Origin of the sequence: Laspinema sp. D2d (assembly GCF_025370755.1) — a bacterium.
GTDB lineage: Bacteria > Cyanobacteriota > Cyanobacteriia > Cyanobacteriales > Laspinemataceae > Laspinema.
The window spans coordinates 2,540-60,210 of record NZ_JAMXFC010000017.1; the positions used below are offsets into that span (position 1 = coordinate 2,540).

At 46.3% G+C, this 57,671-nt stretch carries 46 protein-coding genes (1 of these 46 cut by a window edge); 15 read left to right on the forward strand and 31 right to left on the reverse strand.

Features of this window, described 5'->3' with window-relative positions:
• From NG796_RS13075 to NG796_RS13105, 7 genes are all read right to left on the reverse strand, one after another.
• Positions 1 to 1,622 (reverse strand): putative Ig domain-containing protein (locus NG796_RS13075; protein ID WP_261207265.1); only part of this gene is annotated, 1,622 nt, incomplete at its 3' end.
• Between the two features lie 296 nt (positions 1,623 to 1,918).
• Positions 1,919 to 2,311, reverse strand: a complete 393-nt coding sequence (locus NG796_RS13080; protein ID WP_261207266.1) for a hypothetical protein — start codon at positions 2,309 to 2,311, stop codon at positions 1,919 to 1,921.
• Entirely contained in the window at positions 2,290 to 2,685 is a 396-nt protein-coding gene (locus NG796_RS13085) for a HEPN domain-containing protein (RefSeq protein ID WP_261207267.1), read from the reverse strand. Before NG796_RS13085 ends, NG796_RS13080 begins: the two co-directional genes overlap by 22 nt.
• Before the next feature lie 206 nt (positions 2,686 to 2,891).
• On the reverse strand, positions 2,892 to 3,587 hold the full coding sequence (locus NG796_RS13090; RefSeq protein WP_261207268.1) for a dual OB domain-containing protein: 696 nt from the start codon (positions 3,585 to 3,587) through the stop codon (positions 2,892 to 2,894).
• A complete protein-coding gene (locus NG796_RS13095; protein WP_261207358.1) occupies positions 3,575 to 4,021 on the reverse strand; it encodes a DUF488 domain-containing protein in 447 nt (148 codons plus the stop codon). Before NG796_RS13095 ends, NG796_RS13090 begins: the two co-directional genes overlap by 13 nt.
• Positions 4,011 to 4,661, reverse strand: a complete 651-nt coding sequence (locus NG796_RS13100) for a DUF488 family protein (protein WP_261207269.1) — start codon at positions 4,659 to 4,661, stop codon at positions 4,011 to 4,013. Before NG796_RS13100 ends, NG796_RS13095 begins: the two co-directional genes overlap by 11 nt.
• 260 nt (positions 4,662 to 4,921) lie before the next feature.
• Positions 4,922 to 9,496, reverse strand: a complete 4,575-nt coding sequence (locus tag NG796_RS13105) for a PAS domain S-box protein (protein WP_261207270.1) — start codon at positions 9,494 to 9,496, stop codon at positions 4,922 to 4,924.
• A gap of 234 nt (positions 9,497 to 9,730) precedes the next feature.
• Here NG796_RS13105 and NG796_RS13110 point away from each other — a divergent pair, with 234 nt between their 5' ends.
• Positions 9,731 to 10,381: an HAD-IB family phosphatase gene (locus tag NG796_RS13110; protein ID WP_261207271.1), complete on the forward strand. Its 651-nt coding sequence runs from the start codon at positions 9,731 to 9,733 to the stop codon at positions 10,379 to 10,381.
• Between the two features lie 87 nt (positions 10,382 to 10,468).
• Here NG796_RS13110 and NG796_RS13115 read toward each other — a convergent pair whose 3' ends face one another.
• Positions 10,469 to 10,837, reverse strand: a complete 369-nt coding sequence (locus NG796_RS13115; protein WP_261207272.1) for a DUF4258 domain-containing protein — start codon at positions 10,835 to 10,837, stop codon at positions 10,469 to 10,471.
• A gap of 581 nt (positions 10,838 to 11,418) precedes the next feature.
• Between NG796_RS13115 and NG796_RS13120 the strand changes: the two genes are divergently transcribed.
• A complete protein-coding gene (locus NG796_RS13120) occupies positions 11,419 to 11,595 on the forward strand; it encodes a hypothetical protein (RefSeq protein ID WP_261207273.1) in 177 nt (58 codons plus the stop codon).
• An 88-nt stretch (positions 11,596 to 11,683) separates the two neighbouring features.
• Here NG796_RS13120 and NG796_RS13125 read toward each other — a convergent pair whose 3' ends face one another.
• Entirely contained in the window at positions 11,684 to 13,789 is a 2,106-nt protein-coding gene (locus NG796_RS13125; RefSeq protein WP_261207274.1) for a TIGR00300 family protein, read from the reverse strand.
• Positions 13,790 to 14,239: 450 nt separating this feature from the next.
• Positions 14,240 to 14,407, reverse strand: a complete 168-nt coding sequence (locus NG796_RS13130; protein WP_261207275.1) for a hypothetical protein — start codon at positions 14,405 to 14,407, stop codon at positions 14,240 to 14,242.
• A gap of 845 nt (positions 14,408 to 15,252) precedes the next feature.
• Between NG796_RS13130 and NG796_RS13135 the strand changes: the two genes are divergently transcribed.
• The 3 genes from NG796_RS13135 to NG796_RS13145 all read left to right on the forward strand — a co-directional run bounded on the left by NG796_RS13135 (position 15,253) and on the right by NG796_RS13145 (position 17,187).
• Positions 15,253 to 15,393, forward strand: coding sequence for a hypothetical protein (locus tag NG796_RS13135; RefSeq protein ID WP_261207276.1), 141 nt, complete (start codon positions 15,253 to 15,255; stop codon positions 15,391 to 15,393).
• Positions 15,394 to 16,108: 715 nt separating this feature from the next.
• On the forward strand, positions 16,109 to 16,915 hold the full coding sequence (locus NG796_RS13140) for a pentapeptide repeat-containing protein (protein WP_261207277.1): 807 nt from the start codon (positions 16,109 to 16,111) through the stop codon (positions 16,913 to 16,915).
• Positions 16,915 to 17,187, forward strand: coding sequence for a hypothetical protein (locus NG796_RS13145; protein ID WP_261207278.1), 273 nt, complete (start codon positions 16,915 to 16,917; stop codon positions 17,185 to 17,187). Before NG796_RS13140 ends, NG796_RS13145 begins: the two co-directional genes overlap by 1 nt.
• On the opposite strand, the gene patX is transcribed toward NG796_RS13145, so the two are convergent.
• From patX to NG796_RS13165, 5 genes are all read right to left on the reverse strand, one after another.
• Positions 17,140 to 17,319: a heterocyst-inhibiting protein PatX gene (gene patX, locus NG796_RS26575; protein WP_411268809.1), complete on the reverse strand. Its 180-nt coding sequence runs from the start codon at positions 17,317 to 17,319 to the stop codon at positions 17,140 to 17,142. The two genes, NG796_RS13145 and patX, sit on opposite strands and share 48 nt — an antisense overlap.
• A gap of 378 nt (positions 17,320 to 17,697) precedes the next feature.
• The gene (locus NG796_RS13150; RefSeq protein ID WP_261207280.1) at positions 17,698 to 18,003 is read right to left on the reverse strand and encodes a DUF4090 family protein; all 306 of its coding nucleotides are present in this window, start codon (positions 18,001 to 18,003) and stop codon (positions 17,698 to 17,700) included.
• Between the two features lie 71 nt (positions 18,004 to 18,074).
• A complete protein-coding gene (gene coaBC, locus NG796_RS13155; RefSeq protein WP_261207281.1) occupies positions 18,075 to 19,349 on the reverse strand; it encodes a bifunctional phosphopantothenoylcysteine decarboxylase/phosphopantothenate--cysteine ligase CoaBC in 1,275 nt (424 codons plus the stop codon).
• 21 nt (positions 19,350 to 19,370) lie between these two features.
• Positions 19,371 to 19,583 (reverse strand): DUF2555 domain-containing protein, encoded by a 213-nt coding sequence (locus tag NG796_RS13160; RefSeq protein WP_261207282.1) that lies wholly within the window; start codon positions 19,581 to 19,583, stop codon positions 19,371 to 19,373.
• Between the two features lie 98 nt (positions 19,584 to 19,681).
• Complete coding sequence (locus NG796_RS13165; protein WP_261207359.1) at positions 19,682 to 20,350, reverse strand: alpha/beta hydrolase; 669 nt, start codon at positions 20,348 to 20,350, stop codon at positions 19,682 to 19,684.
• 250 nt (positions 20,351 to 20,600) lie between these two features.
• On the opposite strand from NG796_RS13165, the gene NG796_RS13170 reads away from it, so the two are divergent.
• Positions 20,601 to 24,305 carry a filamentous hemagglutinin N-terminal domain-containing protein gene (locus NG796_RS13170; RefSeq protein WP_261207283.1) on the forward strand — a complete coding sequence of 1,235 codons (3,705 nt, stop codon included), beginning with the start codon at positions 20,601 to 20,603 and terminating at the stop codon, positions 24,303 to 24,305.
• A 10-nt stretch (positions 24,306 to 24,315) separates the two neighbouring features.
• Entirely contained in the window at positions 24,316 to 26,163 is a 1,848-nt protein-coding gene (locus NG796_RS13175; protein WP_261207284.1) for an ABC transporter ATP-binding protein, read from the forward strand.
• A 25-nt stretch (positions 26,164 to 26,188) separates the two neighbouring features.
• Here the strand turns inward: NG796_RS13175 and NG796_RS13180 are convergent, their stop codons facing one another.
• The 5 genes from NG796_RS13180 to NG796_RS13200 form a co-directional block, all read right to left on the reverse strand.
• Positions 26,189 to 27,190, reverse strand: a complete 1,002-nt coding sequence (locus tag NG796_RS13180; RefSeq protein WP_261207285.1) for a serine/threonine protein kinase — start codon at positions 27,188 to 27,190, stop codon at positions 26,189 to 26,191.
• Between the two features lie 58 nt (positions 27,191 to 27,248).
• Positions 27,249 to 28,637: a serine/threonine protein kinase gene (locus tag NG796_RS13185; RefSeq protein WP_261207286.1), complete on the reverse strand. Its 1,389-nt coding sequence runs from the start codon at positions 28,635 to 28,637 to the stop codon at positions 27,249 to 27,251.
• A gap of 149 nt (positions 28,638 to 28,786) precedes the next feature.
• On the reverse strand, positions 28,787 to 29,647 hold the full coding sequence (locus NG796_RS13190) for a M48 family metallopeptidase (protein WP_261207287.1): 861 nt from the start codon (positions 29,645 to 29,647) through the stop codon (positions 28,787 to 28,789).
• A gap of 166 nt (positions 29,648 to 29,813) precedes the next feature.
• Entirely contained in the window at positions 29,814 to 30,587 is a 774-nt protein-coding gene (locus NG796_RS13195) for a hypothetical protein (RefSeq protein WP_261207288.1), read from the reverse strand.
• A 117-nt stretch (positions 30,588 to 30,704) separates the two neighbouring features.
• A complete protein-coding gene (locus tag NG796_RS13200) occupies positions 30,705 to 32,297 on the reverse strand; it encodes a hypothetical protein (RefSeq protein ID WP_261207289.1) in 1,593 nt (530 codons plus the stop codon).
• 219 nt (positions 32,298 to 32,516) lie between these two features.
• Between NG796_RS13200 and NG796_RS13205 the strand changes: the two genes are divergently transcribed.
• From NG796_RS13205 to NG796_RS13215, 3 genes are all read left to right on the forward strand, one after another.
• The gene (locus tag NG796_RS13205; RefSeq protein ID WP_261207290.1) at positions 32,517 to 32,807 is read left to right on the forward strand and encodes a hypothetical protein; all 291 of its coding nucleotides are present in this window, start codon (positions 32,517 to 32,519) and stop codon (positions 32,805 to 32,807) included.
• A 235-nt stretch (positions 32,808 to 33,042) separates the two neighbouring features.
• Positions 33,043 to 33,621, forward strand: coding sequence for a hypothetical protein (locus tag NG796_RS13210; protein WP_261207291.1), 579 nt, complete (start codon positions 33,043 to 33,045; stop codon positions 33,619 to 33,621).
• 101 nt (positions 33,622 to 33,722) lie between these two features.
• Entirely contained in the window at positions 33,723 to 34,433 is a 711-nt protein-coding gene (locus NG796_RS13215; protein WP_261207292.1) for a general stress protein, read from the forward strand.
• 253 nt (positions 34,434 to 34,686) lie between these two features.
• Here NG796_RS13215 and NG796_RS13220 read toward each other — a convergent pair whose 3' ends face one another.
• Positions 34,687 to 36,153 carry a RecQ family ATP-dependent DNA helicase gene (locus tag NG796_RS13220; RefSeq protein ID WP_261207293.1) on the reverse strand — a complete coding sequence of 489 codons (1,467 nt, stop codon included), beginning with the start codon at positions 36,151 to 36,153 and terminating at the stop codon, positions 34,687 to 34,689.
• Positions 36,154 to 36,210: 57 nt separating this feature from the next.
• On the opposite strand from NG796_RS13220, the gene NG796_RS13225 reads away from it, so the two are divergent.
• Entirely contained in the window at positions 36,211 to 36,951 is a 741-nt protein-coding gene (locus NG796_RS13225; RefSeq protein ID WP_261207294.1) for a glycerophosphodiester phosphodiesterase, read from the forward strand.
• Between the two features lie 77 nt (positions 36,952 to 37,028).
• Positions 37,029 to 40,679 (forward strand): hydantoinase B/oxoprolinase family protein, encoded by a 3,651-nt coding sequence (locus tag NG796_RS13230; protein WP_261207295.1) that lies wholly within the window; start codon positions 37,029 to 37,031, stop codon positions 40,677 to 40,679.
• Positions 40,680 to 40,782: 103 nt separating this feature from the next.
• Here NG796_RS13230 and NG796_RS13235 read toward each other — a convergent pair whose 3' ends face one another.
• The gene (locus NG796_RS13235) at positions 40,783 to 43,104 is read right to left on the reverse strand and encodes a fused MFS/spermidine synthase (RefSeq protein ID WP_261207296.1); all 2,322 of its coding nucleotides are present in this window, start codon (positions 43,102 to 43,104) and stop codon (positions 40,783 to 40,785) included.
• Positions 43,105 to 43,297: 193 nt separating this feature from the next.
• On the opposite strand from NG796_RS13235, the gene NG796_RS13240 reads away from it, so the two are divergent.
• The gene (locus tag NG796_RS13240; RefSeq protein WP_261207297.1) at positions 43,298 to 44,143 is read left to right on the forward strand and encodes a prohibitin family protein; all 846 of its coding nucleotides are present in this window, start codon (positions 43,298 to 43,300) and stop codon (positions 44,141 to 44,143) included.
• 58 nt (positions 44,144 to 44,201) lie between these two features.
• Here the strand turns inward: NG796_RS13240 and NG796_RS13245 are convergent, their stop codons facing one another.
• From NG796_RS13245 to NG796_RS13255, 3 genes are all read right to left on the reverse strand, one after another.
• Positions 44,202 to 45,131 (reverse strand): GUN4 domain-containing protein, encoded by a 930-nt coding sequence (locus NG796_RS13245; RefSeq protein ID WP_261207298.1) that lies wholly within the window; start codon positions 45,129 to 45,131, stop codon positions 44,202 to 44,204.
• A gap of 148 nt (positions 45,132 to 45,279) precedes the next feature.
• The gene (locus tag NG796_RS13250) at positions 45,280 to 45,687 is read right to left on the reverse strand and encodes an MAPEG family protein (RefSeq protein ID WP_261207299.1); all 408 of its coding nucleotides are present in this window, start codon (positions 45,685 to 45,687) and stop codon (positions 45,280 to 45,282) included.
• A gap of 134 nt (positions 45,688 to 45,821) precedes the next feature.
• Positions 45,822 to 46,202: a hypothetical protein gene (locus NG796_RS13255; protein WP_261207300.1), complete on the reverse strand. Its 381-nt coding sequence runs from the start codon at positions 46,200 to 46,202 to the stop codon at positions 45,822 to 45,824.
• 147 nt (positions 46,203 to 46,349) lie between these two features.
• Between NG796_RS13255 and NG796_RS13260 the strand changes: the two genes are divergently transcribed.
• Positions 46,350 to 47,438: an acyl-CoA dehydrogenase family protein gene (locus NG796_RS13260; RefSeq protein ID WP_261207301.1), complete on the forward strand. Its 1,089-nt coding sequence runs from the start codon at positions 46,350 to 46,352 to the stop codon at positions 47,436 to 47,438.
• A 59-nt stretch (positions 47,439 to 47,497) separates the two neighbouring features.
• On the forward strand, positions 47,498 to 47,938 hold the full coding sequence (locus NG796_RS13265; protein WP_261207302.1) for an acyl-CoA thioesterase: 441 nt from the start codon (positions 47,498 to 47,500) through the stop codon (positions 47,936 to 47,938).
• Positions 47,939 to 48,247: 309 nt separating this feature from the next.
• On the opposite strand, the gene NG796_RS13270 is transcribed toward NG796_RS13265, so the two are convergent.
• The 6 genes from NG796_RS13270 to NG796_RS13295 form a co-directional block, all read right to left on the reverse strand.
• Entirely contained in the window at positions 48,248 to 51,301 is a 3,054-nt protein-coding gene (locus NG796_RS13270) for an AAA family ATPase (RefSeq protein WP_261207304.1), read from the reverse strand.
• A 169-nt stretch (positions 51,302 to 51,470) separates the two neighbouring features.
• Entirely contained in the window at positions 51,471 to 52,643 is a 1,173-nt protein-coding gene (locus tag NG796_RS13275) for an exonuclease SbcCD subunit D (RefSeq protein WP_261207305.1), read from the reverse strand.
• 66 nt (positions 52,644 to 52,709) lie between these two features.
• Positions 52,710 to 53,033 carry an S-layer protein gene (locus NG796_RS13280; protein WP_261207360.1) on the reverse strand — a complete coding sequence of 108 codons (324 nt, stop codon included), beginning with the start codon at positions 53,031 to 53,033 and terminating at the stop codon, positions 52,710 to 52,712.
• A 67-nt stretch (positions 53,034 to 53,100) separates the two neighbouring features.
• The gene (locus NG796_RS13285; protein ID WP_261207306.1) at positions 53,101 to 53,943 is read right to left on the reverse strand and encodes a CPBP family intramembrane glutamic endopeptidase; all 843 of its coding nucleotides are present in this window, start codon (positions 53,941 to 53,943) and stop codon (positions 53,101 to 53,103) included.
• Between the two features lie 15 nt (positions 53,944 to 53,958).
• Complete coding sequence (gene clpS / locus NG796_RS13290) at positions 53,959 to 54,240, reverse strand: ATP-dependent Clp protease adapter ClpS (protein ID WP_015146967.1); 282 nt, start codon at positions 54,238 to 54,240, stop codon at positions 53,959 to 53,961.
• A gap of 246 nt (positions 54,241 to 54,486) precedes the next feature.
• A protein-coding gene (locus tag NG796_RS13295; RefSeq protein WP_261207307.1) for an SBBP repeat-containing protein crosses the window boundary here: on the reverse strand, positions 54,487 to 57,671 show its 3' portion. It continues 22 nt past the right edge of the window; the window shows 3,185 of its 3,207 coding nt (coding positions 23–3,207); the start codon falls outside the window, past its right edge; the stop codon is at positions 54,487 to 54,489.

Below are 57,671 nucleotides of genomic sequence, written 5' to 3' on the forward strand. Positions count from 1 at the left end.
ACAGGAGGATTAGCTTCCACTTGGGGAATATCTTCGTTCAATACAGGAGGATTAGCTTCCACTTGGGGAATATCTTCGTTTAATACAGGAGAATTAGCTTCTACTTGGGGATTGTTAGCTTCCACTTCTGGAGTATTCCCGTTCACTTCTGGATTGTCAGCTTCCGATTCTGGATTATTAGCTTCCAATTCGGGATTATTAGCTTCCAATTCGGGAGTATTCCCGTTTACTTCTGAATTGTCAGCTTCCAATGCTGGATTATTAGCTTCCAATTCGGGATTATTAACTTCCAATTCTGTGGAGTCTTCTCCTTCCACTTCTGGAGTGGGTATTCCTATACTGACTGCTAGATTAAAAATATCACTAAGGGCGAAATTACCATCAGATGCGGTGACTTTAATATTCACACTGCCGACATGATTTTCGATGGGGGTTCCGCTAAAGGTGCGAGTTGTGGTATCAAAGATTAACCAAGAGGGTAAATCGCTGCCATCTTCTAAGGTAGCGGAATAACTGAGGGGATTACCATCGGGGTCGTTGAAGGTATCTGCCGGAATAGTAAAGTTAAATAGAGTGGATACGGTTGCGGTTAAATCGGCGATCGCATTCACAAGTACGGGAGGATTATTGGGGCGATCGTTATCGGTGATATTTACCGTGATTGGATTAATGCTAATTCCATTATAATTCGGGTCGGTAGATGTTGCGGCATGAGTAATCGTTGCCACATGGTTTCCTTCTACAAGATTATCATCAATAGCAACAATTTCCACGGTTTGAGGTGCATTCCAATTCTCTGGAGTGAATATCACAGAATTAACCCCGGTTGTCGTTTGAATATCGGGATTAATCGTAATTGTTACATCTGCCGTGGGTGGGTTTGTTAAAACTACCGTACAAGTATCCGTTGCACCCCCTTCTGTCACCGTCGTAATGCCATCAGACTCGGTGATAATGGCACTATACCAAGCTAAACTAAAATTATCGATCGCCAATCCGTGGTCATTTCCCACATCATTAAGGGTTACCCACCGAATCCACAGCGTTTGATTATTATCCCACGTTAAATCATGGATTGTCCCCCCCAGATTGGGAAGCAAACCCTCTGTGTTTCCATTGACTTCACCCGCCGTTTCCGTCGCGATTGGGGAAGTAAAATCAAAATTTCCCCCGAGGTTAGTCCAAGTAGTAACCGTCTCAAATGTTGCTCCCAATCCATACTCTAATCTCCTCGTTTGCGGCGTTGAATTTGCCCCACTTCGCCATTGTTCCCCATCAAAATCCAAGGTGATACTATTGATGGGTAAACCTGTGGTATTCGTTGCAGCAAAAGCAATCCATCCGGCAACTTGTTCGGGGTCCGGATTGTCAAAATAAGGACCACCTGAACCCAGTCCTCCCAAAGCGCGATCAAGCTCATTGGGTAATCCATAACTATAAAAACTCCCTTTATTACTTGAGCCATGATTCGCATCATAAAGGGAAATTGCGGTTCCCGGTTGCGGTTGACGAAATAGAGACCATCCTGGCAAGGTAGAATGATTACTCCAGGCATTATTTGTCCCATTTGTTGCTAGAGAATCAAAATTTTGAAAGTAAGCACCCTGAAACGTGATCGCCATGACAATTCCTCCGAGTTACTCCTGAGATTAATAAGTATTTACGGGTTACCGAACTCAAGTAAAAATCAGCCCATAGAGGCCGATTAAGTTTGACGGTGTTTTTCACCGCTATTTCCCGCTCAACCGGATCCAGTTGGGTAAACGATTCCCGAGAAAATCCGCACTCTGCCTATTTTAATCGCCCCGGGGAAATAGCACAAACCTGTCGCGTGATATTGCAGATAGAAAACTCGGCTTTGTCTTGCCCGGACTTTCCGAACGCCCTAGCAGATTTTCCAGGAAATCTTCCCGATTGCTCAAGCAATTTGATAAATATAAGCATCATCAACCCACATCCGATTAGACAACAAATTGTTAGTCATTCTTCTCCCAGATAATTTGAAATTACCCTCTTGTTGCAACTGACGTAAGGCTTTAATTAATTCATCGTTAGGGCTGACTGCTACAAGCCCAGTCCAATCCATTTTTAATTCGGGTTCCACCTGTCTAAATACTACCATTATTTCCTTATAGGTGTGTAGCGTTCCTTTTTGATCACATAGAGGAGAAGTCAGCATGAGCCGCCAGGATTCTCTTTCTGAAGAATAGAGCCATAGCGCTGAATCGACCGATAGACCGGCTGCATTCAGTGCATCTATGAGTCTTTTTCCTTCTTCTATTTCTTGATTTACCAATGTTGCTGTAGCCATTGTAAAACTCCGTGAGTAGGGTCTTTAATTGACTGGTAAATATCGATGGTTTTTTGTTTACTATGTTTTTGGTAACGACTTTCTTCGTTCCACTGTATCACACTTAGCCATCGAGAATTAAAATCTGGATTTTTAAGGTGAAACTTGAGTTCATTCTCCAGTTGAGCAACTTTGACTAGCTTTTCCAAGTCGTGGGTGTAACTGTCAAGAACAGTTTTTTTGTCAGGAAAATCAAATTTTTGCGTTTTTCGGGCAATGCAAGCCTTTAACGCGCATTCAATAACATAACCACTCAGATAATACGCGCCAGAGTATTGACGATTGTTGATCAACACTTCTACTTCTTTCAGCCGCATGAGTGCGATGGTTTTCAAATCTTGCCTATTCAAAAAATTAGGAGACCTCCTAAAAAATCGTTTTATCTATTTTACTACAGATTTTGCCCAGGACTTACGCATATTGGGGAAATTCACCCTAAATGTAGGGGCGATTCGCGAATCGCCCCTACATTTAGAGGTAATGCGTAAGCCCTATTGCCGTTGAAGCAGGGGGAAGGAACTGCGTTTTTTCGGCAGTTCCTTTAGAGTTCAATAACACCGGCGATTAATTTCCAACAGGGTGGTTCTCCTTCCCAGTTTGGAGGTGCCCAAGGCATACCGAGACTGACGGTTACGAGGCAATTAGGGACGGTTATGAGGCAATTAGGGGAGGGTGGATACCTAGAATTTAATTTGTGGACGAATTCTGGATCGGTAATCGGGGCTTTTTCTAGTTTGCATCCATTGGCGGTTTCTATTGTTCCTTTCCATTTAGTTTGTCCTTTGTCATTAGGATCCCTATGGATGGAAAACTTGTTTGTTTTTACCAGTTGGAGGGTGCGACGTTGATCCAAGGGGAGCTTTTTTAAGTCGGAAGGATTAACGTATTTTCGGGAATTATGGAGGATATATTCAAAGTTCAAACACTCCCTGGGGATATCAGTGATGTTGGCTTTTCCTAAACAGTTCCATTGGCCGGGTAGAATAGATAGGTTTTCACATTCAAAGCCGAAATTCGGTCCGGTATCGTCTAGGCGGATTTCTAAAATATCGAGTAATTCCGGTTCTCTGCCTTGGACGAGTCGAACAAATCTAGGAACTCTTCCATCTTTGGGGTTTAGGCTATCATCGCAGACGGGACGAATCCATCGGCCAGTATCATAGTCAATTCCAGCGATACAGCGTTCCTGGTGTTTCCAGGAGTTCGCCAAACAGATAATTCTTCTCACAGATGACATATTTTCACGTCCCCCCATTTTCCGTTGAGGTATTCCGCGATGAGGCGGCGATGGCAGTGATGCGGTTTGGCTTCACTACAGAGTAAACAGGCTCCATCAAGCTGTTGTGGCGTCACTTTTTTCTCGATTTTCCGAGTCTCAATCAGGTGCAAGAATTTCTGCTCATAAATCGACCAATCCCCTTTATTTTTTTTATACTCATCCAAAATATCTTTGGTGGGGGCTAAGTCTAAAATATGAAGATAGTCGATGTCGGCGATGGTTTTCAAAAAGTATTGCAGGTCGTGTTTCTTGGCAAATCCCGCTAGTTGGGAGACATTATTTAATCGAGTATCGATAATGCGTCTGACTCCAGCTTGTTTGAGGGTGGTAAAAAAGGTTTCTGCACTCTTTTGGGTAAAACCAATGGTAAATAAATTTACGTTATCTGTCATCATCTTCGGTATTTTTATCGATGTAGGCAATTTGGTCTCCTTGCAATTGATAGGCTGTCTTTAAACAGTCTTCTCGGGTTGGCAAGTCGTTATTGGGTTCTGCAAACAAGGAAAGTTGAATGGGTTGATTCTTGGGATTATCTTGATATTCGCTTAATCCCTGTTTAACGAGCATTCTTTCTTCTAAATCCTGATGCGGTTCCAATTGGCCGGTTTTCAAGATGTGGTTAATCTCAAGATTGTGCTGTCGCAGATGTTGACAGACTAAGATGGCGCGATGGCAAGTAAGGGGGTCTTGTTCGGCACACATGAGGGAAATTTTATGGGTGTTTAACCCGGTGAGTATCCGGTTAAGTCCGGCTTGAAAATCTGGGGTGGCTGCAATTTTTTCATAAAGGGCTTTTCCCTCGATATAACAGTCAGGGTTGCTGGGTCTTGCACCTAATTCTTGGCCTAGAAAAACATATTTAATGCCTGCTCGTTCTAGGGATTCTTTGAGGAGGGTGCGGTTAAAGTGGGGTAAGTATCGACTGTAGGGATGAGAACGAACATCTGCTAACGCATCGATTTGATGCTGTTGCAGGAGATGGATAAATATGTCTATGTCGTGATTTGAATGGCCGATGGTGAATAAGTTCATCAAGATGACTCCTAGGATTAACGAGGGCAGAAATGGTTGATTCTTCTCATGTTTTATTTGGGGCTTTGAGTTGAGACTCAATGACGGGTTTTAATTAATTTTAGCCATATATTCTAGCGCATAACTATTCATTTTGTCAATCTCCTCTAACTTTTAAAAATTAAAGTGAGAGAAACAAGGGCTGCCGTAGGGTCAGGTTCAGAATGATTGAGACGGGCCGATCGCAATCAAAGGGGGGGATTTCAAGGGTTATGCTGGGGTTATTTTAAGGGTAACTCGATCGCAAATTCTGCCCCGACACCTTCAGTCGAAGAAAAGCGCAGGGTTCCTTGATGATTTTCGGTGACAATTTGATAGCTGGTTGATAATCCCATGCCGGTTCCTTTACCGATCGCCTTGGTTGTAAAGAAGGGATTAAATACCTTTTCTTGAACCAATCGTTTCATACCAATGCCATTATCTTGAATGGCAATCAAAACCCGATTTGGAAGTAAAAGTCCCGTTCTCACCGTAATACAGCCTACATAATCAGATAGAGATTCAGGAGTTAAGCGATTTCGCCGTTCTTCAATGGCCTCTATCGCATTCATTAATAGATTCATAAATACCTGATTCAGCAGACTGCTATAACATTCAACGAGGGGTAAGTTGCCATAATGTTTAATAACCTGAATCTCTGGAACTCTTCCATGTCCTTTTAAGCGATTGTGTAAAATCATTAAGGTACTGTCCAGATTTTCATGGAGGTCTACCGCTTTTAAATCGGCTTCATCTAACCGGGAAAAGGTCCGCAGAGACTTGACAATATCGCGAATCCGCGAGGCTCCATTTTTCATGGAGTTAATAATTTTAGGGAAATCACTGATGAGAAAATCTAATTCCATCTCTTCAATGAATTCCGTAATCTCATTGAGGGGACGGGGATAAGACTGTTGGTAAAGCTGAATCAGTTCTAACAACTTATCGGTGTAGTCCGAGGCATAAGTTAAATTGCCATAAATGAAACTCACGGGGTTATTAATTTCATGGGCAACCCCAGCGACTAACTGACCGAGGCTGGACATTTTTTCGGCTTGAATTAACTGGACTTGAGTATCTTGCAGTTCGCGATAGGCTTGTTGTAGTTCTTGGCTTTTGGCTTGAGAATCTTGGTAGAGTTGGGCTTGATAAATGGCGATCGCCACCTGAGTTCCAATGCTGTGCAACAATTCCAGTTCATCATCTCGCCAGGGGCGATCGCTGGCGATTCTGCCCATTTCTAAGCCCCCCATTTGCACCCCTGCGGTATGAATGGGTAAAATTAAATAGGTTCCTAATCCTGCTTGTTGACACCAGGTTTTTAAGGGTTGATCGCTAGAATCAGCTACCGGATCTAAGCGATATATTTTTCCTTCTAAAATCTGTTCTATGAGTTGAGGATAATTATCCATCGAATAGGAACCCAGCCAACTTTCTAACTGGGGATTTTTTTGTTCTTTAACCACTTCTAAAGTGTGAGGGTCAGTGTCTGGGTGATACCAAACAAAGGTACAAATATCTACTTCTAGTTCGGCAAAAATTGCATTGACAGCGTTCTGCAAAATGGTATCCAGATCAAGAGTATTGCGAATTTCCGTACTGATATGATTCAATAATTGAGTGCGCTTGAGCAACGCTTGAAGTCGCACTTCGGCTTGTTTGCGATCGGTTATATCCCGAATTATGGATAACACATCCTCCCCACACAATGAAAAACGCGCTTCGTAGTTTCGCACTCCCTCCGGCATCACAAGCTCGTATTCAAATAACTGCATCTGTTGAGTCTTTAACGTGGTTTCAATGAGCTGTGCGGTCGGTTGTGCAAGAAACTCGGGCAAAATTTCATATATAGTTTTGCTGAGAAATTGCTCCGGGGGTACTAAGGGGGTCATTTGTGGTGAGCATTTATAATCGAGGAAGACTTTATCCCGGCTGTAGCGCAACATCATATCAGGTATGGCTTCTAGCAGGGCGCGAGTCTGTACTTCACTGTCTTGCAAAGCTTTTTCTGCGGCTTTTCGGGCAGTAATGTCAGCTAGAATTGACCAAATATATTGTCTCCCATCCGACCCCTCAATCTTTAACCCAATCAGTTCTACCGGAACCCGATGCCCTTGTTTATGGATATATTCTTTTTGATAAGGACCATATCTTTTGGTCGTTTGGAGCAAGTCTAATTGAAACTCCTCAGCTTCGTTATACTCTTCCGGGGTTAAGTCCCAGTAACTTAGCTGATTTAATTCTGCCAGTGTATAGCCGGTGATAGTAGAAGCAGCGGCATTCGCTTCGAGAAATTGACCCTGGATATCATTGAGGATAATCCCCAAGGGACAAAGTTCAAAGAGCGATCGCAGCTTTTCCTCACTGGTTCGCAAGGCGGCTTCAGCTTGGATGCGATCGGTGATATCCTCAAAGATAGCTACAATCCCCATGACCTGACCCGTGCGATCGTGCAGGGGAATTTTTGTGGTTTCCACCCAAATTTTACTCCCATCCGGGTTCTGCACGGTTTCGATTAACTTGAGTAGCGGGCGATCGCTCATCATCACATCGCGATCGCAGTTTTTGTAATGGGTTGCTTCTTCTGGACTCAGACAAAAATCATCATCGGTTTTACCGACAAACTCCTCGGGATTGCTTCCGTTAAACGCATTGACAAAGGCTTGATTACAGCCTAACACCACACTATGACGATCTTTCCAAACGACCGACTGTGGCAAGGCATCCAGAATCGTTCTTAACAATTCTCGGGACTGATCTAGTTCATTTTCCGTCCTGGCACGTTCGGTAATATCCATTGTCGTCCCAAACATTCGCACCACTTGATTCTCCTGAAACTCCAGTTCAGCGCGAACATTAATATATCGCACTTCCCCATCAGGACGGAGGATGCGAATATCAAAGTTTTGAGGAATCCCTGCCTGGGCTTCCCTAACCCGGGCTTGTAGGAAGGCGCGATCATCGGGATAAATTTGTTCCAAATGTTCAGTCCAGCTAGGTTCTGGCTGGTCTGGATTCATGCCAAAAGTGCGAAAAACCTCATCAGACCAAGTGAGTTTCTGAGTGGAAACATCAATCGACCAGTTGCCCAGATGGGCGACTTTTTGGGCTTTTTGCAGTTGTTCGGTGAGTTCAAATAGCGCTAGTTCATTAGCTTTGCGATCGCTCACATCACTATGAAGCCCAATAAACCGCACTGGGTTATTTTTATCATCCCACTCTACGATTTTACCAATTACTAAATTCCATTTATACGAACCATCTTTACAGCGAATCCGATGTTCATTTTCATAAATTTCTGTTTCCCTTTGGATATGTTTTTCTAACTCATGATACATCTGAGTTTGATCCTCTGAGTGGACCCGATTTCCCCAGGTTAGCTCGTCCGGATCGAGAATTTCCTCGGCATCATAGCCCAAAAATTTCTTCCACTGATTGTTAGAAAAGACCATCTCATTGGTCTGCATATTCCAGTCCCATGTCCCTGTTCCGGTCGTATCCAGAGCCAATTGTAACCGAATATGACTTTCCCTCACGGCAATGTCGGCTTGTTTCTGATCGTGAATATAGCGGGCAATTCCTAAAGCAGCAATCACTTGTCCCTGATCATCAAGCAACGCCGATACATTTGTGGAATGCCAGTAATAGTGACCATTTTTATGTAATACGCGATATTCAAGTCCCCTGATTTTTTCCTTTTGTAGCGATCGCTCAAAGGCATTTATACAAATTCCCAGATCTTCAGGATGAACAAATTCGGCAAAAGAACGATGTAATAGATCGGGAGATAGATATCCTATTATAGATTCAAACGTCGGACTGACATAACTAAAAGTTCCATCCGGATCAATGATAAATACCATATCATTGAGATTGTCAATCAGGTTGCGAAACTTACTTTCGCTGATTTGTAATGCTTTTTCCCGTGCTTTAATCTCTGTAACATCCCGAACATATCCATACCAACTGATGCTACCATCGGGTTCTGGCTGGGGGGTGGAGTGGCCTAGAACCCATATAACCCGGCCATTGGGATGACAAATTCGATACTCACAATGCCACGGGGTAAGCTGCTTACCAGACTCCAGAATCGTCTGGGTCACTCGCGGCAGGTCCTCGGGATGGACGGATTCAAACACTGCGGCAGAATCCTCGCGCACAGCGTCCGGCGCAACGCCATAAATGTCTCTTAACCCATCACTGGCGTAAGGAAAATAAGACTGACCATTGGGAAGGAGACGAAACTGATAAATCACCCCAGGCAAATGGCGGGTCAGTTGTTGAAAGCGACCTTCTGCTTCACTGGGTTGAGTTGGTGTGAAGTGAGATTGAAAGGGAGAAAGGGAGATATCTTGATTGGAAATGTGGTGTTGAACTGCCTCCGGTGTAACCTTGCGTTCCGTAACATCTCGGAAAATCAACAGGTGATAATACGCCCAAAAATTGGCCTGGGCAACATATTCCAGGTCTCGCACTTCGTGATCGGGGCGGATGAGGCGAACTTGATCACTAATTTGACCTTGTGCTAACCAGCTATGCCAAGATAGGTCGAAGTCAAACCCCGATGGAGTAAAATCTCTCAGGGTACATCCGCTCAGGTCTTGTGGCAATAGCCCGAATAAGGCACAAGCGGCTGGGTTGACATGGAGATAGTAGCCTTGGTCATCCATGATGATCATGGCATCTAACGCGGCAGCAAAGAGCGCTTGGAAGGGTTGATTGTCTTGAAGGAAAAAGGGTTGAACAGAATCCGAATCTACGGTCTGGCGATCGCACGGCGGGGGCTGGTGAAACTCAATTTGACGGGGTAAGATCATGGCATTAAACAAAATTGTAAACGATGATCAAGGCCAACCGTTGACAATCTCACGACTCAAAGCGGATGGCTGTTCAAATTATACCCACAAGCCGAAGACTCAGAACTCAGAAGGGACAGATCCTCTTGACAAGGGGTTCCCCTGTTGAATATTCTTAGCCCTAAACTTCTCACGGCTTGGCCTGTGAACTCTGTTGTTTTCGATAGCCTCTACTCAACCCTGAGCAAAAAAATTGTGAAACCCGATTCCTTTGAACGGATTGTTTTGTGTGATTTTGATGGGACCATTACTACGGAAGATACGTTCGTGAAGATGATGCAGGAGTTCACGCCGAAACTGGCGCGAGAACTCCTGCCGGAAATCTATGCTTTACGCTTAACCCTGCGCGATGGCGTGCGACAGACCCTAGAATCGATTCCTACGGCGCAATACCCAGATATTTTGGCGTTTATGGAGGGGGAACCAATTCGACCTGGATTTGTGGAGTTTCTGGATTTTTTGGAACAACAGGAAGTACCGATCGCCATTGTTTCAGGGGGGTTGCGGGGAATGGTGGAGACGGTGTTAGGGCCGTTGAAACACCGGGTTTTAGCCATTCATGCAATTGAGTTAGATCTCGGTGCAGAATATCTCCGGGTGCATTCCGAGTTTGAAGGGGGGACGGAATTGGTGAATAAGGTTGAGGTAATGAAGCGGTATTCCGCAGGGGAAACCGTAGCGATCGGGGATTCAATAACGGATTTGAATTTGGGGATGCAAGCGGAGGTGGTGTTTGCACGCGATCGCCTTGCTACTTATCTCGCCGATCGCCAAAAACCTTATGTGGAGTGGCATGATTTTTTTGACCTGCGAGACTCTCTCGATCGCCGTTGGAATTCGGTCTAAGTGGCATCTGAAGGGCTTATCAATCATAAAGCGTGACTCATGTGAGGAATTAGCACAAAAGTCACGCTTTATTTTTACCAGTATTGTTCAATTGTAACAACGAGATTTACTTGCTCTACGTTTGGTTTCTTCGTGCCAGTAGGCGGTGAGAATTTTAGGATCGGGAGGGCCGATCAGACAGACAACTCGCAGACCCCGGAGAACATCAATGAACTTCGCATAAGGGGTTCTTTCCAAGCTGCGATCGTTCAGGGTATAAACCAACGCGCCTCGGCTGAATGTCTTTTTGCCGTAGGTTAACGCCACGGTTATCATGGCATTACTGATCGCACGTTGCTGCTGTCTGCGTTCTAAATGATTGAGGTCTTTGCGGCGATGAACCGCACCCAATAAACCGATCGCTTCGATATTGGAATCGCCTTCAATCATAGCGGTGAGCTTTCTGTTCGCATCCATTGGTACCACTCCTGGGAATAATTTACTTGAGACCTATCGAACAATAAATTCAGTTTCATGCACATAAAAAAATGAGTGTAACGAGGATTGAACGGGAGTTCCCCGGTTCAATCAGAACAATTGAGGGAAAACTGGATTTGGATTCGGGTCATTTTTAACCCGTGATCAGGTCAAGGAGACCTTAACCCGTTCCCAAAATTCTGGTGAAACAAGCGGCGATCGCTAGGGGGTAGATGCCCATTTTTGGATTTAGGAAAGGTTCACCAGCAACTTTTTCCTAGAATCATCCGTATCTCAAGAATGCCCTTGAGTTCTAACCCAATCGTAATTGAGTCAGAATTCGTTGCAATTCTTAAAAAACCTGACCTTTATTTACGATCAAACCGGAGAGGGTAACTGTCTTTAAATTAACAAAGTGCTCTCAAGAGCAACCAGACCCTGAGCGATTTCCCTTGTCGGTTATGCTTTTGATCATAAGCAACCCTGCCGTGACTCCCTCTGTTGCTAGGGACGGTTTATTAATCGTCATAGACGAAAGGGGATATTAAGAGGTTGCAACCCGGGGATTCAAACCCCCAGTTGTGACAACAAAGCCTTGTGGGGTCAAGGAAAAGAAGGCGATCGCCTCAGATTATGCCGTTTCCCGAACTGGGCGATCGCCCTCTTGCGGGGGCATCCCATTCGCCCCAAACCTGGGACAAGGAACGGAGGAGAGTCCGGAAAGTTCTGGGACCTCAGAATGTTCCCGCCAAAAATGAACCTCCCCCTAAACTAAGGGGAGGCTGGGGAAATCAAAAATTAGAAACTGGAACGTTTAACCGCCTTTTTACTCCCGGGTTTCAGCAGTTAGGCGACATGATAAGGAGAGGTCAACAAGTCTAAATGCTTGGTTAACAAGCTCAAGAATAGCCCCACGTCGGTGACCACTCCTGTGGATTCAACGGAACCGCGATCGCTGAGTTTAGTGACGACTGCCGGATTAATATCGACACAGACCATCTTCACCCCAGAAGGCGTCATGTTACCGACCCCAATCGAGTGCAACATGGTTGATAACATCAAAATCATCTCTGCCCCTTCCAGTAACTTTGCATACTCTTCCTGGGCCTTAATTAAATCCATTTGAGTATCAGGCAACGGTCCATCATCTCGGATGGAACCCGCCAGAGCAAAGGGTACATTGTGCTTCACACATTCGTAAAATATACCGCTCTGGAGCGCACCTTGTTCCACCGCTTTCGCAATACTGCCATAACGGCGAATAGTGTTAATCGTTTTCAGATGGTGCCGATGTCCACCCCGGACGGCGACACCCCGCTTCATGTCCACCCCGAGGGAGGTTCCCATAAACGCTTGTTCCATATCGTGAACGGCGATCGCATTACCACCGAGCAACCCCTGGATATACCCTTCGCGAATTAACCGGGTCAGATGTTCGCCGCCGCCGGTATGAATTACCACAGGTCCAGCCGTCACCACCACCTTACCGCCGCGATCGCGAATTTGCCGCAATTCCCAGGCGACTTGTTCCACCACCAATTCCACCCGGCGCTCACTAGAGACCCCGGAAGACATAAAGCTGAATTCCTGGTTGTTACGTTGTTCCCGCGCTCCCGTCTTCCGAACCGTGCGGATTCCAGCCACATCCACCACCACCGACTCACCCAGTGCCAAATCGCGCAGGAGCTTGCATCGAGCTACCGGCCCTTGGGGGGTTTGCACCACGGCGATCGCGCCATCCATACGATGATTCTGCACCCGGACCCACTCGCCCTTAATCCGCACTTCCGTGGGATAAATCGTGGTAACATAGAAATCATCCGGAGCTACCCCATTTTGTTGAACGGGTTCGAGTTTGGCATCCCGCTCATCTTGAGGTAAATCTACCGCACCCAAGTCAATCAACTGGGCTAAAATCTCTTCCATCACCGTATGGGAAGGCGCTGATACTTTCACCTCTGCGGTGGAGGTACTCTGCCGTTGCTCTCCCAAGTTGAAATTCAGCACTTGGAAACTGCCGCCCCCCTCCACGATCGTATCTAGCGCCCGGTTGATTAATCCCGTATCTAGGAGATGTCCTTCTAAGCGAATGGTCCGACTTTCGACGGGTTCATTGGCATGGATATTTTCCATGACAGGTTCGGTGGTTCGCAGGGTCAGACACTTCGCTGCACCGCCTGCTTTCAGGAATTCGCTGAGGGTAGTTTCAAATACTTCAAACCCGACATTTTTGAGGCGTTGTTTCAGGTCATCGCTGACCTTGTTCATGATTACTTTGTCCTCAACATTGACCGCATTGCAGGCAAAGTTTACGGCGTCTGCTTCTCCAATGGCAATCCGTTTTTCTGGGGGAACGCGCATTTCAATGATGCGGTTAGAGTAGAAGTCAAAAGCTGGAGGATAATACAGTAAATAGCCGCGATTGAGGGGACAGAAGCAGGTATCTAGGTGATAGAACCGTTCATCAGCTAATTGAAGGGAGATGACTTGGATATCTAACCATTTGGCAATATAGGAGTGCGAATCCAGTTCAGAACGGAACCCATATCCTGCCCACAGCCACCGTCCTTCGCGATCGAGCAGTGCATCTCCCGCCCCTTCAAAGGGTAAATCTTTCGGAAGTTCGTAGACGGTGTACCCTTGGGCTTCAAACCACTCTTTGAAATAGGGTTCTTCCCCTTGGCGTTCTTTGTGGAAAAAGCGACTGAGGACGACTTTTTTCCCCAGAACTAATCCGGCGTTGGCGGTAAACACCATATCAGGCCAACCGGGTTGGGGATCGACGAGTTCAACGAGGGCGTGTTCTTTGATGATGTGGAAGAGTTTATGCCACTGCTCCGTGGCGCGATCGCGAGAAGATTTGTGGATGTTGCCCTCCATCCAGGGATTAATCACATAATCCACGTCATAGTGGTTGGGGGGACACATCAGGATACGAGTCTCAGAATTCATAATTTGCGCTATATTCGGTAAGTAATGTTACAGATTTGGGATTCAGTGATTTTTGTAGCAGCAAGACAAAACTCCTCCTTTTTTACCTAAAAAAGAGGTTTTTTCAGAACGAATTCGTCTGAGCTATGTCATAACAGCCAATTCTTTATCTTATCACAAGATAGTAATAAGTTTTTGAGGTAAAAAAAATAGTCCCTTTTAACTCGAAGAGAGATTTTCTGCTGGCAATAGAGAAGCCGGTTGGGTCGAGTCTTTTAGGAAAGGGTTGTTCTTGGAAGGAAGAAAGGCTTAACCCGGGGGCAATTGAGGGCGATCGCATCATTGGTCTTGGCCCGGAAAGCCGCCGGAGTGAGCGCCTCTGAATGGCGGATTGAGGAGAGAAAAAAAAATCCCTCTAGCCGAAGCTAGAGGGCTCGTCAATCAGGGTGCATCTATATTATTAAATTCTAGTTATGGGGGGTTTATCCGGAAAATACTGCAAGTTTTTTTTAAGGGAGGTAAGTAGTCCGATGAAGCAATGGCGATCGCCTGTAAACTGGATTTACGAGTCTCCCCAAAAACCAGCGATCGGCCTTGATAACTCCTTTTTTCTAAGACTTTTACAGCGAAAAATTTCACCGAGGATTTCCCGACTGCGAGAAAAAAAAATCCCCTAGCTTCTCGCCAGGGGGACTCTCAATCAGGGTGCATCCAATTCGTTATTTCCCCCCTGGACTGTAGGCATCCGGGAAAGACTTGAAAATAAAAATACCCTATCCCACCCTTCGTCCAGAATCCCCCCTTCCCAGGATGTTTCTGAGGCGGGTTTTTCCGAGACGCGATCGCACTCAGGCTAGAGAGTTCCCAAATATACCCCCCTTGACAGCACCTCGTGATTGGGGTATCTTGTATCTCTAGCGTGCATTCTCATCAGTAAAATTATCAAACTGTCGCGATGAGTGCCTACATCTACACCCGCAGGTTACGGATTGGGTAACTGTCCTGCGCGGATGGCACAGGGAAGTCATTAACGCATCTACAAACCACCGAGGAGATTTAGCTCACGTCAGAGGGCAACAATTTCTTGGTTTTGATCTTCTTCTTCTCTGGAGAGAGAAATTTTTGAAGAATCATTGTAAGCTCTCGCCGATTTAAATTGGAAAGTAGAAAATTACGAAACCCTTGGAGTGCGAGCATCGAGCTTTCCTCAGAGGAGACAATTTAAATAGCGAATAGCTTAAGCACCATGAAAAGTCTTGAGTTTGATTACCTAAGACTGAGATAGAAAAATATTAAGGCGAGTTCCCGAACACATCAATTCAGATGTGGGCGCGATTGCCTCGGGGTTGCATTTGCACAAATAGGTTGAGAGTTGGGGCAGAAATTATCAAGCCAATGCTGATGATTCCGTTTATTGTGCAAAATCTGAATGCGATCGGCCAGACCGATGAGGGAGGGATTGCTCCCTCAGTGATCTCGATGCGGTGGGCATTGTTACGGGCGATCGCCGATCGCCCGTTCAAAACCCCATACCCTACCCAGTGGGGCGATCGGGTCCAAGCCAGGGGGCACAGGCTCAAGGGAAACGGGCTGTTAGAAGTCAGCCTGGGGATACCTTCTATTGAGCTAGGGGATGGGGAGAGACCCGATCTCAGTTGTATCGGGACCGTTCCCGGCCTCAATCTAGCTGTGGATCTCGGAAACCTCAGAGGTTCTAACGTCTCTCCATTCCGGATCCAGGTGCAATTGTACCGAATAGATCTATTAGTTGCACCCTGGTTTCCTCCTAGTCTTTGGGCTAGGGGGTTTTTTCTGCGTTTCTCCCCCCTTCAACCCAAACAATTGGGGTCCACCCCCTCTTTTTCCATTAGTCTTTATTTACCAAAAAATATCCCAATGAAATCTCGACCCTTTGGCAGCGGCCGCAGTGAGTGGAGGTTTCTTGGGTCTATTTTTGCCCATTTCCCTTGCATAAAATTACCGACGGCTTTACCTGAGTCCAATCAAAAGACAACACTGAATCCGATACTTTTTTCCTTTAAAAAGGAAAAATTAATGAGAATTACACAAAAATTGTTGCCCCAAAAAATTGGCGGTTTCTCCAGAGAGGCTCCCAATTTTTTGCGGCGAAAAATTGCCTGAAATCAATGATTTTAGGTCCTAAGTTAGTCTGAAGTTCATCAACTCGATTTTCCTGAAACCTAGGAAATTTTGGTGTAAGTAACAGTGGTTTTTGGGGTCTTAGCCTCGGGATTTATTCCCTTTTCATTCTAACGAAACATTATAGGCCCTAACGTCAGTATTCAAGAGTTTTAGGGATTACCATCAACAGGAAGAAATATGTCTGCAAATAACGCCCACATCAAACGCTTGTTGGCAACGAAACAATGTCAAGGTGGGGACCTCCGAGATGCCCACTTAACTCGGCTCAATCTTAGTGGCGCTGACTTGAGCGGTGCTAAGTTGATGTTTGCCAACCTCAACGGCACTAATCTGAGTAATGCCAACTTAAGCGGAGCCGAGCTCAGTTTTGCAAATTTTGTGGCCGCTGACCTCATGAGTAGCGACCTAAGCGGGGTTGACGCTAAAGGCGTCAACTTCCTTGATGCCAAGCTGAATCACGCCCAACTCGGCGGTGCTGATTTGGTCTTTGCCAATTTAGTCAATACGAACCTAGAAGAAGCTAACCTCAGTGGGGCTTCTCTCGAAGGGGCGAATTTAATTGGGGCCAATCTCAATAACACTCAGATGAATGGGATTAACCTCTCGGGTGCCAATCTCGGCCATGCTCAAATTCGGAACGCCAATTTATCCAATGCGGACTTGAGTAATGCCCGGTTAGTGGAAGCGGACTTGAGTGATGCCAATCTCTCCGGGGTGAATTTGAGAAACGCTAATTTATTAAATGCCAACCTCAATGGTGCTAATCTCACAGGTGCTGATTTGACCGGCGCAAATCTAGCTCAGGCGAAGCTCGATGGTGCGATCGGTCTGTACCAGGACAATTTGGTAGGAATGCGCCCGCCCGATCGCCCTCCTGCATCCCACAATCATCCCAATATGTCTTACGTCAGCGTTCTCCAAACCAATTCCCTGCACTCGTCATCCAATCATCTCGGCCTCCCTCGTCCGGGGTTGCCGTCTTAATGAAGTTAGGCAGCAGTCTAGCCCAGTATGGCTACTGGGCTAGACTGTTATCACAGGGCTGGTTCTGGGAAGAGGTGGCTGGAGATTTCCCTCTTCTTGAGCGATCGCCTGCCCTCATGTTCGCAATGGATTTCCTTCGTCATCTGAATGACTATCGGTCCGTTCAATTCCGACAGCTACAGTTTTTCATCAGGTCATCTACTCCGTGCGATCGCCGCTTCACCTTACCGTCCACTCCCACGATGGGGGGCTATTTCTTCCCCCGATTCTAGTCTTGCTGATAATACCTGTGTGTTGAACTCGGAACGCGACAGCTCTAAACTGTGAGATTCACGCCCAGAGAAGTTTGCCGCTAAACCCAGTAAGAACAGGCTACAGAAAATAATCGAAAAGTAGCTACGCATATCCAAGATCCGTTTCAGAGCTTCTCTTACTCCTTACGAAATCTCGAATTTTTATCAGTTTAAATAGTCAATAAAAATAATTAAATTACCTACATTTATAGATTCTTTTTTATATTTTTAGAAAAAATCCGGTAATTTTTTTTTCATACGGAATCCGGTTTTGAAAGGTCTATAAAACCCACACCTATCCATAGTGGGGCTATACGGACTTAGCCCCCCTGCGCGGCGTCAGAGAGAAAATCGACTTTTAGCCACCGGATTTGGTATGATTGCAAAAATGCTAAATTGGAAATAAACTTAAAAAAAAATTAAGGAGCGCTAACTGCGCCCCCTAAAAAACATCCCGATCGCCCGGATTCTCAATCCTAAATTTTCGGTTTATTTGCCACCGTAGTAGAAGGCGATTTCTTTCTCTTTTAAAGGAGCAAAGTCAGCCTTGATCAGCATCTGGTCGAGTTCATCTTGAGCGATATGTTTCGCCCCAATCCGCACAATGCGCGATCGCATGGTATTGGAAACACCACTGCGCTGCCGTCCCGCCTCTAGTCCCATTACCTGATTGTACAGATCCAGTTTGGCCTCGGGAATGGGAGAACCATCAAAATCAATTCCTTTGGCGATCGCCACATCGATCGCATCTGCGCCGGTGGTACTCTCCGCAACTGGCTTGTTTTCGCTCGTCATAAACACTCTTGAGGTGAAAGATTACCCCAGCATTCTACCAAGTTGCGTCCCCTCGCCATCTACCCAAAGACTTACCGGGAAAGAGACTGGATAAAATCAAAGACGTGATGGGCCAATTTCAACTTACTACAGGGGGCGATCGCCTGTTGTCGTCCCCTGGCATCAATCATCACCGCCTGATTACTATCACTCCCAAACCCCGCATTTGGACGATCAATCGGATTAGCAACGATCGCATCTAATTTCTTGCGGCGCAACTTCTCAAGGGCGGGGGTGACAATATCCCCCGTTTGCGCTGCAAACCCAATTAACCACTGATGGGATTGCTTACATTCCCCCAATTGTGCGATAATATCAGGCACTGATTCTAAGGGTAAACTCTCCGGCAGCGCCTGTTTCGGTAACTTGTGCGAATGAAACTGTACCGGCCTAACATCCGCCACAGCTGCCGCCATCACTGTAATATCTGACTCTGGAAAAAATTCTAACATCGCCTGCTGCATCTCTTCAGCGCGAGTCACCGCCACGATCCGAGCACCCGGTATCAACTCTTGAAACCCTGGGGACATCGCCCCTCCTACAAACGTCACATCAGCCCCACGATGGAGCGCACAGCGTGCTAAAGCAATACCCATTTTGCCCGTAGCGGGATTGCCGATAAACCGGACTGGATCAAAATGCTCCCGGGTACTTCCGGCACCGATTAACACCCGTTGACCGACTAAATCCTGCTTTCCCTGGGTATGCAAGACCGATTCCAAATGGGCTAAAATTCGCTCCGGTTCCGCCATACGCCCTGTTCCGACGCGATCGCAAGCCAGCAGTCCTGAACCGGGTGCAATGCCGTGAAATCGCAACTCCTGGATCACCTGTTCCCAATTGCGTTGAGTCACCGACTGATTCCACATTTCCGTATTCATCGCCGGGGCCAGTAAAATCGGACAAGTGGAAGCCAGAACCGTATTGGTGAGCAGATTATCCGCCATTCCCGTTGCCAACTTCGCCAAGGTATTCGCCGTCAGAGGCGCAATCACCAAAACCTCCGCCCATTCCCCCAATTCAATATGTAAGGGTCTGGAATGGACGGGTTGCCAGAAGTTGGCATCGGTATAGGCGGGATGACGACAAAGGGTAGTCACCGTCAAAGGGGTAATAAATTCCTGTGCACCGCCGGTTAGAATCGCCCGAACCTGCGCCCCCGCTTTCGCCAGGGTTGAGATGGCATCACAAACTTTATAGGCGGCAATTCCGCCGGTGATGCCTAGCAGAATCCGTCTATTCTCAAATGAAGAAGGCACGAGGAGGTTTCCCCCCTGAATGCCTGTCCGGTTAACGTCCTCACTCATAGTTGAGGCTAACTCCAGAGGTTACCCTTCATCGTAAGGTTGCAAGTCCAACAAATAGATGTAAGGTTCAACGAGTTCTGGACGACGAAAGGCGATCGCGCGTAGCAGATGCCAATCATTCAAGCCCTCAAACGGATCGGCATAATCATCTAGTTCAAGACGGATAGCGAGTTTCTCGATATCAGCCTCCGTCATCGAAGTAATATCCTGAGTGAAAATGGTCGTCGCTCCCATCGTTCGCCCCTCCATTATGTATGAGCACTTGGATCTAGCAAAGCAAGTCCGCTACAAGAGTAGATTGTACTCTAATTGACCGAGTTGCAACCTAAATCTTAAGGCTTATTAATATTCGTCGGTTCTGATGCCGGAAAAATTTCCTCAATAAAGCCTTGCATCACCTCCATTTGTTCCGGCAAAATAGAATGACCCATTCTCCATTCTCGATATTGCACCGCTACCCCCAGAGCTTGGAACACTTCCCACGCCTGATGAGCCGCGCTTAGGGGAACTACGGGGTCCTCGGTGCCATGCATGATTAAGGTGGGGGGGAGGCGATCGCCCATTGGTTGGGGTTCACAATGTAAGTACCCACTCATGGACACTAAACCGGCTAAGGGTAACCGCAGTCCCACATCTAAAGTCATCGCCCCGCCTTGGGAAAACCCGCTTAATAGGGTTTGTTCCAGGGGCACGCCGGTACTCCCTTCGAGCGATCGCAGCCACATCGTCAATATTTCCTGACTTTCGGGTAACTTCTGATAATTGGGGCTGTTCAGGTCATACCACATTCTGCCTTCGAGAACCTGGGGATGGGGGAAAGGCGCATTGGGAAACAGAAACAGAAAGTCGGGGAAATGGAGCAGAGAGGCTAAGGAGGCTAAATCCTGGCTATTAGCACCCCATCCGTGAAGCATGACAATAATACCTGTCGGAGGTTTGCCGCTAGTCGGTGGAATGGCGATCGCTTCTAAAGACAAGGGGAGAGTTCCTTTAATTTGAATATTTTGCACCCTCTATCTTAATATTCCCGAGGCTGTGGATAGAGTGAACAGACTACAACAACCGCAGAAGAAACCGGGTTTCTGACTCAGGTGGGTTAGTCATTCCTCCCAATGGGATGAAGAAACCGGGTTTCTGAGCTTTACTCTAGTGGGAGAGAAAGGCGAATCCCCGGAATTGCAGAATTAACGATTCTAAGGAATAATCAATTAAACAAGGCTCGGTTTTCCTAAAATCATTTGACGCGGGTTTATGCCAACATTTAACTCCAGCTCCTGTACTCCGGGAATCCGCCGATTCACTGTCGCCCTGTGTTGTCTCACTGGGATTGTTACCATTGGCCCTAGTTACGCCCAAATCATTCCTGATACGACCCTGCCCCTCAATTCGATCGTTACCCCCAGTGGAACAATCTTGACTATTGATGGAGGTACCGCATCTGGAGCTAATTTATTTCATAGTTTTGAGCAGTTTAATCTCCTCACGGGTGAGACTGCTTTATTTAATAATTCCCTAGAAATTCAAAATATCTTCACCCGAATTACTGGGGGTGGCAGTTCAACGATTGATGGATTAATTCAAGCCAATGGCATTGCCAATCTGTTTTTACTTAATCCTAATGGTATCATTTTTGGACCCAATGCCGCCTTAAATCTCGCCGGTTCCTTTGTGGCGAGTACGGCAAACGGGTTTACGTTTGCGGATGGGAGTGAGTTTGCCGCTGTCGGTGGGAAAGTTCAGACCCCCCTATTGTCAGTGACAGTGCCGGTAGGTTTGCAATATGGGAGCAACTCCCAGGGAATAGAGGTGCAGGGGGCAAACTTGATCCTGCAATCGGGTCAAACTTTGGCATTGGCAGGGTCAGAGGTGACGATCGCCTCGGGACAATTGCGAGTACCTGGGGGTCGCGTGGCATTAAATGCGGTGGGGTCAGAAGGGGCGATCGCCTTGAATTGGGAGAATGCCGCTGTGACGTTGAACCAAAGTGCCATCGGGGAAACCCCGAATCCAAGGGGTGATATTTCTTTAACCGATAACACGGTGCTCTCGGTGATTAGCAGTAATGGGGGCGATATTTCCCTCCAGGGACGCAACATCCAGCTATCTGGGGGAAGTCGAATCATCGCCGGGATTCAGACTCAGGAAGGGGGACCTAATGCCCAAGGGGGAGAGATTACCCTAGATGCTACCGGCGCGATCACCCTGACTCAACAAAGTGCGATCGGCAACCAAGTCGGGTTTAATGCCACCGGGAATGGCGGAAATGTCAACGTGAGAGGGCAATCTCTCTCCCTGAGTGAACGATCGCAACTGAGTGCGATTGTCAAAAATGGGGGAGGAAATGCGGGTCAGGTGTTGATTCAGGTGGCGGAGGGATTAACCCTGACAGGGACAGAAACGGGCATTTTTAGTCTAGTAGAATTCGGGAAAGGCGGCGCGGAACGCAGAGGATTGGGGAATAGTGGAGGAATCGAGATCCAAGCGGGAACGGTGGCTTTAACCAATGGCGCACAACTCCAGTCGATCACCCAAAATCAGGGAAATGCAGGCCCAGTGGTGATTCGCACAACCGAGGGAGTGAGTCTGTCCGGTACCGGGACAGCGATTTTTAATGCGGTGGATCAGATGGGAATTGGCAATAGTGAGGGGATTGAGATTGAAGGGCGATCGCTCGTTCTGAGTGAGGGTGCTCAAGTGATTTCCCAAACCCAAGGGATTGGCAATGCCGGTAAAATTGTCCTGCAAGTGAGAGAGGGAGTTTCCCTGATGGGACAAAGGAGCAGTATTTTTAATAATAGTGCAGGGAACGGGAACACCGATGGGATTGAGATGACTACCGGAACTCTGTCTATGAGCGGGGGTGCACAAATTCAAGCTGTTGCCTTGGGTTTGGGGAATGCTGGTCCGGTCAAGATTAACGCCAATGATGCCGTAACTCTGGATGGGGTGAGAACGGGGATTTTGAGTACGGTTGCCTCTGGAGTGAGAGAGGGAAATAGTGGGGGAATTGACCTTCAGGCGCGATCGCTCTCCCTGAGTGAGGGGGCGCAATTGGTGGCGGCTACCTTGGGACTGGGAAATGCTGGTCCCGTTGCGATCCAAGTGCGAGAAGATATTACCCTAACCGGCGCAAATACCGTCATTTTTAGCAGCGTTGGACCAATACCAAGTAATCCCTTTTCCCTTAATAGCTTCATTCCTACGATTGCCCGAGGAAATAGCGGGGGAATTCAGATGACTGGGCGATCGCTGTTGATGAGTGACGGCGCACAAATTATCGGTAGTACCTTTGATGCTCAACAGGGCAATGCAGGCAATATTCAAATTGAAATGGCAGACAGAATTTCCATTCAAGGAAATAACACCCAGCGCAATCCCACCGCTTCGGAACTCATTGTCTCCGTTACCCCGGCAATGCCACTGAGTCTGGTTGAAGATCTGGCAATCGAAGTCATTGATCCAGGGGTACCCACGATACCCCCAACCTCAACCCCCCCGACTCCTCCGCCAATCTCGCCCCCAACCCCTCCGCCCCCCTCGGTTATAGGTGAGGCGGGAAAAGGTGCGACGACGGGAATTTTTACCACGGTAGAAACCAATGCTCAGGGAAATGCAGGAAGTATTACTCTCCAATCCCAGACCCTAGAAGTGAGCCAAGGTGCTCAAATCCAAACTCTAACGAGAGGGGGAGGGAATTCGGGGGACATCCAAATTCAAGTCTCCAATGCGGTTTTCACCGGGGTGAATACTTTGGGAGATTTTAGTGGATTGGCAAGTACGGTGGAGAAGGATGGAGTCGGCAATGCCGGAGATATTCAAATTAATGCGGATAACCTCGCCGTGACAGGGGGTGCGGGGATTCAAGCCCTCACCCGAGGAACGGGAAACTCCGGTGAGATTCGCCTGAATATCACCCAGGGAATGACGGTAAGTGGGAGAAGTCCTAATGGGAGTTTTACCTCTGGGGTGTTTAGTAGTACAGAGGAAACGGCGCAGGGTTCTGGGGGTGGGTTAACGATCGCGACGGACCGATTACAGGTATCCGATGGCGCTGTTCTGAGTGCCCGTTCAACCACGGCGTTTCCCAGTGGTGAGATTGCGGTGAGGGCGAATCAAATTGACCTCAGCAACGATAGTCAAATTCTCACCAGTGCGACGGGAGCGGGTGCAGCAGGGAGTATCACCTTAGAAGCAGGGGAACGGGTGACGTTGAGCGATCGCGCGGTGTTATCCTCGGAAACTTCCAGTGGCGATCGCGGCAATATTATCTTGCGATCGCCAGACTTGATTTTACGCAATAATAGTCAAATTACTACCAATGCCACGGGTACAGGAACTGGCGGAAATATTATCCTCACCACCGATAATATTGTGGCGATTAATAATAGTAACATCACCGCCAATTCTGAACAAGCAGCCGGGGGTGAAGTTATTATTAATACCCAAGGAATTTTTGGTGCACAGGCGCGCCGAATAGGCAGTCCTAACACCAGTGATATTACTGCAACTTCTGCTCAGGGTCCGCAATTTGATGGAATTGTCGAAGTGAATACACCGGAAGTTGACCCGACATCAGGGTTAGTGGATTTACCCGTAAATTTGGGAGATTTGAGCAATGTTGTGGTACAGAATTGTTCGGCTGAGAATACCTCTCAAAGTAGCTTTGTGGTGACAGGTAGAGGGGGTTTACCACCGAGTCCCAATGATGCGATCGCCCCGGAGTCCACCTTAATTGATTTAGGTGACCCTTCCCCGGCAACTAGGTCAAACTCCAGGGAGGGATTTCCTCCCCGGATTAGCGCAATGGGAATCAATCCGGTGGAAATTTCCCGAGAATTGGTAGAAGCGCAGGGGTGGTCTCGGGATAATCAAGGTAAAATTAAGCTAGTGGCAGAAGTACCAATCCGAGAACTACGGCAACCCTTGGGGATTGTACCACCCCCGTGTAACCCATGAGCAAGAGGCATTGAGATCAACGATGAGAAGGCGCGATCGCCAGAATGTGTTCAGTCAAATCAGGCAAAGTTTCCGCTTTAGTTTATCTGCTTTTAAGTATAGCAAAAGAGCGGTACAATTAGTGTGGAAAACTAGCCCAACTTTAACCGCAATTGTAGCCATTCTCACCGGAGTTGCGGGGTTGTTACCAGCAGGAATTGCTTATCTGGGTAAGTTAATTATCGATAGCGTAGTCACCGCCGCAAATTCCGGAACGGGACCCCAAACCGCACTCCTGTATGTGGGATTCGAGGCGATCGCTGTGATGATGTTGACCCTTTGTCAGCGCGGGTTGAGTGTTTGTCAATCCCTGTTGCGCGTCCTCCTGGGACAGACGGTTAACGAACTGATTTTAGAAAAAGCACTCACCCTTTCTTTGTCCCATTTTGAAGATTCGGAAGTGTATGACAAAATGACTCGGGCCCGACGAGAGGCATCGAGTCGTCCCCTGAGTTTTGTAAATCGCACTTTTGGTTTAGTGCAGGAAACTCTAGGATTGGTGGCGTATAGTGGATTGTTGTTGCAGTTTTCGGGATGGGTTGTCGGAGTCTTGGCGATCGCCGCGATACCGCCGTTTTTAGCGGAAACCAAGTTTGCCGGTGCCGCTTTTCGGGTTTTTAAACGGCGATCGCCCGAAACCCGGGAACAAATTTATCTTGAAACCCTGATTGCGCGGGAAGATTACGCCAAAGAGGTGCAACTCTATCAACTCGGACCCATTTTTTTGAATCGGTATCGAAATATCTTCCATCGCTTGTATCAGGAAGATCGAAATTTGACCCTGCGGCGAGGATTTTGGGGATATGTGCTAGGTTTACTCAGTAGCTTGGCATTTTATGGAACCTACGCCTGGATTGCGATCGCTGCCATCTCCGGAAGCATCACCCTCGGCGATATGACCATGTATTTAATGGTCTTTCGCCAGGGACAATCCAGCTTTTCCGCGACATTGAGTGCGATCGGGGGAATGTATGAAGATAATCTCTATTTGTCGAACTTGTATGAATTTTTAGAACAAGAAATACCCCAGGCAGAAGGTAGCGCTAACCGAGGACCCATTCCCCAAGATGGCGTCCGATTCCAGAATGTTTCCTTTACCTATCCCGACGCTACCCAACCCGCCTTAAGCGACATCACTTTTCAGTTAAAACCCGGAGAAAAACTCGCTTTAGTCGGCCAAAATGGGTCCGGAAAAACCACCCTAATCAAACTCCTGACCCGTCTCTACGAACCCTCATCCGGTCAAATTCTGCTCGATGGATTAGACTTGCGCGAATGGGATATCAACCACTTACGACAACGCATCGGCGTCATTTTTCAAGATTTTGTGCGCTATCAGTTCCTCGTCGGCGAGAATATTGGCGTCGGCGATGTGGATAGCTTAGAAGACGAAACCCGCTGGAAAACTGCCGCCGAAAAAGGCATGGCAGAACCCTTCATCGCCAGCTTACCCCAGGGATTTTATACCCAACTCGGACGCTGGTTTAAATCCGGAACCGAACTCTCCGGAGGACAATGGCAAAAAATTGGCCTCTCCCGGGCTTTTATGCGAATCAAAGCCGATATTTTAGTCCTAGATGAACCCACTTCCGCAATGGATGCCGAAGCCGAATTTGAAATCTTTGAACGGTTTCGCCGCTTGGCAACAGACCGCATGGTTTTATTGATTTCTCATCGGTTTTCCACCGTTCGCATGGCGGATACCATTATCGTATTAGAAGCAGGTAAACTGATAGAAAGAGGCACTCATGAAGAGTTAATGCAAGCAGAAGGACGCTATGCCAAGTTGTTTACTCTCCAAGCGGCTGGATATCAATAAAATTGGGAGATTCATATGAGTTAAACTACCAATTCCTCTCAATATTTGGCGGAGTATTGCGATTTTTAGAAGGGTTTTGTAAGGAGTCAAGCAAATTGATAACTAGATAAATCGGAAGGACAAAGCCCACCAAAAATACTAAACATAAAAATATATAGTTTGGGGAGACTTTTTCGGTTAATTTAAGTTTGGGAGTGAGGATATTCTGAGACTCCTGGAGTGCTGTTAAGGCTTCCTGTGCCGTGGAAAATCGGCGTTCTGTTGCTGGATTAACCAGACGTTCCAGCCAACGGATAAATTCGGGATCTCTGCCATGAACTTTAGAGTGAAAATCAATCTGCATTTTCCGTTGTGGCAATTCAGCGGGAGATTTACCTGTAAGTAAATGGATTAGAGTTGCACCTAATGCATATAAATCGGAGGCGGGAATCGCTTTTCCCCATAGTTGTTCGGGTGGGGTATAGCCACTACTTCCGACTACGGTAAAAGTTGCTCCTTCTGCTTTAGCTTTATCTTGTACCGCGCCAAAATCAACGAGATAGATAGTTTGATCGTCTCCTAATATCACGTTACTGGGTTTTATATCTCGGTGTAAAATGGGGGGAGATAATTCATGCAAGTAAATTAGAATGTTGAGTAGTTGTTTAGCATATTGTTTGACTTCTTTTGTGGAAAAACCCTTGTTTTTGTCCAAAATAGCCTTAAGGGATAATCCACAGATTAATTCCTGAACCAAGATTAGACTCGGAAATTCGAGGTCTAAGCTGGATTCTCTATAAAACGAATCTAAATATTTAGGTATTTTGGGGTGATTGATATTTTTTAAAACTAATGCTTCTCGTTCAAAGAGTTTCAATTGTTCCCAATTCATTTGAGGAGAAAAAATGAGAATTTTAATAATCACCTGACGATAAATTTCTTGTTCAGCCTTGAGGTCAGTTGCTCGCCAGGTTTGGCGATTGGAAAACTCCGAAAGTTTTTCTTCGAGTTGGTAGCGATCGTTTAAAAGCGTTTTAGAATTTATCATAATGATTGAAGGAATCCAGTTCAAGACGATAGCAACCCAGATGGGTTACTTTAAACTACTAGATATTTTCAAGCCAGCTATTAACCTGACGAGCGATTAATTGATAATGGGGGCGGCTTAAGTTTGTTTTGATGCCAAAATTTTGACGCGACTTAATGTTGAACAACAGATTGCGATTTTTGAAGTTCACCGAAAAATCGGTAGGACTTATTTTGTGTTCTTCCTGGATTATTTGATTATTTTTAGCAATGGTTAGGGTCAAAAACTGACTCATTTTATCCAATCTTATATGAAAAACCGAAAGACTCGGGAAATATATATCTTTACAAAGATATACCCATTCTCTTAACGTTAGTACCCAAAATACAATAAGAAGTAGAGAAATAGTAATTTTAATCACTTCCATAAAAAATCCAATTCCCGAGATCAGTGCTGTAACCAATGCGGGTAAGATAAAAAAGCTGACAAATAATATCAACCCAATAATCAACATGAGAATTATTTTCGCCGCAAAAATAATCAATTGAGATAGAGGATTTGGGGATAAGATAATCAGAAAGACTGTGGGAGATTTTTTGAGCGTAAAGGGATAGTAAGCTGATAAGGGGATGCTTTCCATCAGCGGGACGATTACCCGCCCAGTTTTGAGATTTTCTAAAGCTACTTTCGCCCTGGATACCCGTTGTTCAAGACTCGGTTCAATTAGGGCCTCAATCCAATTTAAAAAAATCTCCCGGATACTGACTTTATCCTTAAATTGGATGCGTAAATTATGTTGGGGTAGATCCGCTGGACAAATCCCCGTTAATAAGTGAACCAGAGTTGCACCTAATGCATATAAATCCGAGGCGGGAACCGCTTTTCCCCAAAATTGTTCTAAGGGTGCGTATCCCGTGGTTCCGACAATGGTAAAAGTTGCGCCTGCGGCTGCGGCGGTATCTTGAACGGCACCAAAATCCACCAGATAAACTTTGTCATCTTCTCCTAAAATGATATTGCTGGGTTTAATATCCCGATGAATTACGGGAGATTCCCCCTCATGCAAATAAATCAAAATTTCTAAAATTTGAGTGGCGATCGCCTTGACTTGAGATTCACTAAATCGCTGACCCGAATCTAATGCTTGTTGTAGGGATTTTCCCGGGATATATTCTTGGACTAATCCAAACCAACAGAGTCCCTCCCCCATCTGTTTATCCAGGGAAAAATAATCCCGATAACGGGGAATGCGGGGATGGGTTAGTTTTTGGAGAACCTGTGCTTCCCGTTCAAATAACTTAAAATCATCCCACTGTAAATGGGGACTAAATGCCAATAATTTGACGATCGCCAATTCCCCAGTTGAGGTGCTAATATCCTGGGCTAACCAGGTTTGACGACCGGCATTATTACCTAACTGTTGCTGAAGTTGGTAACGATCCTGTAAAATTTGCTCGGTTTGTAGCATTTTGATGATCCATCCCCGAGTGATGCTTTAAAGTCAGTCGCAACCGGCACACCGATCGCGCACTCTTCGATTGCAGACTGATTAAAGAAAAAATTTTCCCTCCCCACTAGGGTAATCTTCTTCCGAACAATCCGACCAAATCTTAATATTTATTTAGGATAAGGCGATCGCAACAATGCCACGGGAGTCAAGTTTGGATGTTTACTCTCTAATTGAGGCGGAATCCCATTGGGAAAGTCTTCTGCGATCGCCTCTTCTAAACGTTGAATTCGGTTATCGGGGTTGGGATGGGTACTCACAAATTCTGGGGAGGGGGAACCGGATTGAGCTGAACTGAGGATTTCCATCACTTCAATCATTGCCCTGGGGTCATAACCCGCTTGTGCCATGAACTGCACCCCCAGGCGATCGCTTTCCAATTCCGCCTCTCGTCCATATCTCAAAGCAATCATTTCATTAGCAACTCGGGCGATCGCAGCAGCTTGTCTCCCCCCTCCTTGTTCATCGGTAGTGGCAATTCCCACCGCTGTAACTAGGGTAGAACCGAGTTCTCGTTTGGCTAAATGTTCTGCACCATGTCGCGCCACCACATGACCAATTTCATGGCCTAAAATTCCCGCGAGTTGCCCTGGAGAATTCAAGCGTTGCAGTAACCCATTGGTAATAAAAACTTGCCCACCGGGGAGAGCAAAGGCATTCACAGTTTGTGAATCTTGAAGCACATAAAATTCAAAAGGATATTCCGATTGCGAAACCACAGATTGTTGAACAATTCGCTGACCCACCTGCTGGACAGCCTCCTGAACTGAGGCATCTGGGTATAAACCCCCAAATTGTTCCGCCAGTTGTCCTCGGGTTTGTAACCCGAGTTGCACCTCTTCTGTGGGAGATAATCGGATACGCTGCTGTTCTCCCGTAATCGGATTTTCCACTTGGGTTGTATAATAACTCAAGACCCCGACTAGCCCAACAATAAATCCAATCAATAGCCGAAATAGTTGTCGTGACACCGCTTTTTCCAAACTCGCTAATTTGGAAAATAACCGATCTATTTTACATTATCACTCTATCTGGAGGTGAGCTTTGGTTAGATTAGACCGCATCTTTAGATAGATTTAATTCACCAAAAAACCCCTGAGTTTACCTCTAGGGGTTGAGAGAAAGGTAGTAATGGAGTTAGGCGGTTTTAAAAAAGCGAATGATTTCTCGAACATGATCCAGGAATTGTCCATCGGTGGTTAATTGAGCGATCGCATTCTGTGCCTCTTTCTTCAGCGCATCATGTTCCGCTTGATTGATTGATCGCAAGCTTTCCACCGAGGCGGCTAATTGGCTTAAATCTTGGCGCAATGCTGCACTTTGCCGGTTTTTCTGACTCATCCAAGAATCCGGTTTATTTTCATCTAAACTATCGCAGAGGTTTTTAATTTGCTCTTCTAAAGTCAAGACGCGATCGCGCAACTCTAAAACATCTTCCCGGGGATATTTAAACTCGCGGCGAATCATGCTTAATCGGGTGGCAATATATTCATAAGCCCGAATCACCGGACGTAACCCAGTTAACAACAAAGCCGCCACGGAACTGATATATCCCACCGCACTAATTCCCGTAGCGGCTAACCCATATAAAACGAGGGCAGAAATGATATGTAGGGCGATGGCAATCCACAGCGATCGTTTGGCAATCCGCTGAACATATCTTAACTGTTTGGGTTCAATGGGAATATTTTTTTCTTCAGATTGTTCAGCATCCGCGACGACTTCTTTGGCTTGGAAATAGATATTCCAAGGCACTGTCACAATCACCACTAACCATAGAAAACTGGCCCCACCAATTACCCAGTCTAAAAAATTGCCCGCAGGCACATTTAACCAATTTAAAATTCCAAATGCCAATAGTAAGATGACCACCAACCCGAGGGAAAATCCACCGAAAAAGTTAACTCTCATAAAACTCTGGTTTTTTTGTATCAATTCCCTCTAGTATGGCTACCATTTTCTCCCAATTTTCTAGGAGACTGTGACAGTCTACAAATTGGCATAAGACCCGAAAAACCCAAACAGAAATTAGAACTGGCGTTCAACTTTGAGGGGTTCTTGATGAGTTAGGGTCGGGAGGCGATCGCTTAAATCCAACCAGGGTTGCAATTGACCCGCCTGAAAAGTTCGACTCATGACCACATAAATTGAGGTTTGGTCTCCCCCCATTCCGACGGATTGAACGTTTTGCCAAGACTCGGCTATTAATTCATCACTAATCTGCCATTTTTCATCTTTCCATTGCAAGCGTCGGATAAATTTAAACGGGGCTTTTTTCTTCCCAGTAATCAACATTTTCTGCAATAATTTCCGAATTAAATTAGGAAAAAAGCGCCCTACAGTTAGCATGACTACCCGCAAAATTAACAAATTTAAAGGGTTCATTTGTTTTTGTTTAGCCCAACCCAATTGACCTTGAATCAGGATTTCATTTGATTGAACTTGATAATCATAGCGGTCAATTAAATGTCCCACAGCATTTTTTATCAGCCTGCCTTGGGAAATTTGTAAAGAAAACTGAGTATCGGAAGCGACCAGTTTTCCATCTCTAAATAGCTTAAAAACTCCTCCTTTATTTAAAGCTAAATAAAGCTCTATATCGTTTCGTCGGTCTATCAATAACTCTGCCTCTTTCAACCAAATTTGTCCCACAGGTCGAGGGGGCATGGCAGGGCGATTTTCCACAAAGTCTCGCCATGCTAATAAATAACTCCAAGTATGATGTCCAATAATATGGTCATCGGCATAACAAGGAACTAAACCGGCTGCTATCCCCTTTAAAAATAAATCATTAATCCCTAACGCTTCCGGCATCCATTTTCCTACCCATTCAAACCCATGCGGGAAAAAATTATAAGTGTTTCGACTCGCATATTCTCCCCCATAAGACCCATCGGGATGGATAAATTGAGTTGCGAGTTCTACTGCTTTCATCAATGATTCTTTCAGACGTGGGTCAGGAGAAAGTTCATAAAGTCGGGCTAAACAAGATATCGTTAAGGTATGATAACCGGGGTCACACCCTTCATATTCCTGAAACCATCCTTCGGCACTTTGCCAGGATAAAACCCGTTCTAACCGTTCGGTTTTAGCCCCCTGCCAACGGTCTGTTTCTAATAAACGAGAAATGAGTTCTAAACATAAAGCGATTAAGGCTTGATGGTTGCTGAGTTGTCCACTTTCATGATGGTTTGATAACCAAGTAGCCCGATGTTCAAAAAACTTTAAAATTTCAAAATTATTGAGGTTGAGGAGGGTGTAACTTTCTAAACAAGCCAACAGGGAAAAAGCGGCTGCGCCACTAGCCCTTTCATAGGGAAAATAATCATCGCAAGACCCATCAGAATGAGCCGAATGCGCAGCATAAAGGATTCCTGCTTCTACCCAATCCCGGAGTGCGGTTTGCTGATAAAAGGGGTTATCCGGTAAGTTGGTGTGGTAGGCTAAAGCCAGGGGTAAAACAAATTCTTGGGCCATTCCACTGGGAAAATCAATAATTTTATAATGCCAGAAGTTGCGGTCAAAACAGCCATAAGTGGGACTGTGGGGGTTGCGATCGCACAGGGTCAGGATTTTAGGAATTTGAGCGATCGCCGTTTGGGCAAATAAATCTCTACTCATGGTTACCGGGGGTCAATCAATGCAGGAAAATCCCTCTCATTTTAAACCAGGTGGGGTGTAGTTTATCAGACTGGGTTTAAAGTTTTATTTCTCAAGATTTGATGGGTTGACGCCCTTCCCCAAGCCAGGGACACGAGTGAACCGAGTCTAACATTTCCTCGCCAGCCACGAATCCAAGCATTCTGCTATATTAAGAAAAACGCTGATAAATCTTACATCATGAATCGACCCAGCGAGCCATCTCCGGCACCTTTTAACTCTCATGAACTGCCACCGCCTACAGCCGATGGAGTTGACATTGTAAATCCAGAAATTCAGAGTTCCAACACCCCGGAAAATCTTCCCCCTTCTGGTACTTCGGCAACACAAGAAGCCTTTAAACGACTGTATATAATTTTACTGGTGATTGGTCTGAGTATTGGGGTTGTAGCGGCGATCGGCGTGGTTAATTTGTTGAATCGTTGGGGCCTAACTCAACCCCCACCCCCAGTAGAAGAAACCAACAGCTAAACTCAAAAAATCCCCATAAATTAGGAGACTTATATCTGTTCAAGCTGCATTAGTCAAAAAGACGATGCAGTTTTTATCTTTCTACCGATAGAGCAAAAAGTCATTCTAAAGAGTGAGGGATTCTCTTTGAGATTTTGGCTATCCTAGGAAGGATAGAAACCCGCTTTTACCCATTTTTTTACCGCAATTCCCCGAATAATCACGTTAATTTTAATGAATTGTAAAGAGAGGAAGCATGGTATTCAATCCACAGAAACGAGCGGTGGGATTATTCCCCAGTATGGAAAAGGCCGCAATCGCTCTGTGCGACCTAAAATCCGCAGGCTTTCCGATGAAAAATATTTCAGCGATCGCCCGAAACCGGAATCGGTTTCGGACGATTACCCCAAATCCAATGGAAACAACAACCCTTGATAATCCAGTGCAAGCAACCCAACTTGCTGGGGTTCTAACCGGGGGAAGTTTAGGGATGGTTCTAGGGTTGCTGGTTACCCTTAGCATCCTAGCACTTTCTGGGATTGGACCGATTCTCCTGGCTGGGGTCGAAGTGGCAACGGTCGGGACGGTTATGGTAGCAGGTGGGGCGATCGGTGCAGCGACTGGGGGTATTGTGGGTCGTTTGATGGCTTATGGAATGTCCAACGATCGCGCTCATCGCTATTGGGAACGAGTGATACAAGGGGATTATCTGCTGATTCTCACAGGCAGCGATCGCGAAATTGCCCTCGCCAGTCGCATTTTAAACGCTCGCGGTATCCAAGAGTGGGAAATCCACGAGCGATCGCCCCTGAGAAGCACTCTCCTCTCGGACTAATTGTCCTTTCAACGGGGTTAGTTGTGCGATCAAAATCCGTCGGAAATCCGGCCCTGCGATCGGCCAATTGACCCGTATTTAACACCAAATGGAGGTCAAACATGACTGTAGATGAACTGAGACGTGCCATAGGCGTCTTCGCCCATTATGAAGATGCCGAAGCCGCATTCAACCAACTCCGACAAGCAGGCTTTTCCCTCAATCACCTCTCAATTATTGCTCCGGACCTCCCCCGAACCCGGGATTTACGAGAAGCTAACATGAACTCTCACCTCACAATGGGAGATGCTGCTGCCAGCCCCCCACCCCTTCGCTACACCACTGACACCACCGGAACTCTGGCCGGGGAAGGGGCCGCCACGGGTGCTGTAGCCGGGGGAACCGTCGGGGGTTTTATCGGCTTGCTGCAAGCCTTAGTGGCCTTATCTATTCCCGGAATTGGCCCTGTACTCGCCGGAGGGACCGTAGCAACCATCCTATTGAATACCCTCGCCGGTGGTGCGATCGGGGCTGCTACAGGCGGTTTAGTGGGAGCATTAGCAGGTTTAGGTATCCCTGAAGAACGGGCCGTAATCTATAATGATCGCCTCTCCCAAGGCCACTATTTACTCATCGTTGAAGGCTCAGTTTATGAAATAGAACGGGCAGAAGAAATTCTAACAGGAAGAGGCATCCAAGAATGGGGAATTTATCGTCTTCCTGGCGAACCCCTTGTTAACCCCGCTGCCATGCCGGTAGTACCGCCAGTCCATCCACCTATCCACCCTTCTTTAACAGGTCCAAATTATTTCCCAAATCCTAGAATTCCCTAATCAAAATATCGTGACATAGCTTTAGCCATGTCACGATAAATTATGAAAAAAACCCGCGCCTTCAAGGGTAGAACTACAGGAACAAAGCCCGCCTATACGGGCTAAAATATAAAATAGACCTCTTGCAAAATTCTTTAAAGCCCCCCTTGTTAAGGGGGGTTGGGGGGATCAATCCTTTTTTTTGCAAGAGGTCTAATAATTGGTCACGAAAAGTTACAAAATTTGAACGCTTAATACCCGGGTTTAACTCTAACTAAATAAAAGGCAAAATTCGTTTATTTAAACAGTTATCACACTGACCACATTGCATCATTTTAGCTTCCTCTATAAAACCAAAGGCTTCTAATAAAAACTGCCACCGACAGCGCCGAGTTAACAGAAACTGTTTCATCGGTTGACTCGGATCAGGGACAGATAAACCAGGAGAAGAACCCGAATGAGTAATCCGGTAATGAAACGGGTCCCGCCATTGTAACTGACCCATACTATGCAACAAAGATAGAGCGATCGCCCCATCAGGATAATCTTTAATTACTTGATTAATATTCCCCTGATTCGGTAACTTTTTCATCAAATTTTGAGCGCGGCGATAGAGGGTTTGTTGTTGCGTTGCCACAAATTGCCGCTGATGCTCATCTTGAGGGTCTAACCATCCCGTACATTCACTGATTAAAGAAAGTGCCATCGCCGGTTGACCGTCTCGACCAGCGCGCCCCACTTCTTGAATATATTCTGATAATAAAGCCGGAGTTTGATAGTGTAGAACCCAACGCACATTGGGTTTATTCACCCCCATCCCAAAGGCACAAGTACAAACTACAAATTGCAGAGAATCGCCAATCCAACTGCTTTCAATCCTACGGCGTTCCTCTCCACTCAAACCGCCATGATAAGCGTTAGTTTTGCATCCTTGTTGCCGTAACCAAGCTGCCAATTCTTCCGCATCCCGACGAGTTCTAACATAGACTAAACCCGACTGTAAACCCTGAGACTGAATAAACCGTAACATTCGTTGCCGACGCCCTCGCGGAGTCCAAGCAATTTGAATTTGTAACGAAAGATTAGACCGATAAGGACTGAGTAAAAATTGACTAGGTTTCTGTAACTTTAAAACTGATTGAAGGGTTTTTTGTGCCGTCGGGTCAGCAGTTGCCGTAAATGCGGCGATCGCCAGTTTAGAACCTGGTGGTTTTGACTTCAAAAGGGCGGGACGAACCGCACCCAAACGACGATAAGCGGGGCGAAATGTATCTCCCCATTGAACTAAACAATGTGCCTCATCTAAAATCATCCCATTAATCGGTAATTTGGGGGCTAATAAACGCTCCCAAACGGGGGGACTCAGCAAGGTTTCCGGCGATAGATATAATAACCGTAATTGATTGTTTTCTAAGTCCTTTAAGGTAGCTTTTCGCTGTTTTGTCGGGACTTCGCTATGTAGAAGTGCAGCATTTAAGTGGCGATCGCGCAGTTCTTGCACCTGATTTTCCATCAATGCTACCAATGGCGACACCACCAGGGTTAATCCGGTTTGCAGTAACGCGGGGAGTTGAAAGCAAATCGACTTCCCCCCACCCGTGGGTAAGACAATCAGCGCATCTTTTCCCTGCAACAGAGTCTGCACAATTTCTCCCTGGGGACTTCTAAAATCATTGTATCCCCAAATTTCACGAAACTTATCCCGGACCTGATTCCACGATGCACTATTATGGGATTCCATGTGCAAAAAAGGGTATGTTACAAAGAGGACAGTCATTTATTTTACCGGATTCAGATCATGCAGTTAGAAATTATCGCCCATCGAGGATACTCAAGTATCGCCCCAGAAAATACCCTGGCGGCATTTTTGGCGGCGATCGAACATCAGGCGGATTCCATCGAGTTTGATGTGCAGCTAAGTGCCGATGGAGTGCCGATAATCATTCATGATTCCACCTTAACTCGGACCACAGGAATTCGGGGCAAAGTTAGAAAGAAAACCTTAGACCAAATCAAACATCGGGAGGCCGGGTCTTGGTTTGATTGGCGATTTAAGGGCGAACCCATTCCCACTTTAGAAGAAGCCTTGATGGCATTACAAAATATTAAAAAATTCCTGTATATAGAAGTTAAAACTCATTCTTATTGGACCGACCAAAAGATAGATGAATTTATTAAAATTCTTGTTAAATATCAGTTTAAGAATCGATGTGTGATTGCCTCCTTTAATGGCTCTTTCATCGACCGAGTTCGGAAACAAAGTGATGATTTTTCCTTAGCCTATTTAGTTGCCAATCGCGCTGCATTTCGCCGACAATTAACCAAGGCAGCCCAGGTGGGAAACACCGTCATGATGAGTAAGTATAAACTATTCATCAAACATCCCGATTTAATTAAGAGTAGTCGGGAACAAGGAGTTGATCTCGTCGCTTGGACTGTGGATAAGCCAAAAGACTTGGAAAGATTACTGGAGTTAGGAATTGTGCGAATTGCGACCAACTGTTTAATCCCAGAAATGTTGGAACTAAAAATGCAATAGGGTTTTTTAGACTCTTGTGAATTTTACTTGGGATGATTTAAAATAGACAAAACATTCCAAGTTTCAACACAATGAGCATGACTATAATTAATTCTGATAATCGCTGGGAATTTTGGATTGATCGCGGGGGTACTTTTACCGATGTAGTCGCCAAGCGTCCCGAGGGGCAATTGGTCATCCATAAAGTGCTCTCGGAAAATCCTGAACGATACAAAGATGCCCCGGTCCAAGGGATACGAGAATTGATGGGAATATCACAAAATGAACCTATACCCATTGACCAAATTGGGGCAATTAAAATGGGGACAACAGTTGCCACCAATGCCCTTTTAGAACGCAAAGGCGATCGCACCGTTTTGGTGATAACCAAAGGATTTAAAGATGCCCTCAGAATCGGCTATCAAAATCGCCCCGATATCTTCGCCCGGGAAATTTTATTACCGGAAATGCTCTATGAACAAACCATTGAAGTAGAAGAACGCTACAGTGCCCAAGGAGAAGAACTACAACCCGTTAATGAAGCTGCTTTAATCCAAGAATTACAAGCGGCGTATAAAAATGGAATTAGAAGTTGTGCAATCGTTTTGATGCATGGATATCGCTATCATCACCATGAACAAATAATTGCTAAATTAGCCCAAACGATTGGATTTACTCAAGTCTCCGTTTCCCATGAAGTCAGCCCCTTAATGAAGCTTGTCAGTCGGGGAGATACCACCGTTGTGGATGCCTATCTTTCCCCAATTTTGCATCGCTATGTTGATCGCGTTTCTGGAGAACTCTCCGCCAATTCTGATGCTTTAAATCAGCGATTGATGTTCATGCAATCCAATGGCGGGTTAACCGATGCAAGACAATTTCAAGGCAAAGATAGCATCTTATCTGGTCCTGCCGGTGGAATTGTTGGGGCGGTAGAAACCAGTAAAAAAGCCGGATTTGATAAAATTATCAGCTTCGATATGGGCGGAACTTCCACCGATGTGGCTCATTATAACGGCGAATACGAACGAGAATTTGAAACAGAAATTGCCGGAGTGCGCTTAAGAACTCCCATGATGTCCATTCATACCGTTGCTGCCGGTGGTGGGTCAATTCTATTTTTTGATGGGTCACGCTATCGCGTCGGTCCCGAGTCTGCCGGTGCAAATCCCGGTCCTGCTTCCTATCGCAAAGGAGGACCATTAACCGTCACCGATTGTAACGTCATGTTAGGAAAAATTCAACCGCAATTTTTCCCAAAAGTATTTGGAATTAATGGAGATTTACCCTTAGATTTTGAGATTGTTCGAGACAAGTTTAACCAAATAGCCCACCAGATTAAACAAGCAACGGGAGATGACAGACTCCCGGAACAAGTCGCTACCGGCTTCCTGGCGATCGCTGTGGAAAATATGGCAAATGCCATTAAAAAAATCTCCCTACAACGGGGATATGACGTCTCCGAATATACCCTCTGTTGCTTTGGTGGGGCCGGAGGTCAACACGCCTGCCAAATTGCCGATACCTTGGGCATGAAACGGGTATTTATTCATCCTTTTGCTGGCGTTTTATCTGCTTATGGCATGGGATTAGCTGACATTCGCACCATCCGTCAACGGGCTGTAGAAGCGCCACTATCCATTGAATTGCTAACTCAATTAAAAATTAAATTATCGCAATTAGAAGCAGAAGGAAAAGCGGAATTAAGCAAAAACAGTGAGGGAATAAGCGGATTGGTTTCCGTTTCTAAACTGCATCTTAAATACCAAGGCACTGACTCGACCTTAATTGTTGATTTTTCCGACAATCCAGCCACCCTCAAAGCAGCATTTGAAATGGAACATCGTCAACGGTATGGATTCATCAAAGAAGACAAATCCTTAATCGTAGAAACCGTTTCCGTTGAAGTAGTCCAGCAGATGAAATCCCCCGAGGAACCCACCTTCCCCCGGCGATCGGCTGCTATTCCCTCCCCCATTGCCACCGTCCCCATGTATGATGGCGGTTGCTGGCAGGAAACCCCTGTTTTTGAGCGCCAAGAATTGCAACCGGGAGACACCATCACTGGACCGGCATTAATCATAGAACAAACCGGCACAAATGCTATTTCCTCTGGTTGGCAAGTGCAAATCACGGACCGGAATTACTTAATCTTAAACCGGGTCGCCACTGCCGAACTAACTCGGATAGAAACCCAGGCGATCGCCACTACTAATCCGGACCCCGTTCTCTTAGAAATCTTCAATAATTTGTTCCGCGCCATCGCCGAACAAATGGGAATTACCCTACAAAATACCTCCTCTTCCGTCAACATCAAAGAACGCTTAGATTTCTCCTGCGCCATCTTTGATCGCGCCGGTCAACTTGTTGCCAATGCCCCTCATATTCCCGTGCATTTAGGCTCTATGAGCGAAAGCGTAGAAGCCTTAATGAACGACAGAGGAAAAACGGTTAAACTCGGGGATGTTTATGTGTCTAATAATCCCTATAATGGCGGGACTCACCTCCCCGATATTACCGTAATTACCCCCGTATTTGATAATGCCGGAGAGGAGATTTTATTTTACGTCGCCTCCCGAGGACATCATGCAGATATTGGCGGCATTACCCCCGGTTCCATGCCACCCCATAGCAAAACTGTGGTTGAAGAAGGAGTATTATTAGATAATGTCCCAATCGTCAAAGCTGGACAATTCCAAGAATCCCATTTATTAGAAATTCTCACCACCGCCGAATATCCAGCACGAAATACCGACCAAAATATTGCCGATTTACAAGCACAAATTGCCGCCAACGAGCGGGGAGTGCAAGAACTCCGCAAAATGGTCGAACATTATGGGTTAAAAACAGTAGAATCCTATATGGGATATGTTCAGAATAATGCTGAAGAATCGGTCAGACGGGCAATTGCTGTACTCAAAAATGGGGAATCTACATACTCAATGGATGAGGGCGGAGAAATCCATGTTAAAATTAGTATTGATAAAAATAGCCGCAGTGTTACCATTGATTTTACCGGCACATCGGAGCAACTCAACAGTAATTTTAATGCCCCAGCAGCCGTTTGTAAAGCGGCAGTTTTATATGGATTTCGTACCTTAGTGGATGATAACATTCCCCTGAATGCTGGATGTCTCAAACCCCTCAATATTATTATCCCTAAAGGCAGCTTACTCAACCCTAGTTATCCAGCAGCAGTAGTGGCGGGAAATGTCGAAACTTCTCAGGCGATCGTCGATGCCTTATACCTCGCCCTTGGAGTGATGGCGGCATCCCAAGGCACCATGAATAACTTCACCTTTGGCAGCGATCACTATCAATATTACGAAACCATTTGTGGCGGTTCTGGTGCCGGTCCCAACTTCCACGGAACCGACGCCATTCAAACCCACATGACCAATTCCCGCCTAACGGATCCTGAAGTGTTAGAATGGCGATTTCCCGTCCGTTTAGAAAGCTTTTCCATCCGCAAAAATAGCGGCGGAAAAGGACAATATACCGGCGGAAATGGAGTGATTCGCCGCCTACGATTTCTGGAATCGATGACAGCAGCAATTTTATCCAATCATCGCCGTATTCCTCCTTCAGGATTAAATCAAGGCGGCGATGGTGCGATCGGGCATAATTTAGTGGAACGCACCGATGGTACAATTGAAGAATTAGGCAGCACCAGTGCAGTTCAAATGAACCCCGGAGATATCTTTGCCATTTACACACCGGGAGGGGGTGGGTATGGTGCTAAATTCTAAACTATTCCTACAATAAAATGGGGAAATAAAAAACAGAGTTTTTGGCACAAAATGAGAGGATAACCTAAATATGTTTTATCCAAAAACTCTGTTTTTTTGTAATTCATCGTTGCACATCAAACAGGCGTAAGACTCCCACTAAATCGGAAAAATCATCAGTCCATAAGGGGGCTTTTTCGGTCTCTGAAATCGGTTGCCAACGGGAATCATCTCTTAAGTTGCCAAAATGCGCCGTTTTTCGGGCTAGTAAGACCCACTGAGAGGGAGTTTTTCCCAGGGCTTTTTCTTCGGGGGAAAGGTTTCGGTCTAACTGTTGCAGGGTAGCTAATTCTAACGTTTTTGCTAGGGTTCCTAAGACGGGTTCTAAATTAATGTAGCGATTAGAAATATTAATCGCTATAATACCCCGATCGCTCAGTTTTGTCAAGTATAGTTTTAAGGCTTCTTGGGTGACTAAATGCACTGGAATGGAGTCAGAGCTAAAGGCATCCATGACGAGTAAATCATAAGTGTTATCTGGAGATTTTGCTAGTTGCAAGCGGGCATCTCCTAAAATAACCGAAAAAGATGCTTTAGTTTGTTCTAAAAAGGTAAAATATCGCGTATCTCGGGCGAGTTTTTCAACGATGGGATCAATTTCATAAAACGTCCAAGTTTGGCCCGGTTGAGCATAAGCAGCTAGGGTTCCTATTCCTAGTCCTAAGACGGCTACATTTTGAAGGCGATCGCTGGAATTTAACTGTTCAAATGTTTGACCGATCGGACCTGTGGGATGAAAATAGGTTAAGGGTTCCTGCCTGCGTTGCGGGTCAAGGCTTTGTCTACCATGTAAGGTCGTTCCATGAACTAAACTATGATAGGGCCCCCGGCGATCATACACAATGCGATTGACCCCAAAAAAGTTACGTTCGGTTTCCAAAACTCCACTCATATTACCGATAGAAAATTGCCCTAAGAGTAAGATTAAGGTTAAGCCGAGGGCTAGGTGGAGGCGGGGTAGGGAAAAGGTAATAGAGAGGGCAATTAAGAGGGCGATCGCGAAGAAATTGCCTAACCAACCTTGGCTAATATTTCTGACGGTAAATCCGACTAACAAGGCCCCAAATAATAAACTAAAGCTAATAATTTGGGTAGTTTTTAAGTTAAATTGGATGCCAGATTTTTGAGTTTTACGGGTTTGTTGCTCTTGGCGGAGTTTACTAAACCATGTGTCTAAATCGCCTTGGGGAGCTTCCAGTAATGGAGGATTATTTTTCGGTTGAATTGGTTCTAGTGGGGTTTTTAACGTTAATAAAGCCAAAAGTAAAATGACCGGATATTCGAGTACCGAAGGAAATAAAATTGGAGCGGTGATCGCATTAAACCAGCCTCCTAAAACACCACCGAAGGAAATCCAAAGGTAAAATTCTGTGAGATGAGTAACAGAAGGGCGACGACGGGATAGTTCTCCATGAAAAACACAGGCGATCGCAAAAAAACCGACTAAATGTAAAGGAACCAGCAAGGCAACGGGGCGCATTACTTTCGCTAAAAATAAAATAATGAGCGTACTAGAAAATAAGGGAACTAAGGTCATTAATGTCTGATGAGGAAGCCGAGAATGTCGGGCAAAAGTTAAAATAAAAGAAAGTAAATAAAGGATAAGAGGAATTGCCCAAAGGAGGGGGATTGCTGCTAAATCCGTGGTGAGATAGGTAGTGACACCTAGGAGTAAGCTAGAGGGAATAAAAGAAAGTAAAATCCACTGAGCTTGTTGTTGCCAGGTGGGATTTGCAACTGTAGTTAAAGGCTTTTCAGAGATATAAAAACCGGGATTTGTTTGCTTTATTTGAGGAGAAACTTTCCATAAACAAATAGCACATCCCAGGGTAAATAAGATTAAAATGATATAGGCTACTGCCCAAAGCCAACTTTGTTCAGACAAAGAGAAATAGGGTTCAATTAAAAGGGGATAGCTGATTAATCCTAATAAACTACCTAAATTGCTGGCACTATAGAGAAAATAAGGTTCTTTGCTGCTAGGATGATCCGTTTCTGCAAACCATTTTTGAATCAGCGGGGCACTGGTAGAAACTACAAAAAAAGGCAAGCCCACCGAGGAGATTAATAGTCCTAATACCCAAGGAATTGGATTATTATTTTCTGGAGGAAATCCGGTTTTAGAAAGAGTGATAGGTAAACTCAATAGGGGTAAAAAAAGGATCAGACTATGGGCGATCGCTTGACGGCGAGTTCCCAAATAGCGGGTACTTAAATGGGCGTAACCATAGCCCAATAATAGCGCCCCTTGAAAAAAGAATTGACAGGTATTCCAAACTGCCGGAGACCCACCGAGGAGAGGTAAAATCATTTTCGCCACCATCAACTGCACCCCAAAGAGCAGGAAGGCGCTCATAAATAGGGTAATCGAAAACAGAATTAACAAGGGCGTGACTCCTTAACTACAAAAGCTATTCATCTAGTGTAAATAATTTTTAGAAATTTTGCGGATTGCCACTCCCCTGGAGTGGACCAGACTCGTTCACGCAAAAATCTCTCTTCCATAAGTTTCCCACTCCTAGGATACTCTGCTAGTCTATAATAAGTAACCCTATTATCGCATCACAGGAGATAAGAATTTGAAAAATCAGTACGCGCAAAATATCCAGGCGATCGTCGTTGGAATTGCCTTAGCATTAATTCTGTTGCTTGGATCAAGTTCTTTTGTGATTATTAATCCGGGTGAGGCAGGGGTTCTCAGTATTCTGGGTAAATCTCGCGATGGCGCTTTACTCGAAGGAATACATATCAAACCACCCTTGATTTCAAAAGTAGATGTGTATGATGTGACGGTGCAAAAGTTTGAAGTGCCTGCCAAAAGTGCCACCCGAGATTTACAGGATTTGACCGGACGGTTTGCAATCAACTTTCGCCTAGATCCGACTCAAGTAGTGACGATTCGTCGAACTCAAGGGTCATTGGAGAATATTGTAGCGAAAATTATTGCACCTCAAACTCAAGAATCATTTAAAATAGCAGGGGCTAAAAAAACTGCTGAAGAATCGATTACTCAACGCAGTGCCTTAAAGGAAGATTTTGATAATGCTTTGAGCAGCCGATTACAAAAATATGGGGTTATTGTCATTGATACCAGTGTGATTGATTTGAATTTTTCAACTGATTTTGCTAAGGCCGTTGAAGAGAAGCAAATTGCTGAACAACGGGCGCAACGAGCGGTTTATATTGCTCGGGAAGCGGAACAAGAAGCTCAAGCGGATATTAATCGCGCTCAAGGCCGATCAGAAGCACAAAGGCTCTTAGCAGAAACCTTAAAAGCCCAAGGGGGTGAGTTAGTATTGCAGAAAGAAGCGATTCAAGCTTGGCGGGAAGGAGGCGCTCAAATGCCCAAGGTTTTAGTGTTAGGAAAGGATGCACCCCGGGTTCCTTTTCTCTTTAATATCGGCAATACCGCAGAGGATTCTTAACTCTTGACCTCCTACCAACTGACCCCCTTTCTTATTTTCGGAGGGGGTAAGGTAGGAATTAGGTAATTTTTTGAAGTGCATCAAATAAGGCCATTAAGGCTTCTTGAGCCGTGGATTTGCCAACACCATAACAAGCTCGTTTCCGCCATGCGATCGCCGGGAGATGACCGGGTACAGCGTCTAAAGAAAAGTCGAGTTCGTCATAGTAAATCCAGTTTTCTTGGACTCGCCATCGGAGGCGATCGCAAAATTCGGTATAATCCCCTTGGACAATTTCCCAAATTTGCTGTTGAATTCTCAATCCGAACTGACCATGACTATAGTATTCCCACAACCAATTAAGGGTAGCTAAATCAGTTTTTGGAAACCGGGCTAAGTCTTCTATGCTTAACCACCCTTCCTCTTCTCGAACCGTTGCTTTGAGGGCGATCGCCCAAGTTTCTTCATCGGCTTTTCTCCATTTGCCTTTAGAGAGTAAATTCATTAACCGACTATAATCAATTCCCACCTCTGAACTAGGATAAAAGGGTTCCGCAGTCTCTTCCGGAGTGGGGTGAATGGGACTCCCTTTCATCCAGTCTGAAACTTGACCTAATACGGTTTCAATTTGCTGTAAATTCAACGCCTGCAAATAAGCGGAAATCTCTTCTAGCTGCGATTGGAGAGAAGCCCGTTCTTCTCGGGCTTCTTGTAACTGAATTGTAACTTGATTAAACCGCTCATTAAACTGATTCTCTAACTGGTAAAATCTCTCAGACTGACTCGCGTTTTCTGGCGGATGCTGATGATTGAATTCTGCTTGTATTTGGTGACGCATCCACATTTTTCTCCCCCAGTCTATCTGAATTTGTTGTTTAGCTAAAAATGCTTTTCTGAATTTGCTGGATGGACTGCCCGGAACTGGGGTCAAATCCCATCCACACCGAGAACAGCGTTGATGTTCTCCCTCTAAATAGTCCGTATCACAAATGGGACAGAGATTCGTCATATTTTCTCAAAATCTGCACTATAATTTAAAGAATAAAAATCATAAATCACAACATTAAACCAATTAGCAAGTCTAAATGAGGGTAAATGCAGAGAAAAATCTTCTGGAGTTTACCCTCACTGTATTTTTGAGGAATTAAAAACTCAAGTTAGCTCAAAATCCCGGATTGAGTCACCTTTAAAATGATTCCGACTAAGGAACCAATGAGCAAAATCATATTAGTTAGGGAACTAATAGCAAAGCCGATGACTCGTTTTTCAGCCGCTTGGTAATATCCCCAGGCGTAAATAATCCGTCCTAGGACCCAAACTCCACCGATCGCCCCCGCCCAAACTGGACTGACAAATTCCGAAAAAATCCATAACCCAGGCAAGAACGAAACCAGTTGTTCTAAAGTATTTTCATGGACCCGCACCACTCTTTCAAAATCTGAATTTCCTGACATGGCTGGGGGCATAATTTTGTATTTAGCTCTGGCACGACCGACATTAATCGTGACAACAAAGTAAACAATTAAGGCAGCAACGGTGGCTAAACTAGGCCAAGGCGATATCATAACGTAACCTCTATTTTACGGAGAAATAGACTAATTTTATCTCGCTTTAAATTATGGCATGATTGGGGGACAGGGGGAAAGTGCTGCCATCAAGAATTTTATTTTCAATGACAACCGTCCCCTTCCATGCCAAGTTAAGGACTAATCTGGACCTCGATTTCTGCGAGTCTCTCTTCAACTGCCGTGATGCGTTCTTTGAGTTCGATCGCCAAGATAGCCAGGTTATCAAATTGTTGGGCAAGGGAGGGATCATCCGGTTTTCTGGGTGTTGACACGGGCGGAGACTCTTCCGAGGGTTGGGGACGAGAAATTGGGGGAGATGCGGCGGGTTGTCTTGCTAGTCTAGCGACGTCGGATTGTAACTGATTGAGTTGCGATCGCAGGCTGAAAATTTCGGATTCTAAGCGAGCAATTCGAGTAGAATCGGCAACGGACCCTTGTGCAGGTGTTCCCGCGAATATCAGTAATAAAATCAAACCAAACAGGAGAATAATCCGATAAAATGGGGTCAGCATGATATGATTTTATAAATTTTTATCCCTTTGTATCTTATCATTTTGAATCAAAACTGACTAAATTTCAAAAAACTTGAATTTAGAACAGAAAATATCGTATAATTGAGGAAAATAATGGACTGAATCGGATTTTAAAAACCCAAGCGGATGAATTGCCAGAAAACCCTATTAGAAATGGCAGAGTCTTATTTACGAGACGCTGTAGCACCCAATGCGACTATCCTCGATCAGGATCCTGATGCCTTGAAAACTGCCCTCCAAGGATTAGGTAGTCATCATTTATTGGGATTAAAACTACCGGAACCTCGGGGAACGGTAGATCCGCGAACCGCTTGGGAAATTCAGGAGGCGATCGCCCGTTACTCCGGTGCATTAGGGTTTTTACAAACCCAACATCAAAGTGCTGGGAGTGCAATTAGTCGGAGTCCGAATCAGGCATTAAAAGCTGAATATCTCCCCCAGTTAGCTACAGGAAATCGCTTGTTAGGGATTGGGTTTTCTCATCTGCGACGGCAGGGCCCTCCTTTAGTGAAAGCCTTACCTATCAACGGGGGATTTCTACTCTCAGGGACTGTGCCTTGGGTAACTGGATTTAGACTATTTTCTGAGGTAGTTTTGGGTGCAGAATTACCCGATCGCAGGGCAGTTTATGGGATAATTCCCTTGGTAAATTGCCAAGAAGACGGGGGGAAAATTACCTGGAATGCACCGATGTTTTTGGCAGCAATGCAATCAACTCAAACTGTTAGCGGCGTTTTGGAACAGTGGTTTTTGCCCGAGGAACGGGTGTTGTTTATGCAACCGGCTGGATGGATTCATGAAAGCGATCGCAAAAATGTGTTAAATAATAGTGCGTTAATCTTAGGATGTGCCCGCGCCGGATTAGATATCATTGCGGCGATCGCCCAGAAAAAACCCCTCCCTTTTATTTCTGCTGCCTATCATACTCTTAATCGGGAACTGATGACCTGTCGTCAAAACATTCAGCACTTAATGTTTAATCAATCCAGGGAGGAACTGGATATTTGGTATTCCCAGGCGTTACCTTTGCGCGTTCAAGCGATTGATTTAGCCTATCGCGTGGCGCAAGGTGCGATTACGGTTTGTAGTGGCGCATCCAATTTGGCAGAATCCCAAGCGGGACGGGTGTATCGAGAGGCCCTGGTTTTTGGGGTGTCTGGGCAAACTTCAGCAGTGATGGAGGCAACTTTGGCACAATTGATGCGATCGCCGTGAATTAGAGAGCAAATTTGTTTAAAATTAAGATAAATTCAGGCTGTTAAACGGGCTTAATCATGGAAAAATTTATTACAGATATTCGGGTGCGTCATTATGAAATGGATGCGTTGGGTCATGTCAATAATGCCAGTTACCAACATTATTTAGAAGATGTGGGAATTCAACATTCAGAATACCTGGGTTTTTCCATCAACCGCTATCGAGAATTGGGGGGGTATTTTATCATGCGGCGAGTCACTATTGATTATTTACGCCCAGCCGTTGCTGGGGATATTTTAGCGATTACGACTTGGTTAGAACAGTTACGGGGAACTCGGGTCACGCGTCATTATGAAATTCGCAAAAAAGGCGAATCGGATTTAGTTGTAACCGCAGAAGTCCTGTGGGTTTGGGTGGATGCGGTGACGATGCGACCCAAAGCCATTCCCCAAGAATTTGTCATGGCTTATCAGCACTATCAACAAGCTGGAATTGAAGCCAATGGGGAGAAAATGTGAGTCATTTTTCCTGGGGAGAATATAAATTTTAGGACGATTAATTTATTAGGAAAGGATGCTTTTGATAAAGTTTAGTATAATCCTAAAAATGAGGTTTAGGAGGAACTATAATTTGGAAAAATTTAGGGTTTTCCTTTTTTTATGGATTTATTGAATCAAAAAGTGTCCGTCAGTCCTTATTAGTTCTGCTTTTTAATACAAACGTGTAAAAATAACGACTGACGTCGGAACACCAAACAAGTAAGGATGAGTTTTTCTGGATTTGTAGTAACGAATTTAGGGATTTCCGAGTTTATCCCTTAATTTGAACTACAAAACCTCCACCTCTAGGCGAGACCCTTGGGGAGACTTTAAGACTTTCACTTGAGTGGGCAATCGTTCTCCTAATGATTTGACATGAGTAATCACGCCAATAGTGCGATTTTGTTGGCGGAGGGATTCTAGGATTTGGGTGACACTTTCTAGGGTTTCTGAGTCTAAAGTTCCGAATCCTTCATCGAGGAATAAACTACCTAATTCTGCCCCCATTGAGAGTTTTTCCGACAGGGCGATCGCCATTGAAAGGGAAGTCGCAAAAGTTTCTCCCCCCGAAAGGGTTCGGACTCGCCGTAGTTCGCCCCCATTCCAGTTATCTTCAACCCAATATTCTCCCTCTTGCATTTGCAAGGCATAGCGAGATTCAGTGAGTTCCTTTAATAGCAAAGTAGCCCGGGCGACTAATTCGGATTCTAAATGTTCTAAGATATAGGATTGAAATTCATTAGTTTTGAGATTTTGCGCTAAAACATGATAAATATCATAGTTTTTACTCACAGTTTCTTGTTCATCTAAGAGTTTTTCCGATTGGGCTTGTCTCTGTTCCGCCGATTGAATCCAGGTGGATAATTCTACTCGTTTATCTTGGGCGGTTTTTAACTGTTGTTCAGCAGTTTGTTTGGCTTGTTGCCGCTGTTGTAACTGGCGGGCATCGGTCGTGCGATCGCCGATTTCGAGTTGTAAGTCCGCGATGCGAGTCGATAACTCAATGCTACTTTCTCGGTGGTGGGTGATTGCCTGTTGCCATTTCGCCTGTTCCTCCGGGGAGGCAAGGGCGGTTAGAAAGGTCGATTCAGTTAAATTAGCGGCTTGTAATTGCGTCTGCCACCGAGTATGATACTGCTGTTGTTTCCCTTGGGCAACTTCAGCGGCAACCTGGGTTTGATGGGCGGTTTCTCGGGCTTGGATGACCCGATTTTCCGCAGTTTGATGGGCAGTGTCGGCAGTAGAAATCCGGCTGCTGAGGGTTTGTTTTTGTTGGGCTAGAGTTTGGGCGAGGGCTTGATAGGATAATCCCTCCGTCATTGCGGATAGTTTTTCTCTCACTTCTTGGAAGTTTTGCTGCCGTCGGGTCAGTTCCTCGGTGGCAGCTTGGGCGTCAGTGAGGGCGGTTTGATAGGTGCGATCGCAAAACTCTCGGGCTTGTTGCGCAGTTTCCAGGCGTGTGAGGGCTTGTTGATAGGCGGCTGCTGCTTCTTTATAAGCCCGATCGCGCTTTTGCAGGGCTTCTCGTTCCTGCTGGAGGGCGATCGCATCCAGTTCCTCCCCCTCACTCTGTTGTAAGACTTCGACAATCTGCTGTTTTAACCCCTGTTGCTGCTGAGTGAGGGCGGCGAATTGTTGCTGGATTTCTCGCTGTTTCTGGGTGAGATTTTCTAGGGCAGCTTCCGCTTTGGTGGCATTCAGTTGGGCAGTTTGTAAAGCTTGTGTCGCTGTTGCTGCCTGGGTTTGTAAGGCAGTGAGATCCACCCAGGCGATCGCAGGTAACGGGGGTAATTCCGCCTCAGAATCCGGATGGATGCCGCCACAAACCGGGCAGGTTTCTCCCGCCTCCAGAGACAAGCGTAAGGCTGCCGCATGGTTGGATTTCGTAGCTTCTGCGTTTGCCCTTTCCCCGGCAGCAATCTCTTGGGTGAGTTGAGCGATCGCCGTTTGTGCCGCTTGTAAAGCAGTCCGGGTAGATTGATAAGTGCGATCCCCATTTGCCCAGTCCCGACTCACTTGATCCCGGGCTTGGGCTTGCTGTTTCCGTTGCTTTTCCGCCAGAGTCCATTCCAGCAATAACGGGGCAACTATTGTGAGACGTTCTAGGCGTTCCCCTCCGGGCTGGAGTCGTTCCCTGGCATCCGTTGTGAGGGAAAGCTGGACGGTTGCCGCTTTGACTTGGGCTTCCACTTGGGTAAGTTCCTGCTTTGCCGCTTGTTGCTGCTGCTGTTTTTGTTGACATTGGGTAGCAGCGATCGCCACTTCCTGTTCCAACTGCTGCCGCTGTTCCTCGTAGGCTTTCGCTTGGGCTAAAGCTTCCTCCCTTGCGGCAATTTTCGGGGCGAGGGCGGCAGCTTCTGCCCTCACTTCTGCCAGTTTTTGCCCTTCTGCCTGTAATTGGGTTTCCGCTTGAGTTAAATTCAGGGCGGCTTTTTGAGCCTGATTTGCCGCTAATTTATCTTGAGTGCGAGCCTCCTGAACTAATGCCCAATCCCCTTGCAGGCGATCGGCGACTTGCGATCGCGCCAATCGTTCACTCAGGGCGGTGATTTCCGGCTGTCGCTGGGTGAGTTCGGCAAATTGCCGCTGAAACTTAGTGAGGCGTTCCAACTGCTCAAATAGCCGTTCTTCGGCCTCTAACAAAGTTTGGGCATTTAACACCCCTTGATTCAGGACTGGAATCTCAGTTTCTAAGGCGGCTAATTGCGATCGCTGCCCTTGAATGGCGATCGCATCCGGCACTTCCAAATCAGCAATTTGTCGCTCAATTGCCGCCAATTCCTGCTTTAATAATCGGGCTAAATCATTAGTCTCCTTCCGCATCCGCTCAAAAATTTCAAACCCCGCCAATTGCCGCAAAATTTCCCGACGCTTCCCCGTATTTCCTTTTAAAAACTCATCAAATTGTCCTTGCGGTAATAAAATTACCCGAGTAAAGGTATCAAAATCCATGCCTAGAATTTCAGTAACCGCTTTTTTGCTTTCCCGTTCCTTGGTTTCCAGCGTTTCCCAACTGCCATCACCCTGGGATTTTTCTAGTAAGACTTGCGTCACTGGGGTACTGGGACGATATCGCCAAGTTCGGGTAATTCGGTATTCTCCTAAACTCACAGAAAACCGCAATTGCACTTTTAAAGTATTTGCCCCTTGACTGACTAATTCACCCGCTTGAGAGGTGCGAGATGTTGTCCCATAAAGGGCATAAGTCATGGCATCCAGCAACGAAGATTTTCCCGCCCCAGTTGCCCCGGTAATTGCAAACAAATCCAGTTCGGAGAAATCTAGGGTTTGTTCTCGGCGAAAACTGGTAAATCCTTCCAGAGACAGTTCAAGAGGTCGCATAAAAATAAAATAATTTTATCGTAAATTTGGGCAATTTGGAGAGGGTTAACAATGGGTAATCCGCTCAGTCTCAATTAAAATTTGGGAAGCCGATTCATCATACCCAATTTGGGTTTTATTGGGTCTGTAAAAACCCCGCAGGCTGAACCCTGCGGGGAAATTTTGCCTTTTAAACTGGATTTTTCTCTTTCAATTTATGATATAAACTCTGGAATTCTTGAACAACCAACGGATCCGGGGTAGTTTCCAACCGTTCTTGGTAATAGTGTCGAAATTCCTCTACGGGGTCAAATGAATTGCTGTCTCGAATTCGTTGCCCGGGATTAGCGGTTGCCTCCGGATAAATCGGTTGAATTTGTAACGCCTGGGGACAAATTTGCCGGACGCGATCGGCCAATCCTAACTGAGGGCTGTCTAATTTGACCATCACCTTGAGAAATCCTGGATAATATTGATAGGATTCTAAGGTATCATTCAAGGTATCGCCATGACACCAAATGACTTTTAATGGCTTCTGACAGGCAACGGGAATAAATTCGACTTGGGCTGCACTTCCCGGTTCTACTGTAATTAAACAAAATCCCTTTTCTTGTTCCGCTTCGCCGAAATCAATTTGAATCAAAGACCCAGAATAATAGGTAGGGCAACTCGCTTTAATCTGTTGATGGACATGAATATGCCCCAGAGCAATATATTGGGCTTCTGGGGGTAAAATTTGCTCACCTAACGCATAAGTATCGCGGGTGTAATAGGCAACTTCTGAGTGAGCCAACCGCGCCCCATCCATAGCTAAATGACCCATGAGAACATTCACGCGATCGCCCCGAAATCCTTGGGTCAAATCGGCAAACAAATCTGCTACAATTTCGCGATAGCTTTGACGTTGGACGACTTCATCTTGAGTCCAAAGGGCGTGCGCATCTAACATCCTCCGTTCCGAGGCAAATGGCATGGCACCGACGCACAATTTACCACTTTTTGTCTCCAATGTAATCACCCCGCCATCATCACCCCGGCGGGGTTTTCCTAATGCCTGAATTCCTGCTAAAGAGAGTAATGTAGCCAAGCCATCAATGCGCGTTGCCGAGTCATGATTTCCGGCGATCGCCACGGCTGGAATTCCGGCAGCTTGTAATCCACAAAAAAACTCATACGCCACTCGTTCAGCATAGGCGGGGGGATTGGGAACATCAAAAATATCACCGGCAATTAGGACCGCATCCACCTCCCATTCAATGGCATAAGCCAGAATTTGCTGTAAAACACCAGCAATTTCCCGAGTCCGGTCTATCCCTTTTAAACGTCGTCCCAAATGCCAATCTGCAGTGTGGATTAGTCGCATGGAGAGGAGTTCCAAATCAGTGTAATCACAGTTTTCATTATACCATTTAGAATGGTATTTTCTCCGTTAAAGGGTGGGTTCTGGACTCTCGGGCAAGGTCAAAGGGTTAGGGAATAAGCCCTCTTCTCGAATCAATCGTTCAATTAAATTCGGAGGGGTTGCGGACCGGAATGGACCACAATAAGAAATCTTTTGGACCGATAAAAACGCCCAATGATCCGGGGGAACATCACTAAAAAGCGGCGGTAAAACTTCTACTCGGTCTTCCACACAGGCTTGCACAATTTCCTCACGAGAGACGGAGGGGGGTGGTGTGGGTTGCGATCGCCCAGGAACCGCCAAAGTGGCGATCGCCAGCAATGCAGTGGTGACAATTCGGATGGGTTGCATCACTCTTCCTCCTCCCTTTAAATATCTTTAATTCAAGGCATAGTCTGATGATTCAGACCCCGTTTGTTTACTTCTCACGTTTGAGTTTAAACTGAGCCGCACCATACATCCCCAAGGCGATCGCACTTAATAAAAATATTCCAGAAATCCCGGCGATCGGATTTTGGTCCATCCCCGTTATCCACTGCGGAACAGACTCCGAATATTCGACTAATTGGCCCGTATTAATAATATAATAGCCGCAAACTAAACCCCCATGAAAGCCAATCGGTAAACCTAAGCGACCTTCCCCCACTCTTTTGGCCGCCAGCAAGGTTAACCCCAGCAACAGCAACCCCGGAAAGGCCGGTAAATTCCGAATCATGGCCTCAATTGGTTTAATAAAATGTAAGAGGGCAAAAATTATGGTATTTGCTGCGATCGCCACTGCCGGACGGTAATCCCGTTTTAACTCATCGAACAGCCAACCGCGAAACAGTAACTCTTCAGCAAATCCGACCCCGAGGGCGATCGCCAGTCCTTCTAAAAGAACCTTCGGCAATCCAGTCGGATTCGGCAATTGCCATCCCAACCACCCCAACAGGCCCTCAACGACCAGTAATCCGAACAGAGTCAACAAACCTAGGCCAAGACCTCCGAGAAGGTCTTGGCCGTTGTTTCGAGAAAACTCTAACCCATAGTCTTTAAGAATCTGGGGTTCTCCGTAGACCCGGGACCCCCAAAATCGCACTAGGAGAATAAACTCTCCATATAAAACTGCCATTGATAAAATGCTCACCCAGTTGGGGTCCGGGACAAGCCAATAAATCGGCACCGCCAACGGAACCCAAACCCCCAAAAGCATTGCCACAAAAATAGCTAACCTGCCTGGGGCCGGATAGTCACCGAAGCGGATCCAGTTCAATTTCACGCGATTCCCTTTTCCCTATTCGTCCGGTTCGATGGTACTGGTCAACCCATGATTTTTGAGAGTTTCGCAGTAAAACTCCGCGTGTTCCAGGGCGCAGGTAATCACCAAAGCAATGCCATTGCTGTGGGCTTCCATCATAATGCTAACCGCTTGAGGCTGAGTCAAACTCGGAACGGTTTGCATTAACGTTTGCACCACGTGTTCCATCGAGTTAAAGTCATCATTATGTAGCAAAACTCGATAACGCGGTGCTATTTTCCGAACCGTTGAAGTCTTTTCAATGGTTTCTACTGACACGGCGCTCTCCTTTAATTCAGCGATCGTAAATTTTTGCAGTCAATCCTAGGATTTTGAAGCATTCCTATTCAGAATAACTTACTAATCCATCCCCCATGAAGACAAGGAGGGAAAACCGCACTGTTTCCCTCTGAGGATTTAGAAAAAACCCTACCCTCTCTTCCCCAAGACTGGGAAATTGCCTGGGGAGACCTAACCCCCTAACTCCCTTCCCTGCGAGGGAAGGGGGGGTTGTAGATGACGGTATTAGGGGGCTGCTACCCGTCCCTCCTGTAATCCGAACAGGACAAAATGCTCAAAGGCACTACCAAAGGCCCCGCGATTGATAGCCTGGGCCACATCAATGTTCCGGAATAAATAAGCGGACTCGCTGAATACCGGGCTGGGTTGACGACCCTGGAGTTCTCCCTGTTCAATAAAGTGCTGGAATCCACTCACGAAACCCCCAGCGGCCACGATCGCAGCTACGTCAGGATTTTGAGTTAGATAAAAGGTTTCATCAAACGCCGGATTAGGATTGCGCCGTTCAAACTGACCCGACTGGAGATAGTGACTGTAACCACTGCTGAAAATCCCAGCAGCAACCGCTTCGGCAACATCGGGATTTTGGCGGAGGTAGAAACTTTCTAAAAACAGCTTGACATTGCGATCGCGCCCTTCAAAAAATCCCGTCTGCACAAAATGGTCAAACCCACTCGTCACCTGACCCGTTCCCACGGCTACGGCAACATCAGGATTTCGGGCTAAATACTGCCCTTCATTGAAAAACTGGGTCGCCGCCGGACGGCCCTCATTTCGGCCAAACAGCAAATAATGTTCTAACCCACTGGTCAAATTCCCCGCAGCCACCGCTTCTGCTACCCCGGGATTTTGGGCTAAATAGCCTGCTTCATTAAAATACAGGCTTAGGGGGTTGATCCCGCGTTCGGTGACCGACTGAATGAAGTTTTCAAAACGTGGGGGCGGTGGCGGTGGTGCAGCGGGTTCCGTGGGTTCCGGTGCAGGGGGGAAGGGTTCGGCACCCCCTGGACCCGGTAAAGAACCTGGACCTGATGGCGGGGTTCCTACCGGGACCACAATCGGTTGAGTGGGAGAGATAGGTTGGGCGATCGCCACCACAAAAGCATCTCCTTGGACTCCCCCTGCGGCATTCGGCAACGGATTCACCGTAGCGAAATTCGCCGACCCACTTTGACCCGTGACAAACGCCGTTCCTGCGGCATTCACCGCGATCGCATTCCCCGACTCAAACCCATTTCCACCCAGATAGGTCAAATAATCAATCGTCCTCCCATCAGCGAGAATTTTACCCACAAACGCATCCCCATTCCCCCCAAAACTGGGCTGAATCGGTGCAACCTGGGGTAAATCCGAGGAGGTGGTTTCTCCCGTCAAATAGACATTCCCGCGATTGTCGATCGCCATATCATTCCCCGACTCAAACCCGCTACCGCCGAGGAAGGTGGAATAAATCAAACTTTTCCCATCCGGTGCCATTTTAGTGACAAAGGCGGAGGATAAGCCATTTAACTGCCCTTGAATGGGATTAACCGTGGGGAAATCTCCCAGGGGAATCACTGCCCGGGGTTGAGCATCCCGGGGGACTCCGGTGCTTCCGGCAATATAAACGTGACCCGCCGCATCCACAGCGATCGCATTCCCCACGTCACTATCTCGTCCCCCTAAATAGGTCGAGTAAATTAACTGACTGCCATCACTACTAATTTTGGTAACGAACGCATCCCCCCCGCCTCGATATCGCCGCTGCAATTCTGACACCAGGGGAAAGTTATCCGTGCTCGTTTGTCCCGTGACATACATATTCAGGGCCGCATCCACGGCGATCGCCTTCCCCACCTCATTTCCAAATCCTCCTAGGAACGTGGAATAAAGCAGCCCTCCGAGGGGGTTAAACTTCGCCACAAACACATCAGACCCATTGGCCCCAATGGTTTTTTGCACCGCCCCCACCATCGGGAAATTTTCAGAAAAGGTTTGGCCGGTGACATAATAATTTCCTCCACTATCGAGAGTAATACTATTCACCGCATCAAACCCCGCGCCTCCAAAATAGGTCCCGGATTCGATAAATCCTCCACCGGGAGTCAATTTGACAATAAAGCCATCGCCTTGCCCATTAGCTGTCGTCTGGGCTGCACCTATGCTGACGGGAAAATTATCTGAACTGGTTTGTCCGACAACAAACGCGCTGCCGCGACTATCAACAGCCACATCTAAAGCTTGGTCGTTTTCCAGGCCCCCTAAATAGGTGGAGTAGAAGGCGCTGGCCCCATCAGCGGCAATTTTGGTAATAAAGGCGTCAAACTTGAAGGATCCGGGATTACTCAGGGTGCTTTGTAAGGGAATCCGCGTGGGAAAGTCCGTGGAGATGGTTCTTCCAGCGATATAGATATTGCCTTCCGCATCCAGGGCGATCGCATCCCCTTGGTCTTGCAGGGTCCCGCCCAAATAGCTGGAATATTGCAGGGTTGGGTCAATAATTAAGGCATAGTTGGGGTCATAAGCGCCTAAGTCAAATCCAACTTTGCCCTCACCCAGTAATTCATACTGACCCGCCACCGCCACGCGATCGCCGTTGATATCCTGATAAATAATCGGTGCGGCCTCAATTAACTCACCCAAGGCCGTTTCCAGCACTAGCGCCCCCTCCCGCAGGGTGACTGCCTCAACTCCGGTATAGTCCAACAGAATTTGCCCCGGGTCGGCTCCAGGGTCCACCACAAATTCCCGTTTGAGTTCTCCTTCAGTGCCGCGATAGACCAAATCAATCCCGTCATAAAGGTCCCGATAGGCAATGCCTTGGTAGGTTGGAACATTCCCCGACCAACTGGACCCATCGGACCCGGATAAGAAATTTGCCAATCCAGGCAAGGGTTCTATCCCTTCGATCACCGGATCGCCATTGGCTCCCAAAAACTCTAAGCGGACCACGGAAGATTGCAGGTCATCGGATTCGGGGTCCGGTTGTGCCGCAGCGGTGAGAACCACCTCATCTGGGGTAAAGAAAATGGCATGAGAAGCCCCTCGGACCGAGAAATTCACCGTAGGGTCAAATTGCCCTGCATTGGGAATAAAACTTAAGGGTAACTGGCCTAAATTGGGGACCTGTTCCCCAATCACGGGGTCCCCGGAAGCCCCCTCCGGAGAAACCGATTCAGTTGGGGCGATCGCCTGCGGCATAGCTCCGCTTACCGGCAACCGTCCTTCCGGCTGACCATACAGCAGCCAATGTTGCCACCCACTCTCAAACGCCCCAATTTCAACCGCCTGAGCCACATCGGGATAGGCATTCAAATAAAACTCAGCATCGAATCCCGTGCCCCCCGCTTCAGTGGAGACAGGCCAAAGCCCAGCGGCATCGACCAGACTAGACGGTTCTAGTGGCGATCGCCATTCGATTTCCAACCCCT

What these genes read in the sequence shown, in the direction of transcription:
- NG796_RS13080 (WP_261207266.1), bottom strand. Translation starts at nt 2,311, where the DNA reads ATGGCTACAGCAACATTGGTAAATCAAGAAATAGAAGAAGGAAAAAGA.
- NG796_RS13090 (WP_261207268.1), bottom strand. Translation starts at nt 3,587, where the DNA reads ATGTCATCTGTGAGAAGAATTATCTGTTTGGCGAACTCCTGGAAACAC.
- NG796_RS13095 (WP_261207358.1), bottom strand. Translation starts at nt 4,021, where the DNA reads ATGACAGATAACGTAAATTTATTTACCATTGGTTTTACCCAAAAGAGT.
- NG796_RS13100 (WP_261207269.1), bottom strand. Translation starts at nt 4,661, where the DNA reads ATGAACTTATTCACCATCGGCCATTCAAATCACGACATAGACATATTT.
- NG796_RS13105 (WP_261207270.1), bottom strand. Translation starts at nt 9,496, where the DNA reads ATGATCTTACCCCGTCAAATTGAGTTTCACCAGCCCCCGCCGTGCGAT.
- NG796_RS13115 (WP_261207272.1), bottom strand. Translation starts at nt 10,837, where the DNA reads ATGGATGCGAACAGAAAGCTCACCGCTATGATTGAAGGCGATTCCAAT.
- NG796_RS13125 (WP_261207274.1), bottom strand. Translation starts at nt 13,789, where the DNA reads ATGAATTCTGAGACTCGTATCCTGATGTGTCCCCCCAACCACTATGAC.
- NG796_RS13140 (WP_261207277.1), top strand. Translation starts at nt 16,109, where the DNA reads ATGTCTGCAAATAACGCCCACATCAAACGCTTGTTGGCAACGAAACAA.
- NG796_RS13145 (WP_261207278.1), top strand. Translation starts at nt 16,915, where the DNA reads ATGAAGTTAGGCAGCAGTCTAGCCCAGTATGGCTACTGGGCTAGACTG.
- patX (WP_411268809.1), bottom strand. Translation starts at nt 17,319, where the DNA reads ATGCGTAGCTACTTTTCGATTATTTTCTGTAGCCTGTTCTTACTGGGT.
- NG796_RS13150 (WP_261207280.1), bottom strand. Translation starts at nt 18,003, where the DNA reads ATGACGAGCGAAAACAAGCCAGTTGCGGAGAGTACCACCGGCGCAGAT.
- coaBC (WP_261207281.1), bottom strand. Translation starts at nt 19,349, where the DNA reads ATGAGTGAGGACGTTAACCGGACAGGCATTCAGGGGGGAAACCTCCTC.
- NG796_RS13160 (WP_261207282.1), bottom strand. Translation starts at nt 19,583, where the DNA reads ATGGGAGCGACGACCATTTTCACTCAGGATATTACTTCGATGACGGAG.
- NG796_RS13170 (WP_261207283.1), top strand. Translation starts at nt 20,601, where the DNA reads ATGCCAACATTTAACTCCAGCTCCTGTACTCCGGGAATCCGCCGATTC.
- NG796_RS13180 (WP_261207285.1), bottom strand. Translation starts at nt 27,190, where the DNA reads ATGATAAATTCTAAAACGCTTTTAAACGATCGCTACCAACTCGAAGAA.
- NG796_RS13185 (WP_261207286.1), bottom strand. Translation starts at nt 28,637, where the DNA reads ATGCTACAAACCGAGCAAATTTTACAGGATCGTTACCAACTTCAGCAA.
- NG796_RS13195 (WP_261207288.1), bottom strand. Translation starts at nt 30,587, where the DNA reads ATGAGAGTTAACTTTTTCGGTGGATTTTCCCTCGGGTTGGTGGTCATC.
- NG796_RS13200 (WP_261207289.1), bottom strand. Translation starts at nt 32,297, where the DNA reads ATGAGTAGAGATTTATTTGCCCAAACGGCGATCGCTCAAATTCCTAAA.
- NG796_RS13205 (WP_261207290.1), top strand. Translation starts at nt 32,517, where the DNA reads ATGAATCGACCCAGCGAGCCATCTCCGGCACCTTTTAACTCTCATGAA.
- NG796_RS13210 (WP_261207291.1), top strand. Translation starts at nt 33,043, where the DNA reads ATGGTATTCAATCCACAGAAACGAGCGGTGGGATTATTCCCCAGTATG.
- NG796_RS13215 (WP_261207292.1), top strand. Translation starts at nt 33,723, where the DNA reads ATGACTGTAGATGAACTGAGACGTGCCATAGGCGTCTTCGCCCATTAT.
- NG796_RS13220 (WP_261207293.1), bottom strand. Translation starts at nt 36,153, where the DNA reads ATGGAATCCCATAATAGTGCATCGTGGAATCAGGTCCGGGATAAGTTT.
- NG796_RS13225 (WP_261207294.1), top strand. Translation starts at nt 36,211, where the DNA reads ATGCAGTTAGAAATTATCGCCCATCGAGGATACTCAAGTATCGCCCCA.
- NG796_RS13230 (WP_261207295.1), top strand. Translation starts at nt 37,029, where the DNA reads ATGACTATAATTAATTCTGATAATCGCTGGGAATTTTGGATTGATCGC.
- NG796_RS13245 (WP_261207298.1), bottom strand. Translation starts at nt 45,131, where the DNA reads ATGACGAATCTCTGTCCCATTTGTGATACGGACTATTTAGAGGGAGAA.
- NG796_RS13250 (WP_261207299.1), bottom strand. Translation starts at nt 45,687, where the DNA reads ATGATATCGCCTTGGCCTAGTTTAGCCACCGTTGCTGCCTTAATTGTT.
- NG796_RS13255 (WP_261207300.1), bottom strand. Translation starts at nt 46,202, where the DNA reads ATGCTGACCCCATTTTATCGGATTATTCTCCTGTTTGGTTTGATTTTA.
- NG796_RS13260 (WP_261207301.1), top strand. Translation starts at nt 46,350, where the DNA reads ATGAATTGCCAGAAAACCCTATTAGAAATGGCAGAGTCTTATTTACGA.
- NG796_RS13265 (WP_261207302.1), top strand. Translation starts at nt 47,498, where the DNA reads ATGGAAAAATTTATTACAGATATTCGGGTGCGTCATTATGAAATGGAT.
- NG796_RS13270 (WP_261207304.1), bottom strand. Translation starts at nt 51,301, where the DNA reads ATGCGACCTCTTGAACTGTCTCTGGAAGGATTTACCAGTTTTCGCCGA.
- NG796_RS13275 (WP_261207305.1), bottom strand. Translation starts at nt 52,643, where the DNA reads ATGCGACTAATCCACACTGCAGATTGGCATTTGGGACGACGTTTAAAA.
- NG796_RS13280 (WP_261207360.1), bottom strand. Translation starts at nt 53,033, where the DNA reads ATGCAACCCATCCGAATTGTCACCACTGCATTGCTGGCGATCGCCACT.